The following is a 56,322-nucleotide window of genomic DNA, read 5'->3' as shown; positions in this document are numbered from 1 at the left end:
CGGACCGGCCTCGACGCCAGGCTCCTGGGCGAGACCTTCGCGGCGGCCGTGGACGGCCTGGCCGCCGCCCAGTCGCTCGACCCCGGCACGGAGACGGGGACGGTGCTGCGCACCCTGATGACCGCGCTCACCGCCGCCTGACCTGGCTCGCCCGACCGGGCGCGGAGCCGTTCGGTTCCTTCCTCCGCCCTCCGGGTCAAAGACACCAGTCTCGGCGATCGGGCCTCCCCCGTCAGTCCGGATCGTTCCGGATTCCGCGCCGTGCGGCGGGTGACTACCGTCCCAACCGCTCGACCACCGGGCGGTCCGGACGGGCCGCCGTCACGCGCGTTCCCAGGAGGCCACGTTGACCGCCCAGCACCCCACCCGCAGGAGCATCCTCAGGACCGGCGGCGGGCTCGGCGCCGCGCTGGCGCTGGGCGCCGCCGGCTCGCTCGCCTCGGCGAGTCCCGCGGCAGCGGCCGGCGACGGCTTCGGCCTGAGCATCGTGGACCGCAACGAGAGCGACCCGCGGATGTGGTACTACCGCTTCCGCACCTCGGCGATCGGCTGGAACCCCGCCGTGAACGTGCTGCTGCCGGACGACTACCAGTGGAGCGGGCGCACCTACCCGGTGCTGTACCTGTTCCACGGCGGCGGCAACGACCAGGACTTCATCACCTTCGACCGGGCGGGCGTCCGCGACTGGACCGCCGGCAAGCCGATCATCGTGGTGATGCCGGACGGCGGGCACGCCGGCTGGTACTCCAACCCGGTCAGCTCCAACGCGGGCCCGCGCAACTGGGAGGAGTTCCACATCAACCAGCTGCTGCCCTGGGTCGAGGCCAACTTCCGCACCTACGCCGAGTACGACGGCCGCGCGGTGGCCGGCTTCTCGATGGGCGGCTTCGGCGCGCTGAAGTACGCCGCCAAGTACTACGGGCACTTCGCCTCGGTCAGCGCCCACTCCGGCCCGGCCAGCCTGCGCCGGGACGGCGGCCTGGTGGCGCACTGGGCGAACGCCTCTTCCGCCGCGCTGGACCTGAACGGCGGCACGGTCTACGGCGTGCCGCTCTGGGACCAGGCGCGGGTGAGCGCCGACAACCCGGTGGAGCGGATCGAGAGCTACCGCAACAAGCGGGTCTTCCTGGTGGCCGGCACCAGCCCCAACCCGGTCGACTGGTTCAGCACCGTCAACGAGACCCAGGTCCTGGCCGGGCAGCGCGAGTTCCGCTCCCTGCTCGACGGGGCGGGCATCCCGTACGACGCGCGTGAGGTGCCCGGCGGCCACGAGATCCGGCCGGACATGTTCCGGCAGGACCTGGACGGCATCATCGACCGCCTGCGCAAGGCGTGAGGGCCGCCCCGGTGTTCCCCTCCCTCCTCCGGCGCGCTTCGCGACCCGCACCGGCCCCGGCACCGGCCCCGGCACCGGCCCCGGCCCCGGCCACCCCGCTGCACCGGCTCCTGGTCTCCGCGCTCGCGCTGCTCGGTATGACGGCGGGCCTGACGGTCGGCGTCGGCGCCACGCCGGCGACGGCCGCCACCGGCATCGACCTCTGCGCCGAGGTCGGCTACACCGCGGGCTTCCGGGGTGACGCCCTGGTGACCGCGATCGCCGTCGGCATGGCCGAGTCCAGCTGCAACCCGCTCGCGTCCAACGTCCAGAACAACACTCCGCCGTCCACCGACCGGGGCCTGTGGGAGATCAACAGCTACTGGCACCCCGAGGTCAGCGACGCCTGCGCCTACGATGCCCAGTGCAACGCCAACGCGGCCTACCGCATCTCCAACAAGGGCACCGACTGGGCGCAGTGGTCGACCTACAAGGAGGGCGCACACCTGCGGTACCTGGACGCGGCCCGGGCCGCCGCCGACCGGCTCGGCCACCACGACCCCGGGCCGGCCCCGGTCGTCTACCCGACACAACCCGGCCGGGTCGTCTCGGCGCGCTCGGCGGACGGCCGCCTGGAGGTGTTCGCGGCCGGGGCGAACGGCGTCTCGCACGCCTGGCAGAACAAGGTGAACGGCGACTGGTCCGAGTGGGAGTCCCTCGACGGCCCCGGCGGCGCCCGGCTGACGATCGGCGCGGACGCGGACGGCCGCCTGGAGCTGTTCGCCCTCAACGGCAGCACGCTCCAGCACCGCTACCAGCTCCAGCCCTCCGGCGCCTGGTCGGGCTGGGACACGTTCGGCACCGGCGGCCACAACCTCGCGGTCGGCGCCAACCAGGACGGCCGCCTGGAGGTCTTCGCCTCCGGCCCGGTCGGCGTCTTCCACCGCTACCAGACCGCGCCCAACAGCGGCTGGTCCGGCTGGGAGCCGGCCGGCGGCGGCCCCGCGGACAGCGAGATCGGACTCGGCAAGTCCCCCGACGGACGACTCGAAGTCTTCGCCCTCAACGGCTCCACCTTCCAGCACATGTGGCAGACCGCCGCCAGCGGCGCCTGGTCGGGCTGGGAGGCCTTCGGTGACGGCGGCCACGACCTCACCGTCGACCACAACCAGGACGGCCGCCTCGAAGTCTTCGCGTCCGGCTCCGCCGGCGTCTACCACCGCTACCAGACCAACCCCACCACCTGGTCCGGCTGGGAACCCACCGGCGGGCCGGCCGACTCCCAGCTGACCAGCGAGCACGCGCCGGACGGCCGGGTGGAGGTCTTCGCCATCAACGGCACCACCGCCCAGCACCTGTGGCAGACCGGCGTGAACGCCCCGTACGACAAGTGGGTCGCCTTCGGCGGCCCCGGCACCGAGATCACCGCGGCGGCCAACGCCGACGGCCGCATCGAGGTCTTCGGCTCCAGCGGCGCCGGTGTCCACCACCGCTGGCAGACCGGCTTCTCCACCTGGTCCGAGTGGTCCTGGCTCAACACCACCTCCGGCCCCGCTGTCGGCTGAGGCCGACCTGCGTGTGGTCGCCCGGTCCCCGGCCGTTCCGGGGACCGGGCGTCTCGCGTCGCGGCGTCGGCCTCAGGCGTCAGGCGTCAGGCCTCAGGCCTCAGGCGTGGCACCGCAGCATCGTCAGCGGCGGATTGGCGGCGAAATCGGCCCAGAAGTCCTCGCCGTACTCGCGCACGCCGGCCTCGGAGATCTCCAGGGGCACCCAGGTGATGTCCTTGAATCCGGCCGCGTGCAGCGACCGTTCGTACGTCTCACGGCTGGGCGGGTTCGCGACGAAGGAGATCGGCGGGTCGAGGAGCGCGGTGATCCTCACCCGCGGCCCGATCTCGGTCACCTCGCCGAGCGATTCGCAGAGGAAGCCGTACTTGGCCAGGGACGGCCCGTCGAAACGGTAGTCCGGGTGCTGCACGAAGGCGAAGAACTCGGCCCCGTCCGCGAGGCTGCGGTGGATGTTGCGACACATCCGCTCGATGGTGGCGACGTCGTCGGCGTAGTTGAAGCACTGGACCGCGACCGCGAGGTCGAACCGCTGCTCGTAGACGGGCAGTTCGGCGACGTCGCCGACCTCGTACTCCACGCCCAGCGGCTCCTTGCCCTCCATGGCCCGGGCCGCGCCGACCATCTCGGAGGAGATGTCGACACCGAGGACGCGGGATGCGCCCCGGCGCTTGAACTCCCGGCTGTAGAAGCCGGTCCCGGAGGCCAGGTCCAGGACGGACCTGCCGGTCACGTCGCCCACCAGGGCGAGGAAGCCGGGCACCTCCCCGTAGCGCGTCAGCGGAAGGGTCTTGAAGCCCTCGAACGCCTCGCCGATCTCGTCGTACAGCTGACCGGTCATCATGCTCCCCGTTCGTCCACGGCATCGGCCCTCGTCCGGGCCGAAGCTCCTGCCGGGAAGTCTCGCTTCCGGCCACCGGAGCTCCGTACTGGCGGAAACCACAAATGTGCCGCAGCTACAGCCGCCGTTCTCGTCGCGTTCGCGCCGCGCGGCTGGTCGCCGCTACGGGCCCCGCTCCCGCCCGGCTCGCACTCCGGTCGACCGGCTCGGACTGCGGCGGAAGGTCGCGGCGGCGGACCGGGGAGAGGTGGACCGGCAGGAAGGCCGTCGCGATCAGAGCGCCGCCCACCCACAGCGCGAGGTGGACTCCGGCCAGTTGGCCGATCGCGCCGGCGACCGCGGCGCCGATGGCGAGGGCTCCGGCGGGCAGTCCGATGAGGGGGAAGGCGGCGGTGCCCAGGGCCCCGAGCAGGCCGGCCTGGGCCGGGGTCGCGTCGAGGGCGGAGACGGCGATGAGCGGGACGGCGACGTAGCTGACGCTGGTGGCGAGTTGGCTGAGCGTGGTCGCGGCGAACAGGGTGCGGAAGTCCGGTACGCGCCAGGGGGATGGGGATCGCATGGTCACCTCGCCGCCGCCGGTGCGGGTGCCCGGCGCAGCCGCGTCATCGCCACTCCGGCGAGGACGACGGCCATGCCCGTGAGGGTCCTCGGGCTGACGGGTTCGTCGAGGACGAGCGCGCCCAGCAGGATCGAGACGACGGGCAGCAGGTAGCCCACGGTGGCGGCGTCGGTGGCGCCCTCGCTGGCGATGATGCGGTAAGTGAGGTGGAACGTCACCCCGGTGGCGAGGACCCCGAGCACGGCCGCCGCCATCAGCGGCGTCGCGCCGAGGTGGGTCGGCGGCGCGCCGCCCGCGGGTAGCGTCAGCGCGGTCAGTCCGGTCGCCGCGAGCAGTTGGGCGGCGGAGAGCGAGAGGGTGGGCGTGCCCCGGCCGACCAGGTGGCGCCGCATGTAGGCGAAGGCGACGGCGTAGCTCAGCGAGGCGCCGAGGATGGCGAGCGCGCCCCAGCCCACCGCGTCGCCGTGCTGCCAGGGCGCGAAGATCAACAGTGTGCCGCCGAATCCGAGCAGGAGTCCGCCCAGCCGGAGCGCGCCCGGCCGGCGGTCGGTGCCGAGGGCGAGGCCGATCAGCAGCGACCACAGCGGAGTCGTCGCGTTCAGCACGCCCGCCAGGCCGGAGTCGACGGTCTGCTGGCCGAGGCTGAACAGGGTGAACGGCAGGGCGTTGCAGAAGAACGCGGCCACCACGACGTGCCGCCACGTCGCGGCCGAGCGCGGCAGCCGCAGGCGCCGGGCGAGGCACATCACCACGAGGACGAGGGCCCCCAGGGCGCAGCGGACGACCGTCACCTGAGCCGGACGCAGGCCGTCCAGGGCCAGTCGGATCCACAGGAAGGTGGATCCCCAGAGCAGCGCGAGGACCCCCACGCGTGACCAGTACAGACTTGCGGTTCTCATGGGAGGAACGCTGCCCGGGCCGATTCGACAGCACAAGCGAAAAGATCTTCATCTCCTTTAAGCTGTGCTACATGCTCGATGTGAGGCGTATGCAGGTGCTCCGGGCCGTCGTGAGCAGCGGATCGGTCACCGCTGCCGCGGCCAATCTGGGGTACACCCCCTCGGCCGTGAGCCAGCAGATCGCGGCCCTGGAGCGGGAGGCCGGGACCGCCCTGCTGGAACGGGCCGGCCGGGGCGTGCGGCCGACGGAGGCCGGACGCCTGCTGACCGAACACGCCGCCACCATCAGCCGCAACGTCGCCGAGGCGGAGACGGCCCTGGCCGAACTGCGGGCCGGACGCACCGGGCGGCTCGCCATCCGCTACTTCGCGACGGTCGGGGCCCGGCTGGTGGCGCCCGCCGTCGCCCGGGTGCGCCGGGAACACCCCGGCGTACGGATCGACCTGCGGCTGAACGACCCCGAGGACCCGCTCGGCGAGGTGGCCGACGGCCGGGCCGACCTCGCCCTGGTGATCGGCGGCCCCGAGGCCTCCGTGCCGGGCGTCCGGCTGGTGCACCTGCTCGACGACGCCTACGTGGCGGTCCTTCCCGCGGACCACCCGCTGGCCGCCAAACGCGTCCTCGACCTCGCCGACCTCGCCGAGGAGCCGTGGATCGGCAGCGAGCCGCCCGGCCCCTGCCTGGAACCCGTGCTCCGGGCCTGCGCCGCCGCCGGCTTCAGCCCCGACGTCGTGGTGGACGGCCAGGACCACGCCACCGCCCGGGGTTTCGTCGCCGCCGGCCTCGGCGTGGCCGTGATGCCGAGGCTGGGGCTCACCGGCCGCCACCCCGACGTCGTGGTCCGCCGGGTGCGCCGCCCCGAACCGGTCCGCACCGTCCACGCCGCCGTCCGCGAGACCGCCCTGTCCCACCCGGCGGTGCAGGGCCTGCTCGACGCCCTCCGGGAGGCGGCCGCCCAGCGGTGACGGCCCGGCACCCGACCGCCCCGCGTCCTCGCCACCGCCCTCGCCACCGCCCTTGACCAGCCGGAACACCCGCTGCGCCGACCGAAATCGGATGCCGTCGGCCGGCTGCTGCCCCTAAGATCCGCACCATGGCAACACGACTCGTGCAGATCAACATGAAGGCCCACGACGACGACGCGCTCGGCCGCTTCTGGGCGGAGGCGCTCGGCTGGGGTGTCCACCACGAGGCGCCCGGCGTGACCAACCTCGAACCCGTGGGCTTCGCCTACCCCGACCCCGCGGCCGTCTGCATCGACATCATCGCCCGCCCGGAGCCCAAGACGGCGAAGAACCGGGTCCACGTCGACCTGGCCACCACCTCGGCCGCCCACCAGGCCGAGCTGGTCGCGCGCCTGAAGGACCTCGGCGCGACGCTCGCCGACGTGGGCCAGGGCGAGGTCCCCTGGACCGTCATGGCCGACCCCGAGGGCAACGAGTTCTGCGTCCTGGAGCCCCGCGAGGTCTACCGGGACACCGGGCCGATCGCCGCGGTGGTGGTCGACTGCGCCGACCCGCGCGAGATGGCGCGGTTCTGGGGCGGGGCGACGGACTGGACGCTGCACGAGGTCGCCGACGACCACGCGACCATGCGCTCCTCCCAGGGCGTCGGCCCCTACCTGGAGTTCATCCGCACCCCCGACACCAAGAGCGGGTGGAACCGCGTCCACCTCGACGTCAGCCCCTACCGCGGTGACGACGTGGCGGCGGAGGAAGCCCGGCTGCGCGCCCTGGGCGCCACCGACCCCGGCATCGACCAGTCCGTCATCTCCTGGAGGATCCTGACCGACCCGGAAGGCAACGAGTTCTGCCTCCTCAGCCCCCGTTGACCCTGAGGGAGGCGTGAACGAGGGCGAGCGCCGCGTCGCGGCGAGGACCGCTCGGCCGGTCCGGCCGCGGGCGTGACGATCCGGTGACACGGAATGCTCCATTCCGTCGACTCTCCGGACTAACTTCGATCGTGTACGCCGCCCGCGGTCACCGTTCGGACCGGGCGGGCAACGGGCGTGCTCCCACCCGTACTTCGCGCAGGAGAAACCCGCATGTCCTTCCTGACGATCCGTCGCGTCCCCGCCGTCCGCACGCTGGCCGGCACCGTCCTGTCCGCCGCCCTGCTGGTCCCCGCCGCGACGGCGTGCAGCAGCACGTCCACCGTGCAGGGCGGCGCGACGCCCAGTGCCACGCCCAGCGCCACCGTCGCCACCACGCCCACGGCTTCCACTTCCGCCTCTGCGGCTGCCCCGGCCTCCACGCCTGCCTCCGCTTCGACCGGCTCTCCGACCGGCTCGCCGGCGGCACCGCCCGGCGCCAAGCACACGACCCCGCCCGCCGCCCCGGGCAAGGGGACCTCCCCCGCCGGCGGCCAGACCCTGCCGGACGGCAGCAAGGCCGAGATCCAGAAGCTCGGCGAGCTGCACTACGTCGCCAAGATCGTCCACGACGGTCAGGTCTACGGCACCCTGGAGGCGAACGGACACGACGCCGGGGTCGACGCCAACGACATGTTCGTCGTGCTCTCGATGGACGGCACGGTGCACGCCTGGATGGGCGGCTCGCACAAGGGCCCGGGCACCTTCAAGCTCGCCGGCGGCTGGACGGCCAAGGTCACCAAGCTCGGCGAGCTCCACTACCGCGCGGACATCCTCGGCCTGGACGGCGCGGTGAACGGCACGTTCGAGGCCGACCAGCACGACGCCGGGCTCGACGCCAACGGCGTGTACATCGTGCTCGGCATCGGCGGGGAGATCAGCGCCCACGAGTGACAGCACGAGTGGCATCGGGAAGACACCGACGTCCGAGCCGTCCACAAGGCCCGGTCTCAGTCCGCCGGTTCGGGTTCCCTGGCCTCGACCCTGGCACTCGTGGTGACGAAGTACGAGTCCTGGTCCTCCAGGTTCGCCGCGGTCTGCTCGCCGATGTACAGGTCGAGGTGTTTGGCGTCGTCGCAGCCGATGCTGCAGAGGTCGTCGACGCGCCAGTCCGCGGACTTCACCCGGGCACAGGTGTCCGGGGCGAGTCCCCGGCCGCAGTCGACGACGTGGATCCGGGTGCCCGGTGACAGCTGGTTGGCGGCGACGGACTGCCAGGGCACCAGCGGGTTCTCGTGCGAGCCGACGGGTGGCCGGTCGGTCGCGAAGTAGCAGTGCCGGGTGAAGTCCCAGCCGAGGTAGTCCCCGCGGGCGGTCCTGCCGAACCCCTCCAGGCCGACCCGGTCGAGGTAGTCGGCGGGGTAGCCGTCCGGCAGGCTCTGGCCGGCGCAGACCTGGTCGCGGATGCTGCGCCGGGGGCCGTGGTAGTAGACCTCGCTGGGCGTGAAGTAGACCGTGAGGGTGTATCCGTCCTGGGTGGGCTGGTTGACCCGCGGGAGGTCGATGGTGTTCAGCCTGTGGTCGAGTTCCAGGCCGGCGGCGGCCACGGCCGCGACGACCAGCAGGCCGCAGACCAGGCGCACCGCCCTTCTGCCGCGCCCGCCGCGCGGGCGGCCCGCGGGTGGTCGCGGCGTGGTGACGTCCTGGACTGCGGTCATGGTGAGGTCCATTCGTAGGGGCCGGGGTGACGGCTTCCGACGGCCGGCCACCCGCGCGGTGCGGACCGACGTGGTGCCGACGCCCGGTACGCCGTCACGATGGCACGGGCCTTCGGCCCGGCGAGCGCCGAATCGGACCGTGCCACACGGAAGTTGCCCCGTTCGACGTACCTCCGTCCACCTGTGGTGCTTCGGCTCGTCCCTTCGGGGGAACACCCGCGTGCCCCCGACGGAAGCCGTTCAAGATCTCTAGCATGCGGTGGCGTGACCGATGCGCTCCTGAGCCCGCCGCCCGGCGAGGCCTCCCCTCCCGTGTTCGACGACCCCCGCGGCCACCGCCGTACGGCCGTGATCGCCGTCGGCGTCCTGGTGTCCCTCGGCTGCCTGGGCCTGCTCGCAGTGGCCGGCGGAGTCCTGTACGCCGATCCCCGCGCGCCGGCGGCGAACGCCCCCGGTGCCGGTCCCACGGGTGCCCCGCGGTGAGGGCGGTCACGCCCCGCGGGCACTGGTGGGTCCTGGCGGGTGTCCTGGCAGTGTTCCTGCTGACGCTGTTCCTGACGACCTCGGTGCTCCGGGGTGTCGGTGCGGCGGGCACCACCCAGAGCCGGGGACCGGACGACCGCGTGCCGGGGTCCGTGTCGGGCGGCGGGCCCGTGGTCGACGTGCGCAACGGTGCGCCGGTCAGCTCGGGCGTGCTCCCGGGGACGGTGGCGCTGACCTTCGACGACGGGCCGGACCCGACCTGGACGCCGCAGGTCCTGCGGCTGCTGGCCGCCAAGCAGGTGCCGGCGACGTTCTTCGTGATCGGCGAGCACGTGGCCGAACACCCCGAACTGGTCCGCGCGGAGACGGCCGCGGGACACGAAGTGGGCCTGCACACCTTCACCCACGCCGACCTGTCGACCGCGCCGGTCTGGCAGGTCCACGTGGAGCTCGCCGCGAGCCGCGCCGTCCTGGCCGGGGCCGTCGGCCGGAGCACCACGCTGCTGCGACCGCCGTACTCCTCGATGCCGGACGCCGTCGACAACCGGGACTGGCGAGCGGTGCAACGCACCGCCGCCCTCGGCTACCTGACGGTCCTGTCCACGCAGGACAGCCTCGACTGGGAGGCCACCGACGCCGACGACGTCGTACGCCGGGCCGTGCCGCCCGAAGGGCAAGGGGCGGTCGTCCTCATGCACGACGGCGGCGGTGACAGGTCCCGCACGGTCGCGGCCCTGGGACGGTACATCGACACGCTCAAGGCGCGGGGGTACCGCTTCACCACCGTCTCCCAGGCGGTCGGTCTGCCGCCCCAGGCGACCCCGGCGCCGCGGCTCGACCGCTGGTACGGCACCGCGCTGATCCTCGCGCTCCAGGCCGCCGTCGCCCTGCCCGCCGCGACGGCCTGGCTGCTGGGCGGGGCGGCGCTGCTCACCGCCGCCCGGCTGTTGCTGCTCGCCACGGCGGCGGCCGCGCACCGGAGGCGGACCGCCGCACGGGCACCGGTCCGCCCGGCGGCAACGCCACCGGTTTCCGTCGTCGTCCCCGCGCACAACGAGGAGGCGACCATCGCCGCGTGCGTGCGCGCCCTGCTGGCGGGCGGCCGCCCCGACGTCGACGTGGTCGTCGTCGACGACGGCTCGACCGACGGCACCGCGGCAGCGGCCCGAAGCGTCGACGACCCCCGCGTCCGCGTCGTGACCCAGCCCAACCGGGGCAAACCCGCGGCCCTCAACTCCGGTGTCGCGCACGCCGCGCACGACGTGATCGTGATGGTCGACGCGGACACCGTGCTCGCCCCCGGCGCGGTGGCGCGCCTGACCGCCGCCTTCGCGGACCCGCGCGTCGGCGCGGTCGCCGGCAACACCAAGGTCGCCAACCGCACCGGGCTGCTGCCGCTGTGGCAGCACCTGGAGTACGTCATGAGCTTCGGCCTGGAACGCCGGCTGTTCGACCTCTTCGGCGCCGGTCCCACCGTCCCGGGGGCCATCGGGGCGTTCCGGCGGTCGGCACTGGACGCCTGCGGAGGCATCAGCGCCGACACCATCGCCGAGGACACCGACATCGCCATGGCCCTGTGCCGGGCGGGGTGGCGCGTCGTCCACCGCAGCGACGCCCACGCCTACACGCACGTGCCCACGACCGTACGGGAGTTGTGGCACCAGCGGTACCGCTGGGCCTACGGCACCCTGCAGTCCGTCTGGAAGCACCGGCACGCCGTCGGGGAACCCGGTGTGGCCGGCCGCCTCGGCCGCCGCACACTCCCCTACCTGGTGCTCTTCCAGCTCGCGCTCCCGCTCACCGCCCCGTTCCTGGACGCCGCCGCGCTCTACGGGCTGGCCCTGGGCACGAGCCCTGCGCCGGTATCCACCTGGGTGGCCTTCTGCCTCGCCCAACTCGCCCTCGCCGCCTACGCCCTCCGCCAGGACCGGGAGAGCCTGCGCCACCTGTGGCTCGTGCCCCTCCAGCAGACCCTCTACCGCACCGCCCTGTGCCTGGTCACCATCCACGCCCTGGTCAGCGCGGCACTCGGCGCCGGCCCGCAGTGGCAGCGGAACCACCCGAGGGCGCAGACGGAAGCGCGGGCGGTCCCGGCACCGGTGTAGCCCGCCGGACGGCCCTCACCCCCGGAGGTACCTGCACCAGGGTCAGCAACACGCGAACCTCCAACCGGAGTGCCCTCACACCCGGAGGTACCAGCCGCGGGACGAGAGCAGCCGCGCGAGCGGCACGTAGAACAGCAGCAGCCACAGCACCGCCCACACGACGCTCGCCAGCGGTGCGGGCATCCACGGGGCGAGGCCGGCTTCGGGGAGGACGCTCCACACCGTCCCCTCCTCGCCGTGGTACCGGAGTGGGAGGTAGTCCAGTGTGTCCGTGACGAGTTCGGAGAGGACGTAGAAGAACAGCGGATTGCGGCCGAGGGCCACCAGTGTGTCGCCCACGGGCGCGAGTCCGCGACGGACGGCGGTGGTGCTCCGCGCGGCCGGCGCGGCCGACGCGTGCGGGCTGTCCGGCGAGGGCCACAGCCCGCCGTCGAACGCCAACAGCACCAGGCCGAAGCCGGCGGTCATGATGCCGATGCTCACGAGGGCGTACGACGGGGTCCACAACTGCTTGCCGATCGGGATGACCTGACCCAGTGCGAGGCCGGCCCCGACGCACGCCACCCCGACCCCGGTCAGCAGGGACACTCGCCCGCGCACGCCACCGGCCGTGTCGTAGCGCCGCTTGTTCCGGATGATGTCCATGCCGACGACCAGGCCCGCCCAGCAGTTGACCACGGCCACCAGCGTCGACACGAGGCCCTCCGGGTCGAACCTGCCGCCGTCGAAGTTGTGCTCGACGCCCCACAGACCCGTGTCGACGTAGGCCTCCAGCGAACAGTCCGGCGTCAGCGCGCGGACGTCGGCGCATCCGGACCAAGGGTTGTGGAAGGTGTACGTCGCCACGATCCAGACGGCGACGCACACGACGGGGAACCCGCCCAGCAGGAACCCGCGGGTGAGGACCCGGACCACGGGGCGGTGCGCACCCCCGATGACCTCCGGGCCGGCGGCGGGCCGCACCGACCAGGCGCACGTGACGTACAGCAGCGACACCGCGAGGTACACGACGGCCAGTCGCTGCAGCACACCGACGAACCGCAGGTGCTCCAGCACCTCCCGCAGGAACGGAAACGCGTTGAGGAACATGCCGATCGCGTACAGCAGGACGGTTCGGCGAACGATGCGCGGCAGGAACCGCCGTCCACCCGGCCCCCTCGGGTCCGAGGGGCGGAGCAGGGCCGACATGGACACCGGCACCGCCATGCCCAGGATGAACAGGAACCCGGGAGCGACCAGGTCGGCGACCGTCAACCCGAAGCCCTTCGCGTGCAGCAGGGCGGGAGCCGCGATCTCCGCCACCTGGCTGCCGATGAGGATGCGCAGCACGACGAGGGTGCCGCGAAACGCGTCCAGCGCCTTGAGGCGGCGGACGGCTCCGGCGGTCGGGCCCTCCGCGACCGGCACTCCTGGAACGGTCGTACTCGGGGCCGGTTCCATCTCCCGCCAACTCCCGATTCGCTCGACGGCCGCAGGCATCAACTCTGCTACGGCAACGAGCCCGCGGGTGGGAGGGACACGGCGAGGCCGCCCTGCCACACGGGGCGGGGCGGCCTCTCCCTACATCGTCATCGGTCCCTCGGCGGGACGTGTCACCAGCTGAAGTAGCCGTGCGACATCCAACCGGTGACGCCGCTGTCGACGTCGTAGACCAGGTCCCACTGGCCGTCACCGGACACGTCGCGGTGCGCCAGGCGCTGGCCGGTGTAGCAGAGGCCGAGGATCGCGCCCGAGGTGCTCGGGTCGGAGCGGAGGCGGACACCGTCCCCGGTGCAGTGGCCGTAGACGTCGTCGGCGTAGGCAGGCGTGGCCAGCGTAGCGCCGCCGATGGCGACCGCGACCGCGAGGCCGACCGCTGCCATGGTGCGCTTCCCCCGTGCTGCGAAAGACACAGTTTCTCCTCAATGAACCATGTAACGCCAAGTCAGATGATCTTGGCGCCAGAGAACATAACATGTTCATGATCTTCAAAGGGCGGCGAGAAGGCTCTGATTGACGGATCATCACACTCCTTCACACCCCCTCCCCACCAAGGCGGTAGACGGTGATGCCGCCGCCGCTGCGGACCGGGGCGTACCTGGCCTGGCGGGGGCGAGCGCGCGAACGGCGTCGGCCTCCTGCCGCGCGGGGAAGAGTCCGTCCTGCGGCCGGTCGTACGCGGCGACCCACTCGGGCCTCACGCCGGGCCCGCCGGGGTAGCGGGGGAAGAGGTAGACCTCGGCGCGGGCGGTCAGTTGGGGGGCGAGCCCGTTCGCGGCGGCGACCCGGGCGCCGTCCGGGATCCGGCGCAGGACGTCCCGGACGGTGTCGGCCGTCGCGTCGGACTGCCAGGTAGCCGGCCGGCCGAGTGCACCGAGGGGCTGGGTGGGCAGGGTGACCGCGGTGACCGCGAGTGCGGCGCCGACCAGGCCCACCTCACCCGCACGCTCCGCCGCCACCTCGGCCACACCCCGACCGCCCTGCGCCGTCTACTGGCACCGGCGGAGGCGAGCCGGGTCGGGTGACGGCCCGGCGACCGGCCGGCCGCGCGGCCGGAGCGTGCACTCAGCGCCCGTGCTCGGTCGAGGGGACGCCTCGGGAGAGCGGGAAGCCCATCCGGTTCACCACCGGCGTCATCGGCCCGCACACCACCTGCGCGTAGCAGGTCGCCGACCGGGCCGGTTCGCCCCCGTTCCGCGGCGCGTTGGGGGCCGGCGACGGCGCGCGTTCGGTGCGGCGCGCCCCGGGCGTGCGGTGGCGGGGCGTCGGCGCGGCCCCGGCCGTCACCGCCCCGCCACGCGCGTGCGGCACCCCGCGCACGCGTGGACACCGCGGGCGCCGTAGCGGTGGATCGGCGACCCGCACCCGGCGCACGGACCGACCTGCCACGCCTCGCAGCCGTGCGCGACGGCGGCGGCTTCGCGCTGGGGCTCGGTCACGACGAGCCTGCGCTCCTGGCGGGGCACTCTGAACAGTCTCTCGGGGACCTCGTCGAGCGTGTGCAGGCCGGCGCCCGCGGAGTTCCCGTGCCGGGGGCGGGGGTCGTCGAAGGTGAAGGTCTCCTCGCCGTAGCGGCAGGTCGGGTCGAGCGCCTGGCGGGTGTAGGTGATCCCGGCGTCGGGGGCCGGCTGATCGACGGCGCCTTCCTCCTCGTCGTCCGGACCGAAGGCCTCGTGCCACCGGTCCCGGTCGGCCGCGGGCACCCACATCCGTGAGACGGAACGCGGGTCGCTCTGGCTCGGCACCCGCATCGGCACGAACTCGCCGTCGGCACTGGCCACGACGAGCTCGTCGACCTCGGTGGGCGGCTTGGCCGGCAGGCACAGCGCCGGGAGGTACCACCCGGTGTGGAAGCGATTGCAGAAGCTCCCGTTGACCGGGCAGGGCCGCTCGCTGCTCGGCAGGCACTTCCACTGCTGCAGGTGCCGCACCCCCGCGCGGACCACCATCGCGAGCGAGGAGGCGATCTCCCGCCAGCCGAAGTTGTCGACCCGGGCCCACGGCGCCCGCTCGACGGCGGCGGACCGATCGGTGTCGGTCACCCACAGCGGGACGATCCCGTGCTCCGCGGCCCTGCGGGAGCGCCGGCGCACCGTCTCGGCGCTGATGGGCGCGTACTGGGCCTCCCAGCCGATCCGCAGGCCCGACTCGCCGGTGACGAGGACGTCGGTGCGGATCCGGCCGTCGGCCGCCCGCGCCTCGACCTCCGCGCGCAGGCCGTGACGCTCCGCCGCGCGCGCGATGCGTTCCTTCATCGCGTCCTGCTTCGCGCTCTCCTCGGCGGTGGGAATGTGACGCACCGGAAGGTGGGCGGCCACCCACACGGTACGGCCGCCGACGGTTCTCCGGCGGATCGTCATCCAGGGAGCACGATCGTCCTCCTCGGCCTGGCAATAGCCGTCGCGGTGGTGCTCAAGGCACTCCAGCAACTCGCGCTCGCGCCGGTCGATCGGAGCGGTGATCTCCGCCAGCAGGCCGGGCCGGTCGGGATGTCCGAGGTCGGGCAGGGTCAGGTTGATCTCGATGCCGTACGCGGTGTGGAAAACGCCGTTCGCCATATCCGGAGAGTAGAAAGGGCGACCGGAAATTTGAATACCGCCGCGAATGTTTAAATCGGCGGGACAATACCGGGAAATGCGCCGGGGCCGGCCGCGGTCACTCGTCGAGTGCTGCGGCCGGCGGCACGGCCGAGCCGGAGATCCGCGACGTTGTTCGTCTCCGGCGTCCACGCCGCGTACAGATCCCCCTCCTTCACCCACGCCGCACCGTCGTTGAACCTCACCCCGATCCAGTTCCCCGACAAACGCAGCCGCTTCACGCCATTCGTCTCATCCACCCAACTCCCCGCCGGACCACCGTCCTTCACCACCGCACGCCCATCCGTGGTCAGGACGCCGAGCCAACTCGAAGTGATGACAACTCTGCAGACCTTCCGGCGCGCGAGCCCGGACACTGCCAGGATCGGCGCACCGACCACGACAGCTCCTGCCCCGCACACAGCCCACCGGCCCGAAGGAGTCCCGCCTTGAGCCTGCCCGCCGATGTCCCCGACGCCGCCGTCCGCCTGCACGCCTGGTCGATCCCGGAGCGGGAGTACGCGCGCCAGGAGGAGCGCCGCGGCAGCCGGCACGCCTACACCCGGCTCGATCCGGTCCGCACCGCCCTGGTGGTGATCGACATGGTGCCGTTCTTCGACGGGCCGTACGCCCGCGGCGTCGTCCCGCAGATCCAGGCCCTGGCGGACGCCCTGCGGCGCGCCGGCGGCCTCGTGGCCTGGGTGCTGCCGGGGGCGGGTGGGCCGACGGCGGCCCGCGAGGAGTTCTACGGGCCCCGGGTCGCCGAGCTCTACCGGACCTCCGGGGGCAGCGGCCCGCTCGCCGGGCGCCTGCGGCCCGAGTTCACGGTGGACGAGGAGCGGGACCTGATCGTCGAGAAAGACGCGATCAGCGCCTTCTTCCCCGGCTTCTGCCCGCTGCCCGGTCTGCTGGCCGAGCGCGGCATCGACACCGTGCTGGTATGCGGGGTCGTGACCGACGTGTGCGTGGCCGGGTCGGCGCGCGACGCCTTCACCCTCGGCCTGCGCGTGGTCGTGGTGGCCGACGGAACGGCGACCCGCAGCGACGAGGTCCACAACGCCACCTTGCTGACCCTGTACCGGTCCTTCGCCGACGTGCGCCCCACCGCCGAGGTCCTCGACCTGATCGGGGCGGGGTACCCGGGACCTTCCGTCGCCGCCGCACCGGAGGCCGGCATGACGCCGTGAAGCGGGTCGGGTTCGACGACCCGGGCGTACGCACAGCGGCCCCGGGCCGGGCCGTGCCACATCGGCCGCATGCCGGCCGGGGACCCGGAGTTCCGGCACAGGGCCGTCCACCGCACCCACAGGCTGCGCACCGCCCCGGTCGTCACTCGCCCGGGTGACAACGGTGGTGCGCCCGGAGGTTGACCGCCGATCATCGGCTCGGTCTCGGCCCCGGCACCGGACCGTCACACGGCGCCACGCGCTGCGGCGGCAGGAACGTCGGGCCGCTTGATGCCGCACCGGCCGCCAACACCCCCCGCGCCGCCACCAGGTTCGCCGCGGCACGACGCAGGTGCCAGGCGGACAGGGGGACGGACGCGGCGCACACCGGCCGGTCCCACCGCGCGGCCGCTTCCGCCGCGGCCGCCGCCACGCCGAGCAGCGCCCCGGCCTCGGTCATCGACCGGCTGACCTGCGAACTGCGGGCCTCCGCCGCAGTCCGGCGCAGCAGGATCGCGAGGTCCTGCGCGTCGGGGATCCCCTCGGCCCAGTCGTATCCCCAAAGGGACAACTCGCGTGCGCAGCGGACGATGTGCCGTGCGTGGCGGTCGGACCAGGTGGTGGGTGGGGGTGGCGTGGGCAGGGCGTCGTCGTTCGGCACTCCTGCATGATCGACCGCAGACGGCCGGCGCGGGAGGGGAACCGCGGATTCTGTTGACGACCCGTTGCACGACTGCCGGTGCGGAGCGCTACAGTGCGCCCTGTCGTGTGCCCCGTCCGGCCGTCGGGCGGGTGTCGGACGGGCGTCGATCCCCTGATCGGGCGGGCTGACCAGCGCAGTCGTACGTGAGCGCGAGGGCGGGGACGTAAGATCATCTCCGTTCACGGGCCCCCGAGCGGTCGAGAACGAGCTTCCCGGGAAAGGGGACCCACCGATGGAAACCGGTACCAAGACCGAGGCCGAGGCCACGACCGAGACCCAGGCCACCGAGACCGAGGCCACGACCGAGAACAACAGCGGCCCCGACAAGATGACCCGCGTCCTGCTGGTCACATGCGGCGTCGTCCTGCTGGCCACCGTCACCACGGCCGGTCTCTGGGCGACGGGCGTCCTCAAGCCGCACCGGACGCAGGCGGTCTGCAGCGGGCCCGGGCCCGCCGGCCCGCCCGAGTACGCGGCCCTGTGCGCCGCCCTCAACCGCCCCGACCTGCCGGCCCTGCTCGGCACCCCGAACGACCACGTGTCGAACGCCGCACCCGGACTCTCGGACGGACTCGCGATCGCGGAGGTGCGCCTGGAGCACTACGTCGTCGCCGTCAGCGACGCCCCGTGGGCCGTCTCGTCCCTGGGCGACAGTCCGAACACCGAGCGCGTCACCGTCCTCGGGCACCCCGCGGTGACGTCCTCGGGCCACGCGCTCGCGCTCTTCGGCGGCAAGGACAAGCAAGGCCCCGCCACCCGGAACCTGACCGTCGCGACGAACCCCAAGGACTCCACCGGCAAGGCCTACCAGTTCTCCCTCTTCCGGCAGGACGGCGGGACCCCCGACGACGCCGACCTGCGCCGGGTCGCCGAGACGGTCCTGCCGACCCTCCCGGGCTGGGTCCCCACGCAGTAGCGTCGCCCGGGGCACCGACGGAGAACGTCGTCACACAGGCACGGCGCCGTCCGACGCGGGCTCGCACAAGCGCGTCAGCGCGGCGTGGTCCTCGCCCCCGGGTCGCCCGGCAGAACGCGGGTGTGACGGCCGCCCCACTGCCCCGCGCCGCCGACACCCGCCGCGGGGTGCGCACGGCTGTCGGCGGCGGACGGCCGGTCAGCCGTGCGAGGGCGGCCCGGGCCGTGAACTCACAGGTTCTTCTCCAGTGCCGCCAGGTAGTTGCGCATCAGGTGGTCGCGCACGCCCTCGCCCGTAGGCTCGAAGGCCGCGGCTGTCAGGCCCCTGGCACGGTTGGCGATGCCCGAAAGGAGGCTGCTGGCGCCCTCGTGAACGGTGCCGGTGGAATCGATGAAGCGCAGGGCGTCGGTGTGGGTGAAGGCCGGCTCGGGCGGGAGCTGGGGGACGATGTCGTTGTTGTTGACGAAGCGGTAACTGCGGCCCTTGAGCGCCTTGTTGTACGCCGCGGTGAGCATGCGGTCGCACGTGCGGGGCTGGCCGAAGGTGACCACGCCGTCGGCGGTCAGCCGCGGGTCCTCCAGGGTGAGGCGGGCGGCGGCGAGCATCGCCAGGGCGCCGCCGAGGCTGTGACCGGTGAACCAGATGCTCTGGTCGTCGGTGCGCAGCTCGCCGATGGCCTTGCGGACGTCGGGGAAGACCGATTCGAGGGCCTCGGCGAAGCCGAAGTGGACGTAGCCGGTGCCGCCGGGCCCGGGCCAGGGTGGGGTGCTGGAGTCGGTGAGCCAGTCGCGGATCTCCTTGGGTTCGGTGCCGCGGAAGGCGATGACGATCATCCGGTCGCTCGCCATGGTGTACGCCTGGGTGTCCTGCAGCGGGAACGGCGGGGTGAACCGGGTCTCGTGGTGGCGCACCGTGTCGAAGCCCCAGTCCCGGGCCTGTCGGTCGATGGCGGTGTCGTCCTGATAGGCGAGGGCCGCGGCTCTGGCCAGGCAGTAGGCGTGGGCGAGGCTGTGACCGGTCGCGGTCCGGTCGAAGGTGATGGGTACGGCCACGGTGGGAGCTTCCTCTCTCCGGTGGGACAGTGCCCCTCGTTCGTAGCGGAAGCGTCGGCCGCCGCCGGGGCGGCAGCGCCCTGGAGTCACCCGGACAGGCTCGAAGCCCACAACGGACGGGCATGCCGCTTGCCGGAACACCCGCCCGCAGCGGCATCACACCGGGACGGCCTCGACCACGGACAGCACCGTCGGGGTGGAGAGGATCCGGGACAGGCGCAGCCCGGCACGGTCGAAGAGCTCCGCGAAGTCCGCCTCGGTGCGCTCGCGGCCCGTGAGGGAGATCATCATCATCAGGTCCAGGCTCTTCGCCTGGTGGGGCGCGTTGTCCCGGGGGACGACGGCGTCCAGGACGAGGAGCCGGCCGCCGGGGCGCAGGGCCCGGCGGCAGTGGCCGAGCAGGGTGACGCACTCGTCGTCGTCCCAGTCGTGGGTGATCCGCTTGAGGAGGAGGACGTCGCCGGTGGGCACGGCGCTGAAGAAGTCGCCCTCCGCCGTGGTCCAGCGGCCCGTGATCTCCTTGTCGCCGTCCAACCGGTTTCCGGCCAGGACGTGCGCCCGGTCGTAGAGGACGCCCTCCAGGCCGGGGTTGCGGCGCAGCACCTCCAGCAGCAGGCCGCCGTGGCCGCCGCCGACGTCCACCACCGTTCCGCTGTCCGGGAGTTCGCAGGCGGCCGCGATGGCGGCGTTCTCCGGGTCGGACATCGCCGCCATGCCGACGTGGAAGACGGCGGCGGTCTCCGCGTCCCCGGCGAAGTGGTCGAAGAACGGCTTGCCGAAGACGGCGTCGAAGGCCGTGGTGCCCTCGGTGAGGCAGTGCACCATCCGCTCCGCGGGCAGCCAGAAGGTGCGGTCGGTGAGCATCCGCACCGCGCTGCGCGCGGAGTACGGGACGTCGCTGCGCAGCGCCTGCCCGGTTTCGGTCAGCGTGAAGCGGCCGTGCTCGTCCTCGGCGACGACGTCCCGGGTGGCGAGCAGGCGCAGCACCCGGTACAGGTTGCGGGCGTCGGTGCCGGTGGCGGCGGCGAGTTCGGCGGCGGTGGCCGGGCCGTCCGCGAGGGCGTCGGCCACCCCGGTCTCGGCTGCGGCGCGCAGGGCGGCGGGGAAGACGAAGCCGAGGGCCTCGTCGATCAGGAAGGCGGCCGAGCGGCGCAGGCTCTCCTGCGCCGCCGTCGGTGCCCCGTCCTCGGTCGTCCGGTCCTCGTCGTTCGGCATGCGTCCTCCGTCAGGTGGGCCTCCGGTGCGTGCGCCAGGATACTGCCCGGCGTCACGGGCGGTAAGCACACCGTGACGTCCCGTCAGTCGCGCATCAGGGCATTGAACTCGCCGTAGTCGACGGCATCCGTCAGGCCCGTGTAGGTGCCGGTGGCGGCCAGCTCCGCCGCCACGCGCCGGACGACCGCGTACGCCGCCTCGGCGACCGCGGAGCCGAGGCTGACCCGGGCGACGCCCAGCTTCGAGAGCTCCGCGACGGACGGGGCGCCGGGGCCGGCCAGGATGTTCAGCGGGGCCGGGATTCCGGCGGCGAGTGCGGCGACCACGTCGACGTCGGTGACGCCGGGTACGAAGATGCCGCTGGCCCCGGCGTCGAGGTAGGCGCGGGCGCGGTCGAGGGTCTCCTGGAGGCGGGTCTCCTCCGGGCCGGCGCCGAAGAGGTAGGTGTCGACCCGGGCGTTGACGTAGAGCCGGACGCCGGCCTCGTCGGCCGCGGCGCGCGTGGCGGCGAGCCGCTCGCACTGGTCGGCGACCGGCCGCAGCACCGAGCCGCCGACCGGGAATCCGTCCTCGATGTTGACCCCGACGGCCCCGACGTCGATGACCCGGGCGACCGTGTCGGCGACCTCGGCGGGGGTGGCGCCGAACCCGCTCTCGATGTCGGCGGTGACCGGGACGGACACCGCGTCCACCACCCGGCCGATCAACGCGATGGCCTGGTCCCGGTCGAGCCGGTTGCCGTCCGCGGCCCCGAGTCCCCAGGCGACACCGGCACTCGTGGTGGCGACGGCCCGGGCCCCCGCCGCCTCGACCAGGCGCGCGCTGGCGGCGTCCCAGGCGTTGGCCAGGGCCAGCGGTGCGGCGGGGGCGTGGAGGGCGTGGAACAGCTCTGCGCTGTCGCGCTGTGAAGTCATGACCGGTATTCCACCAGCGGAAGTCGCCTGCCGGCTGGCGGATTTGCGACAGCATCGTCACGAGAGGCTTCGAACACGGTCCCCGTCGCCGCGAAGTGCCCCCGGGGGCAATTATCGTCAGATCGACGAGAATCGGCTATGCTCGGCGCGCCCGGCCGATATCGCGATCGGCGAGTCGGGAACGCGCCGGAGACGGCCGAGACTTCGCCCCGCCCCGGGCACGGGCGGCAGCGACACGGTGAGGACGATGACCACAGACAGGGCAGCACGGATGCGGCGGCACCTGGAGGCCGAGATCGCGCGACTCGGCGCCGCCATCGGGCTGAAGGACGGGCCGACGTTCGAGAACCATGACGGCGCCCGCCCGTTCATCCTCGTCTGCGGCGACGGCACGCTGCAGTACCTCGCCCTCGAACGAGGAGTGATCTGCTTCTCGCGGACCACCCGCGATCCCGACGAGCTGCTGTACTGGGCGTACGCCGATGCGACCGCATCCCTTGCCCTCCACTGGACGAATAAACGGGGCCTGACCGGGGAGAAGCATCTGGCGGCCAAGTGGAAGCGCCGGGCCACGCTGCTGCACTCTCTCAACCCCGAGTGGGCGAAGCGGTGGCGGGCGGAGCTGATCGAGACCCTCGGGCCCGAGGGTGAGCACCACCTCGTCCCCACACTGCCCCCGCCGCCGGCCGCAATCACATCCTGACGCTACGTCAAGCAGCCAACGGCACAAGGCTCGTGCGGTCGAAGGGGCCGCCGTGGGCGGCGGCGTACGCGATGGCGTCGTTGACGGCGTCGAGGGTGAACGACCGGACGCGCTCCGGGGCGAGGTCCAGGGTGCCCGAGGTGAGGAGCCGGATGATGCCGATGTTGGCCGTGCGCGGGTACATCCACTGCCCGCGTACGGTCACCGAGTTGCGCATGATCCACGGGTACGGGAGGGCGAGGTCCTCGCCGCCGAGCATGCCGACGCCGCCCATGAGGACGACGCGGCCGTACTCGCGCACGGTCATGGCCGCCGCGCGGGACGCCGAGCTGGGGGCGCTCGGCGGGAGCAGGTCGAGCACCAGGTCGATCGGGCCGCCGGCCGCCGCCGACATCGCCGCGCGGTCGGCGGTCTCGTCCCCGGTCAGCGGGACCGGGCCCAGCCGCGGACCGAAGCGGTCGGCCAGCAGGGCGAGCACGGCCCGGTTGCGCCCCGGGGCGATCACGCGGCCCGCTCCCATCGCGAGCGCGACCGCGACCGCGCTGCTGCCGAGGTTGCCGGTGGCTCCGCTGACGAGCAGCGTCTCGCCGGCCGCGAGGCCGCCGGCGAGCAGCCCGCCGTACGGGATGACGTGCACGCCGAGCGCGGCCCAGCGGGCCGGGTCCTCCCCCGCCGCGGCGGGCAGCGGGTAGACGTTCTCCGTCGGCACCCGCATGAGCTCGGCGAACGAGCCGTCGTGCAGGTGGCGGGCGAGGCGCGCGCCGCCCTCGCCGCGTGAACTCCAGCCCTGGAGCGTGATGTCGGGCGTCAGGGCGTCGTCCCGCGAGCGCACCGTCGAGTCGCACCACACCAGGTCGCCGACGCGCAGCCGGGTGGCGTCCGGGCCGACGTGGACGATCCGCCCGATGCCGCCGATCCCGGGCACGACGGGCGGGACGAGGGGGTACCTCCGCCTGCCGTCGAAGACCTCGGCCGCATAGGGCGCCACGGAGGCGGCGAGGACCTCGACCACCACCTCGCCGCCGCCGGCCTCGGGGTCGGGCACCTCCCGCACCGTGAGCGGTGCGCCGAACCGCGTGAGAACCGCTGCTCGCACGTCATGACCTCCGTGTCCGTCCGCACTCGTCCGTGCTCCTGCGATCGACCCTAGGAGCCGGGCGGGCATGCCGGAAGCGAAGAATCGGCATCCGTGGTATGCGTAGGCCGCATGGACATCTCCAGCACGGGACTGCGGGTCCTACGGCAGATCGCCGAGTCCGGCAGCTTCACCGCGGCGGCCACGCGGCTCGGCTACACGCAGTCGGCCGTCTCCCGCCAGGCCGCCGCCCTCGAACGCAGCGCGGGCACCACCCTGTTCGAACGCCGCCCGGACGGGGTGCGGCTCACCCCCGCCGGCCTGACCCTGCTGCGGCACGCCCACACGGTCCTGGCCTCGCTCGCGGCGGCCGAGCGCGAGCTCACCGGCGCCGCCCCGCAGGCCGAGCTCGTACGGCTCGGGGTGTTCCTGAGCGCGGGCGCCGCGATCCTCCCCGCCGCCCTCGCCCGCCTCGCGGCGGCCGACCCGCGGATCACGGTCACCACGAGCGAGGGCACCACGCCCGCCCTGGTCCGGGCGTTGCGTGCCGGCTCGCTCGACCTCGCCGTGCTCACGTCCCGCCCACCCCACCGCCCCTTGGACGGGGAGTCGCCGCGCCTGCACGTCGAGACCGTCGCGGACACCGAACTCGTGGTGGCGGTGCCGTCGACCGGGGAGTTCGCCGGGCGCGGCACGGTCCACGTCGACGAACTGGTCCACGCCGGGTGGATCGCCACCCCGTCGTCAAGCTCCGAGCCGCTGCTCGGCGTCTGGCCCGGCCTGCCGGGACGGCCGCGCGTCGTCCACGCCGCCCGCGACTGGCTGACGAAGCTCCGCCTGGTCGCCGGCGGCTTCGGCGTGACGACGGTGCCGTCCGGGCTCGCGCCGCTGCTGCCGCCCGGGGTGAGCCTGCTGCGCGTCGACGGCGCGCCCGCCGAGGTCCGCCGGGTGCTCGTGGCCCGCCTGCCCGGGCGCCCCACCCCGGCGATCACGGCCGTCACCCGGGCGATCGCGTCGGCCGTCTGAATCAGGACCGAAGCGCGAGTAGCGTGGCCCGCGCTCCCTTACCCGTACCCGTACCCGTACCGGAGGTTGACGATGCACTCGACGGTCCGCACGTTCCGCACGCCCGACGGCGTGACGCTCGGGGTCGAGCACTTCGGCGACGCGGCGGCGCCGCTCGTGCTGCTCGTGGGCGGCACGACCATGCTCTCCTGGCCCGACGCGCTCTGCCACGCGCTCGCCCGCGGCGGACGTCACGTCGTGCGCTACGACCTGCGCGACTCCGGCGCGTCCACGACCGTCGACCCCGAGGCGCCGGCGTACACGCTGCGCGACCTCGCCGCCGACGCCGCCGCGCTCGCCCGCGGCCTCGACGACCGGCCGGCGCACCTGGCGGGCATCGGCGTCGGCGGGATGGTCGCCCAGGTCGCCGCGCTCGACCACCCGAAGGCGTTCTCGGCACTCACCCTCGTCGGGACCCGGCCCGTCGCCCCCGGCCCGGTCGACGACGACCTGCCCGACCACGACCCGGCGACGAGGGAGCGGCGGTTCGCGCTCGCCCTGCCCGACTGGTCCGACCGCGCCGCCGTGGCGCAGTACGCCGCCGCCGGCGCCGAGATCCGCGGCGACGACCCCGCCGCGGCACGCACGAGGGCCGAGCGCATCTTCGACCGCACCCCGGGCACGGCGCCCGCGGTCCAGATGGCCAACCAGCTGGGCATGGTGTTCGCCAGGCTCGACTGCACGCCGCGCTGGCGCGAGCGCCTCGGCGAGATCGCCGTCCCGGCGCTGGTGGTGCACGGCCGCCGCGACCCGTTCTTCCCGGTCGGCAACGGCGAGGCGCTCGCACGCGAGATCCCCGGCGCACGGCTGCTCGTGCTGGAGGAGGCCGCGACCGCGCTCCCCGACGCGACCGCCGAGGAGGCGGCGAAGGCGATGCTGGCGCTGTGAGGCCATCCGGTCGGTCTCGGCCGTCAACGGGCACACCCCGATGAAGTTCACCGTTTCCGTCCTGTCCGCCCGCCCGCCCGCCTGGTGCGCAGAAAGTCGGGCCGGTCGACTTCCTGCGTGCGAGGGCGAAGCGCCGTGCCGCCGCCCCGTCCGTGAGCGCGCAAAACTCGTTGTGCGTGCTGCCGCCTCAGGAGTAAGAAGCAACGGTGGGACATCAGTTGCAACCGGCGGTGCTCACATGCCGACGCTGACACGAAGGGGGACTCATGGGGTGTCTCCGTGCGGCGGCCGTGGTCGCCGGCACCTGGTTCGCGCTGCTCGTGCTGCTGATGACGATGGCATCGGTTCTGCCGGATTCCCTGACCCACGGGTCGTCCTGGTCCACGGTCCTCATGCTGTGGCTGCTCGCGGTGCTGCTCTGGCCACTCGTCGTCTGCTTCGCATTGCGCCGGTGGATCACCGGCGGCCGAGCCGGGGGGCCGGCCGCACTGCCGCCTCAGGACGTGTGGCAGCCCGACGGACGCACCTGGGACGGGGACGCGTCGCCTCCTCAACGGCCCGGCGATCCGAGGATTCCCCAGCCCCCGTCCGCCCCCGAGGCCCCGGGCGCCAACGCCCGGCGCCAGGACCAGGCAGAGGCCGAGCGGGCGCAACAACAGCAGCTTCGACGACGCGGGGGCTACCTCCAGTCACGCAAGGGGCATCAGCCGCCGCACTGACGAGACGCGGGCAGACCGAGAGCACGTCACGGTTCCCCCGTCGTCCACGTGCGCGACTCCAAGGACAGAAGCGGCCCGCAGCCGACGTTCGAGCCGGACGCCTGGAAGGCCTTCGTCGGCTTCGCCCGCGCCCTCTAACTCCGGCCCGACAAGCCGCACTTGTGCGGGCACCGCGAGGCCATGGCGATCTTCACTCGTCCGGGTGAAGATCGCCATGGCCTCGCCAAAATCCCCTGAACCCTCGTGGAGGATGCGCGGGAGTGGACCGCACGGGCGGCCCATCGACTCGCAGGGGAGATGTCCGATGGCGCAGGAGAAGCGGCTGAAGGCCTGGGGCAACAACCGTGCCGGACAACTCGGCGACGGCACCTGGACCGACTTCCGCACCACCGCGACCACCGTGCTCGGGCTGACCAGCGCCGAGGTGGTGAAGATCGCCGCAGGTGGCGCCGGTGCCGCCAACGGCCACGGCCTGGCACTCCTCACCGACCGCACCGTGCAGACCTGGGGCAACAACGGCTCCGGCCAGCTCGGCGACGGCTCGGTCTTCAGCCACAACGCGCCCGGACAGGTCGTCAACCTCGCCAACGTCACCGACATCACTGCGGGCGGTGCGCACAGCATGGCCCTGCTCGCCGATCAGACCGTCGTGGCCTGGGGGCGCAACAACTACGGCCAGCTCGGCAACGACACGAACGCGGACAGCAGCGTCCCGGTCCGGGTCGAGGGCCTCGACAAGGTGATCGCGATCGCCGCCGGCCTCAACCACAGCATCGCGCTGCGCGAGGACGGCACCGTCTGGGCCTGGGGCTACAACATCAACGGCCAGCTCGGCGACGGCACTTCGGCCAGCCGCAACATCCCCTCGCCGGTCGGTGGCCTGACCGGCGTGACCTTGATCGCAGCCGGCTGCAACCACAACATCGCCCTGGTCGGGGCAAAGGGCAGCAGCGGCAACGCGGTGAAGGCCTGGGGCTACAACGCCACCGGCCAGCTCGGGGACAACAGCACCATCACCCGCTACACCCCGGTGGACACGCAGGGCATCTGGCTCGGCGGGGTCTCGCAGATCGCCGCCGGCGGCAACCACAGCATGGCCGTCACCGACAGCGACAACAAGCTGAAGGCCTGGGGACAGAACACCTCCGGCCAGATCGGCGACGGCACCACCGACTACCGCATCACCCCCGTCCCGGTGCCGGGCCTGACCGGCGTCCGACTGGTGGCCGGCGGACGGGAACACAGCATCGTCCTGCTCGGCGACCACACCGTCCGGTCCTGGGGCGCCAACGGCTCCGGCCAACTCGCCAACGGCACGACCGAGGACAGCAGCAGCCCGGTCACCTCCCTCACCGCCCTCACCGGTGTCGACAAGATCGCCGCGCCCGTCGGCGGCGACTTCAGCCTCGCCAACTAGACCGGCTCCCTGGCCTCGGCCCTGTCACGGCCGGGGCCAGGGACACCGAACCTCCCACCCGACAGAGGCCCCGTGTACCGCCCACACCCATCCCTGTACGGGCGGCGCCGCCCCCTCCCCCCGGTTCACGGGGAGGAAGGCGTCACCACCGGCCCGCAGGTCCGGTCGCCGCGCATCGGGTAGATGCACCCGAAGTCGGCGCTGGTGCCATCGACTGGGACCACGCACGTCCGGCACCACGGCTGCACGACGTGGCGTACGCCCTCGAATACGCGGCACCGTTCCGCGACGACGTCCAGTGTGTGCGGTGGCTGCGCCACCCGCAGCCGCCCGACCGGCGCCACCGCCTGAAGGTGTTCGCCGCCGTCCGGCGCCTGGTCGAACAGGGCCACCGGCCCCAGGCCACCCGGGTCGCCGAAGGACACCTCGACGACCTCCGGGCCCGCCTCGCCTGGAGTCGGGACAACCGGTACCCGATCGAGCCCTGACCCCTTCAGGGGCCGGGGGATCGGGCTGTCCGTCGGAGTGACTCCGACGCCCCGCGCAGGGAAAGCCGGTGGAGGTGCCCGGCAGGTACCGGTCGCCGGACTGTCCCTGAACCACGTGCCCGACCTCGACGCCGCGCTCGCGGCCGTGCGGCGCGTGCTGGTACCCCGGGGCACGCCGGCCTTCGGCATCCCCCGCCCCTGCTTCGAAGCACCCCACGCCTCCTGGACGACCGCCACCGACGGCACCGCCCGCAGGGTCGTGGGCGACTACCTCGCCGAAGGGTTCCCGGCGCTCCGACAATCCCCGGGCCGTCCGCCGGGCCGGCAACCAACACCGCACCCTGGCCACGTACTTGGCTGCGCTGCTCCGGCACGGCTTCACCCTGGAGGCCGTCACCGGGCCGACGCCGACCGCCCACGTCGCGGCCCGGCGCCCGCAGCGAGCCGGGCTGCCGCCGTTCCTCGTCGTCCGCGCTCGCTCGGCCTGAACCACACCAGCGCGAGGGGTGCAACGGCTACGCCCGGTTCATCAACAATTCGGGCCTGATCGTCGGGGTCCGGAGCCTCCACCCCCAGCCCTGGGTCACCCGCCACCTCGCGGTGGTCTGGCGCCCGTAGCGGCACTCCCCCTCCGGTACGACTGGCCGGGTCGTACCGGAGGGGGAGGTTTCGGCCGGAATTCCGGCCGACCACCGGCCCGGCCGTTGACCACAAGTCGGCCGCAGCGCTTGGCTCTTGCCGAGCCGGGCCGCGGGGGCATCGGAGCCCGGCACCGTCATCAGGGGAGGACGTTCCATGACCACCGCCCGCACCCGCCGCCGGTCGGCGCGCGCCGCCGCCGTCCTGGCGGTCGCCCTCGCGGTCGGCGCCGCGACGCCGTCCGCCGAGGCCCGCCCACCCAAGGGCGACACCGCCCGCGTCAGCGAAGGCGCCAAGGGCGAGCAGCTCGACGGCTACTCGACCGCGCTCGGGCTGAGCGACGACGGCCGCTCCGCGCTCTTCTCGTCCACGGCCACCAACCTGCTGCCCCAGGGCGGCACTCCGAACAACACCGAGATCTACGTGAAAGACCTGCGCAACGGCCACGTCGAGCGGGTCAGCGTCGCCGACGACGGCGCCAAGCTCGACGCCATGACCTTCCAGGCCTCGATCAGCGGTGACGGCCGGTACGTCGCGTTCAGCACCACGGCCACCAACGTGCTGCCCGGCGGGTCGAAGCACCGCAGCGACGTCTACGTGCGCGACCGCTGGACCGGCCGCACGGAACTCGTCACCGCGGGCGGCCTGCCCACCACCGACGACCAGACCCCGTACGACGCCCAGAGCCCCTCGATCAGCCGCGACGGCCGCTACGTCGCCTACGTCTCCGATCGCGGCGACCTCGCCCCCGGCCCCGCCACCCGCGGCCGGAACAACGTCTACGTCACCGACCGCTGGACCCATACCAGCCGCCTCGTCACCCTCGGCGCGAACGGCGCGGCCGCCGACAGCAACTCCTTCAACCCCACGATCAGCGCGGACGGCTCCACCATCGGATTCGGCTCCCGGGCGGGCAACCTGCTCCCGGCCGCCCCTGCCCTCGCCGCCTCCCCAGGGCTTGCGCGCGGACCCCACTACTACCCCTACTACGTCTGGAAGGCCGACACCGGCAGGACCGCCGCCGGCAGCGTGGACGAGGCCGGGCACCTGGGCGGCGCCGCCTACGACGCCCGGGTCAGCCGGGACGGCCGCTACGCCGTCTACAGCCTGGCGACCTTCGGCCAGGGGCAGCCCGGCCACGGCGGCACCCGGCTCGACGTGTACGTCCACGAGCTCGCCACCGGCAGGACCACCAAGGTCGACACCGGCCTGCCCGGCACCACCAGCCCCGACGCCGACTCCTCCGGCGGTGCCATGACCGCCGACGACCGCTGGGTCTACTTCGACTCCAGCGCCGACAACCTCGTCCCCGGCGACACCAACAACGCCACCGACGTCTTCCGCCGCGACCTGTGGACCGGGACGATCGAGCGGATCAGCCTGACCCGCGACGGCCGGCAGAGCGACACGGCCGCCTACAGCCCCTCCGTGGACGCCACCGGCGACACGGTGATCTTCGACGCCGACGACGGCAACCTGGTACCGGGAGACACCAACGCGCTCCAGGACGTCTTCCTGCGCCGCCCGTGAGGCACTGACTCCGCCGTCGGAGCCGGGGAGTGCCTCTCCGGCCGCCGGGAGCGTCGGCCACGTGGCCGGCGCCCAGGGAGAGGCACTCCTCACACCCCCCGCCATTCCAGGCGTCACCGCCGGACCTCGACCACCCCTCGCGGTCGCCGTGCCTGCACGGCGGCCCGAAGGGGCAGGGCCGGTAACGGAGGTTGCGCCGGGGCGTCCTGGGGCGGCTGGGCCGGCCCACCGGACGGTTGGTCCTGCATGGGGCAGTTCGCCCACCGGATCGACCCTCAGTCGGCCCACACCCGCGCGAGGCAGCGCCCGGCCCGCGGCGGGGGCGGGTCGACGAAGGCGGTCCTGCCGTGCAGCACGGTCGTGTTGTCCACCAGCAACAGGTCACCGCGCCCCAGCTGCACGCGCAGGACCATCCTCGGGTCGGCGACGACCTCGTCGAAGGCATCCAGGGCCTCCACTTGACGATCGGTCAACGGCGAGCCGCACTCCTGCTGACCGCGAGTGATCCAGTACCGGTTGTACTGCACCTCCAGCCGGCCGGCACTGCGCCGGAACACGGGGTAGACACGCTCGTAGCCCGGCCCGTCGCCGAAGTCGAAGTCCCCGTAGAGGGCCGGCAGCACCTCCGGGCGGGAGCCGAGCAGGACGTCGTGCACGGCATGCCCGCTGACCAGCAGCGAGTCGCCGCCGGAGCCCGCCGGGCGTACACACAGCAGGGCCATCAGCCGCGCAGGCCGCGGGGACATCCCGCGGTCGGTGTGCGGCCCGAGCTCCGCCTCGTCCAGCTGCGCGCCCGCCGTCAGCAGGTTGTGCCCGGGCAGGGCCAGGTCCACCGGGCGCACCTCGCCCACCTGTGCCAGGATCCGGCGGCACACCTCGACGCAGTCCTCGTCGGCCGGCGCCTCCAGGTCGAGCCCGCGCACGACCGCGAATCCGGGCCCGTGACGCAGGTGCTCCGCGACCCGGTCCACCGGGACCACCCAGTCGCGCTCCTCCAGCTCCGCCCCCTGCCACGCCGAGGGCCCTCCGACCGCGACCGGTGCGTCCATCAACGGCCTCCTCCCGCCTCGACCCGGACACACCGCGAGCGTAAGGCCCTGCGCCGTGCAGGTCACCGGCCTGACGGAGCACCGGCCGGGCGCGCCGGAGCGCCACCGCGCCCCGCTGACGCACACCCGGCGGTCAGAGGCGCGCGATCGCCCAGTACAGCATCCCCACCGATGCCGCCAGGGCCACGAAGGCGAACACGACCGCGCCGCCGATGCCCTGGTACGGGTCGTACGGCGCGTAGGGCGTCTTGGGCGAGACCACGACGGTCGTGAACGAACCCAGCGGCAGCGGATTGCTGCCGGACGCGTTTCCCACCGTGGCCTGGTAGGTGCGGTCGTTCAGGTAGTACCGCACGATGGGCCGCAGGTAGAACTCGTCGGCCCGGTCCCCCACCCGCTTGTCGTAGTCCACCACCTCGGCCTGCAAGCGGACACCCTCGCCGCGCACCCGCCGGAAGTCGGCGTTCAGGTCGAGCACGTACTTCACCATCCGCACCGTCATCACGAGAACGAACAGCGCGACCCCCAGAAACAGCATGGTGATTGTCTAGCACCCGCCACTCCCCGGCGGCCAGGGGTGCGCGCCACCCGCAGCGACGACTCCGTCCCTGCCGACCCAGGAACCGCGTCAAGCGGTAGGAGAAGGGGAGTCCCCGCGGCGTGACCGCTCGCAGCGAGGGCCCGGCCCTGCGCGTCATCGGCTCCCGGCGCGCAGGGCCTCCGTGAGCCACGCGAACACCGGGGCCAGGCTCGGCGGGACCGGCCAGCCGTTGATGACGGCCAGCAGGTGCCAGTAGCGCTCCGTCCGCAGGTCGCCCGCGACCTCCAGGCGGGTCAGCAGCCACCGGCGCAGGTCGGAGTCGTCGGCGCGGCCGAAGGTCTCCGCGTAGCGGGCACTCAGGGTGTCGAGGATGCGCCCGCCCTCGGGCGAGGCCGGGGCGGTGCCGGCGTCGAGCGCGCGGCCGACTTCGTCGCGCACGGTCTCCGTGAGCTGCTGGTGGAGTCCGGTGGTGTCGCCCTGGGCGCGTTCGGCCGCCTGGTACTGCGCCATGCGGCGGACGGCGGCGCGGAAGTCCGGGTCCTGGGCGAGTTCGGCGAGTTCCACCCAGGCGTCCACCTGGTCGGGTTCGGGGTCGTCCGGCAGGTCGGGCATGGCCGAGCGCATCATGTCGACGAACTCGGCGTTGGCGTCCAGGCCGCCGAACGTGTCGTCGATGAAGTCGCCGATGAGACGCCGGCGTTCGGCGTCGGAGAGCTTTGCGAGCTTGTGCATGAGATCCATTTCCTCGGTGGTGGAGCCCCGCTTGGCCACCGCGCGCAGCACCGCCCGCCGCAGCCGGAGGGTGCGGATCTGCACCTCCAGGGCGTCGGCGTGCGCGGCCGCGATCTCGGGCACCGAGACCTCGTCGTCCAGCACCCGCCGGATGACGGCGAGGTCGAGTCCCAGGTCGCGAAGCGTGCGTACGAGGTCCAGGCGCGCGAGTGCGCCGACGTCGTACAGCCGGTAGCCGGCCGGGCTGCGGTCCGTCGGCGGCACGATCCCGGAGTCGGAGTAGAACCGGATGGTCTTGACCGTCAGCCCGGTGCGCCGGGCCAGGTCACCGATCGGGAAGAGCGTGTCGCCGTCCATGCCCCCACCTTCGCGTCTCCCCCTGCTGGAGACTCAAGCTCCTTCGCCCGCCGAACGGTAGTGGACCGGCTCCCGGCCGTTGACGTTCCATCACGGGATTCCGAACGGCGCCTTGGACGGACTCTGGACGGACTCTGGACGGAGGACACCTTGTGTCCTACTGTGAACGATGTGTTCTCAACCACGGCACCACCGAGGATCGAAGGAGAGCCGGGCCCCATGGCCGACACGTTCCAGGCGGGCAAGTCCGAACTGGTGGACCTCGCCCAGCGCCGCATGGCGACCGCGATACCCGACAACGGCTGGACGGTGCGCCAGAAGCTCGCGCTGACCTGCCGCATCCTGTTCGACGCCGGGCACGACTCCGGCCTCGCCGGGCAGATCACCGCCCGCGCCGAGCGCCCCGGCACCTACTACACGCAGCGCCTCGGGCTCGGCTTCGACGAGATCACCGAGGACAACCTCCTCCTCGTCGACGAGGACCTCGACGTCCTCGAAGGCGACGGGATGGCCAACCCGGCCAACCGGTTCCACAGTTGGGTCTACCGCGCCCGCCCGGACGTCAACTGCGTCATCCACACCCACCCGCTGCACATCTCCGCGCTGTCCATGCTGGAGACCCCGCTGATCGTCTCCCACATGGACGCGTGCCCGCTCTACGACGACTGCGCGTTCCTGGAGAAGTGGCCCGGCATCCCCGTCGGCAACGAGGAGGGCGAGATCATCTCCGCCGCCCTCGGCGACAAGCGCGCCCTGCTGCTCGCCCACCACGGCCAGCTCGTCGCCACCGGGACGGTCGAGGAGGCGTGCACGCTCGCCCTGCTCTTCGAACGGACCGCGAAACTCCAGCTGTTGGCGAGCGCCGCCGGGAAGATCCAGGAGATCCCCGAACTCCTCGCGCAGGAGGCCCACGACTGGACGTCCACGCCCAAGCGCGGCCAGGCGAACTTCGCCTACTACACCCGCCGCGCCCTGCGCGCCGGCCACGGCGACGCGCTCACCGCCCGGGAGGGCTCCTGACATGGCGACCACCCTGGAAGGGATCATCGCCTACCCGGTGACCCCGTTCTCGCGCACCGACGGCAGCCTCGACCTCGTCCGACTCGCAGCCCTCATCGAGCGGTTGATCGCCGGTGGCTGCCACGCCATCGCCCCGCTCGGCTCCACCGGCGAGAGCGCCTACCTCGACGACGCCGAGTGGTACGCCGCCGCCGAGGCGTCCGTCTCCGCCGTCGCCGGACGCGTCCCGACCGTCGTCGGCATCGCCGACCTCACCACCCGCAGCGCCGTCCGCCGCGCCCGGTTCGCCGAGAAGGTCGGCGCCGACGTGGTGATGGTGCTGCCGCTCTCGTACTGGCGCCTGGACGAGCGGGAGATCACCCGCCACTACACCACCATCGCCGACGCGGTCGGCATCCCGCTGATGGTCTACAACAACCCGGCGACGGCCGGCGTCGACCTCCCGCCGGAGCTCCTGCACCGGCTCGTCACCGAGGTCGACAACATCACCATGGTCAAGGAGAGCAGCGGCGACATCCAGCGGATGCACCGCCTCACCCAACTCTCCGACGGCGCCCTGCCGTTCTACAACGGCTCCAACCCGCTCGCCCTGGCGGCCTTCGCCGCCGGCGCGTCCGGCTGGTGCACGGCCGCACCCTGTGTCATCCCGGAGCTCACGCTGGAGCTGTACCGCGCGGTGCAGGCGGGCGACCTGGACAGGGCCCGTGAGGTGTACTACCGCCAGCTGCCGGTGCTCCGGTTCCTGCTCGGCGGCGGCCTGCCGACGACGGTCAAGGCGGGACTGGCCCTGCGGGGCCTGGACGTCGGCGAGCCCCGCAAGCCGCTGCTCCCGCTCGACGAGGCGGGGACGGCGGAGCTGGCCCGGCTGCTGGCCGCGGCCGCCTGAGTACCCGGCGAGTACCGTGCCCGGCCCCGTCGCGAGCGGCGGAGCCGGGCACGGGGTTCACCGGGCGAGGGCGTTCACCGGCCCCGGCGGGCCGCCCCTTGCCGCGCGGCCATCGCCTGATCACGGACGTGCGGCTCCGCGTCCCGCTCCAGCCTGGCCAGGACGTCGGCCACCGCCTCGTCGCCGATCTCCGTCGCGGGAAAGCGCCGCAGGGCGATGGCCACCCAGGCCCGCACGCGCGGGCTGTCGTCGTTGACGAGGCGGCAGATGTCCGGCAGGGTGCGCGGCTGGCGGCGGTAGCCGAGCGAGCTGAGGGCGGAGATGCGCACCTGCTCGGCGGGATCGGCCAGGAGGCCCACCATCAGGTCCACGGCCGCCGGGTCCGTGCCGTGGCTGCCGAGGGCGCCGGCGACCACGCTGCGGATCCGCTCGTCCGGGTCGTGCGCCGCGCGGGCCAGGACGGCGACGTCGGCCGGGTCGGGGACGAAGCCGAGCAGCCAGAGCGCCGCCCGGCGCAGGTCGGCGTCGGCGCTCTCCGTCCAGGGCAGGAGGGTGCGGCGCGCGGCGGACGGATCGTCCTGGGCGAGGACGGTGATCATCGTCGTCAGGCCGTCCTGGTCGTCCCCCAGGTCGCGGGACCAGGCCCGCAGCAGCACGGGCAGGGACGAGCGGCCGGCCGTCTCGGCGAGGAGGCCGGCGAGGACGGAGCGGGCGTACTGGTTCCGGGCGGCGACGGCCGTTTCCAGGTGCGCCTCCAGGCGCGGGACGAGGTCGGCGCTGAGCGTGCCGGTGAGGTGGGCCCCGATCGCGGCCAGCTCGTCGAGATCGCCGTCGGGGTCGAGCAGTCCGGCCACGAGTTCATCGAGCAGCACGGTCTGGTCGTCCGCCGCCAGGTCCCTCACATCGTCCCCCTCGTCACTCCGGCCGCACCGAGCCGTCGGCCGTCAGTGCCCGACCTTTCGGGCTGCGGCACTCTACCAAGCCGCCCGAAACGGCCGGGAGGGCGTCAGGGCAGGCTCGGCACCCGGTCCGAGGGGCCGGCCGGGTCGTCGTGGATCACCACGAGGATGTGCGCGGGCTCCGGCCCGGTGCTCCGACAGCGGTGCGGGAGAGCGGAGTTGAAGTAGACGCTGTCCCCGGGCCCGAGGTGGACGGTCCGCTCGGGGAACTCCAGCTCCGCCGTGCCCGCGTGGACGAAGAAGAACTCCTCCCCCGCGTGCGACTTGAACGGCGATCCGGCGTTGTCGAGCGGCGGGTACATCACGAACGGCACCATCCGCTTGCCGCTGAGCCCGGTCGCGATGCCCTCGTAGTTCGGGGCGCCCGGGCCGGCCCCGCTCGCGATCGGCGTCCGCTCCCCGGCGCGGACGACGGTGACGAGCTCCGGCTCCACCTCGTCCGAGAAGAGCCGGCCGACGTCGACCTTGAGCGCGTGGGCGAGCTTGAGCGCCGTCGAGATCGACGGGTCGCCGAGCCCGCGCTCGATCTTGGAGAGGTAGCTCTTGGTGACCCCGACCTGTTCGGCCAGCGCTTCGAGGCTGAGCCGGTTCTGCTGCCTCAGCACCCGCAACCTGCCGGCCATGTCCCACCCCTCACCCGCGAATCGTCCGGCCCATCATCCCATCACCGCCCGCCGGACCGGCCCGCCGTTCGAGGCAGGGCCGCGCCAAACCCGATGGACGCCTGTCCGAACCTTCGGCCATAGTCGCTGGGTGCCGAGCCAACCCCCACCCCAGCCCCCGCCCCCGCCCGCCCGTCGCTTCGCCTGGGCGGGCCGCAACTTCCGGATCCAGACGGCCGCCACCGTGGTCGGCGGCCTCGGCAACGCCGGTGCGCCGATCGCCACCGCCTTCGCCGTGCTCGGCGACGGCGGGTCCGGCACCGAGGTCGGGTACGTCACAGCCGCCCGCCTGCTGCCGACCGTCCTGCTGCTGGTGATCGGCGGCGCCCTCGCCGACCGGCTGCCGCGCCACCACGTCATGGTCGCGGCCAACCTGTTCAGCGGCCTCTCCCAGGCCGTCCTGGCCGCGCTCGTGCTGAACGGCCACACCCAGCTCTGGCAGTTGCTCGTCCTCTCCGCGGCCGGTGGCGCCGGCTTCGCGCTCTACGCCCCCGCGGCCGAGGGCATGATCCTCCAGAGCGTCCCGCCGGACCACGCCGCCCGGGCGTTCTCGGTCTTCCGGATGGGCCAGAACGCCAGCCAGATCGGCGGGGCCGCCCTCGGCGGCGCGCTCACCGCCGCCGTCGGGCCCGGCTGGGTGCTCGGCCTCGACGCCGTCTGCTTCCTGGTCGCCGCCGCCCTGCGCTTCTTCCTGGAGGCCGAGGCCGCACCCGCCGCCTCCGGCACCACCATGCTGAGCGAACTGCGGGACGGCTGGCGGGAGTTCGCCTCCCGCCGGTGGCTCTGGGTGGTCGTCCTGCAGTTCTCCGTCCTGGTGGCCTGCGTCGGCGCGGTCGAGTCCGTGTACGGTCCGGTCGTCGCGGAGGAGCGGCTCGGCGGCGCCGCGGACTGGGGGCTGGCGATGGCCGCCTACGGGGTCGGGCTGGTCGTCACCGGCCTGCTGATGGTGCGCTGGCAGCCGCGCCGCATCCTGCTGGTCGGCAACTGGGGCGTGTTCCTGTTCGGCGTCCCAGCGCTCGCCCTGGCGCTCGCGGCACCGCTGCCGGTGCTGATCGCGGCGATGTTCCTCTCCGGCGTCGGCGTCACCGTCTTCGGCGTGAACTGGATGGTCGCGCTCCAGCAGGAGATCCCGGCCGAGATGTTCTCCCGCGTCTGCGCCTACGACCACCTCGGCTCGCTCTCCCTCGCCCCGCTCGGCATCGCCCTGGCCGGCCCGGTCTCGAACGCGCTCGGCATCTCCGGCGCGCTGTGGGCGTGCGCCGTGATCTGCACCCTCCTCAGCGCGGCGGTCCTCCTCGAACCCCAGATCCGCCGACTCACCCGCAGGACCGCCGACGACGTGCCCGCGGCTCCCGAGCCCGCACCCGTGTCCTGAGGCGTCCCGCTCAGCCCCGGCCGGGCTTCCCCGGCCGGGGCCGCCTGCCCAGGGCCGCCCGGAGCGACAGGCCCCGTTCCCGCCAGACGATCCCGGTGACCGCCCCCAGGATGATCACCACGCCGAGGGCGATCAGCCAGGACATGAGGAAGAAGACCACCCCGATCGGCCCGTACTCCGCCGTGTTCGACGTGACGGTGTCCGAGGCGGTGAACGAGAACACCACCCGCATCCCCAGGTAGCAGACGGCGGTGATGACGGCGGACGGCAGCAGGTCCCGCCACGGCACCCGGCCCGCCAGGAGGAGCCGCATCAGCACCCACCAGAGCAGGGCGGCCGCCACCAGTGCGACGGCCCCGAGGAGCACGGGCCCGCCCACCCGGTGCAGCGCCGGCCCGGTCCACGCCGCCAGGGCCGCCCCCGCGATCACCACGGCCAGCGACAGCACCTGGTGGAGCACGTCCCGCACGCCCCGCCCAGGGAGCTCGAAGATCCGCTGGTACAGCTGCTGCAGCGCCGACGCCGCGGCGAAGCCGCCCAGGACGAAGAACACCGACGCCGTGCCCGTGACGGCGCTGCTCGTGGTGGCCGACGGGGCGAACAGGTCGCTCACGTCGGCCGACGCCTGCCGGTCCAGGCCCAGGCGCCGCACCAGGGCGGTCACCGTCGACCGGCCGGCCAGCGCGTTCGTCACGATCATGAACGGGAAGAAGCAGAGCAGGAGCGTGGCGGCGAACTGGAGCCCCTGGCTCATGAAGTCGACCGCCTCCAGCCGCTTCCACAGCGCCTCGGCCCACGATCCCGCGTACCGCTCCCTCGCCGAACGCACCATCCGCGCCATCCGCGTCAGGCGGTTGTCGGCCCTCATGGCTGGCGGCTCCCCCTCGCTGCGGACCCGCAGGGACGTGACGGCGGACGACGCCGCTCGCCCGACGTCCTATCACGGAGCGCCCCGGAGCACCGGAACCGTCATCCGGTCGGACGGCGGTCGTCCGCGTCGGCGTCACGGCGTGCCGAGGGCGGCCTCCTCGCGGTCGAGGTCGTGCTGGAGGCGGCGGCGGGTGGTGTCGCTGATGCGGTGCTCGTCGTAGAGACGGCGCAGTTCGGTGCTCTGGACGGCGATGACCTCGCGGCGCAGCTGGCGGTAGGAGGCGTCGGCGGTGGTGCCGTCGGGGGTCTCGGGGGTGCGGTCGAGGCGGGCGGTCAGGGCGCGGCGGACGCGGTCGACGGCGGTGTCGGACAGGGCTTCCAGCTCGGCGAGGTCCTCGACGTGGTCGAGGGCGGTGCGGTTGAGGGCGTCGCGGGCGTCGTCCTCCTCGCGGACGGTGTGCTCGGGTTCGAGGGCGAGGCCGGAGCGGTTGACCACGGCGGCCAGGGTGAGGCCCTGGCCGACCAGCGTGAGGACGACGACGGCGGTGGTGAGGACCAGGACCAGCGGGCGTCCGGCGAGCTTCGTGCCGTCGTCGGTGACGAGCGGGATCGAGAGGGCGGCGGCCAGCGGCATGACCCCGCGGGTGCCGGCCCAGGTGACCACCCCGGCCACCCGCCAGGACAGCCGGCCGCGGCCCTGCGTCGGCTTGACCGCCCGGGTCAGCGGCAGCGTGGAGAGCACGCGCACCGCGATCAGCACGGCGGCCAGGGCGAGCGCCTGGAGCGGCCACAGGCCGGTGCCCGCGGGCAGGTCCCGTACCAGGGTGGGCAGTTCGAGGCCGACGATGCTGAAGACGACGCTCTCCAGCAGGAAGACGACCACCGCGTAGACGGCGTTCAGCTGGAGGCGGATGTGGGCGTCGGTGAGCCGGTGGCCGGAGCGGCCGAGCAGCACGCCGGCGACGACGACCGAGGTGACGCCGGAGGTGTGCACGGACTCGGCCAGGACGTAGGCGGCGTAGGGGGTGACCAGCGCTATGACGGTCTCCAGGACCGGGTCGACGGTGCGGCGCCGGACGAGCCACACCAGGCCCGCGACGGCGGCTCCGACCAGGCTCCCGCCGCCGCCGAGCAGCAGGAACTCCCCGCCCGCCGCCGGCACGCTCACCGCCGCGCCGACGGCCACCGCGATGCCGACGGCCACCTTGAACAGCACCAGTGAGGTCGCGTCGTTGAACAGGCTCTCCGCCTGCACCAGCACCTGGACCCGTCCCGGCAGCGCCAGCCGGCGCCCGAGGGCGGTGACCGCCACCGGGTCGGTGCTGGACAGCACGGCGCCGAGCACGAACGCCATCGCGGGCGGCAGGCCCGCGACGGCGACGGCCGCGAAGCCCACGGCGGCGGCGGAGGCGAAGACCAGGCCGAAGGAGAGGATCGTGACCGGGCGCCACACCGTGCGCAGGTCCCGCAGGGACAGCTCCTCGGCGGAGGCGTACAGCAGCGGCGGCAGGACCACCATGCCGATGATCTGCGGCGGAACGTGCAGCGCGGGGACGCCGGGCACCAGGGCCACCCCGACACCGGCCAGGACGAGCAGCGACGGCGCGGGCACCCGCAGGCGCCCGGCGAAGGTGGCCACGGCCGTGCCCAGAACCACCAGGACGAGAACGATCCCGACTACGTGCATCGACGGAAACAACCCCACCACGACGAACGGGGTCACCGCCGCCCGATTGCCGCAGTAGTCCCCCGAGCCGACCAGGCTTCCCGGCACACCTACGGTCATCTTATCGGTGCATTAGCGGTGGTGACAGCGCATATCCGCCGGGGAGCAGCCGCCGGAAACAGGGTTCGTACCCCGAACCGAGCGACGTGCCCTGTCGGTCGAGGCCGACAGATACCGATCTTGACGTGACTGACGAGTGTGGAGTCAGCTGCAGGGAGACGTCGTCGGCACGGAGACGCGGCACGGCCGCAGGGGGTTTGGCGTGCTTGTCACGGAAGAAGCCACTTTCGATCCTGATGAGATGTTGGGCCTCTACGCCTCGGTCGGCTGGGAGGGCTACACCGCCGACGTCGACAAGCTCTGTCGCGGCATGCGGAACTCTCATCTTGTCATCACCGCGCGAAACGCTTCAGGAACGCTCCTCGGACTGGCCCGGACCGTCTCCGACGACGAACACATCTGTTATGTCCAGGACGTCGTGGTCAACCCTGCGCATAACCGACAGGGTGTCGGCCGGGCCCTGGTCGAACACCTCATGCGACGCTACTCGCACTGCCGGTTCTTCCTCCTCTCCACGGACCACGAGTCGTCACCGGAAGGCGAGCGCAACCATGCGTTCTACCGGAGTCTCGGCTTCCTGTCCTACGAGGAGAAGCAGATGGCAGGCTTCGGACTGCCCAGGAACCGCCCCGACCTGCGTGACATGACGTCATAGAGATCCGCCCTTCCCGGCCGGCCGACCACCGCCCTGAGTGGAGCCACGCAAAGTCGCATGACAGCTGCGGCCGGCTCCGTGATCCTTGGCCGATGGCCACAGAACCGGACACTCTCAGCCTGAGCATCCTCTGCCCACCACCCGGCGAGGGCTACCTGGAGGTCCGCCCGATCGTCAGCGGCCGGGACCTCCTGGCCGACCTGTCCCTCCGCAGCACGAAGTCAGGCGGCCCCCGTTTCGTGGGTTCGGGCCCCCGGTATCTCCTGGGCCGGGGCAGGCCGTTGCATGCCACTGCGACGCCCCACGAGGTTCGGCTCGCTCGATCCGGGTGCGGCTTGGAGCAGTGCTGCAGCGCTCTGTACGTGACGGTCACGCGGGACGAGGACCATGTCGTCTGGGCAGGCTGGCGCGACCCGGCCGAGCGGGGCTTCGACCTGCCGGAGTTTCGGTTCGCCGCGGATCGGTACGAGGCCGAGGTCCTGCGTGCCGAGGAGGACCGCAGTTGGGAGTGGCCGGCAGCGGTCGTTGCAACGCTGCTTGAAGCGGGGCTGAGGCGACGCGAGGACTGGCTCGCCAGGTGGGATTGCGAGTTGGAAGCCGTCTGGGCCTCCCGCAGGGAACCCGATCGGATCGACGTCGTCCTGAGGCATCCCCCTGGCCGGGAGGAAGCAGACCTGCCCTGGGCCCAGTTCCTGATGACCCTCCCGATCTCCGCAGACGACCCGCCGGACCAGGCCAAGCGCCTTGAAGCGCAACTGACCGCAGGTGATCCCCGTGCCACCGCCGAGCTCTGCGGAGGGTACAACCCCGGGTACGTGGGCTACCCGTGGCCGTAGCCGGCCCCGGCTAGGCCCGTGGCGGCAGCGGCAGCACGCCGGCCCGCCACGGGGTGGCCAGGGCCAGGGCGGGGCCGGTGGGAGTTGGGATCAGACGGGCGGCCAGGACCGGTTCGCCTAGAGCGGGGAGTTCGGTGATGATCTGGCGGTGGGTCAGGTCCCAGATCCGGATGGCGGTCTCTGCGATGTGGGCCACGATGATCTGGCGGCGGTGGGAGTCGTCGACGAGGGCCTGGTCTCCCTCGGCCGCCTCGACCGGCAGGCGGCCGATCTCCTCGCCGGTGACGGCCTCGTGGACGGCCAGGCCGGACGGGCCGGTCAGGGAGAGCAGCTTGCCGGAGGTGCTCGGGGCCACGTCCGTCACGTCGGTGCGGTTGCCGAAGGTGTGGCGGACCCAGCCGCTGGAGCCGTCCCAGGCCACCGCGCCGGCCGCGGCCCGCCAGCCGATCACGGTGCGGTTGGGGGCGGGGAGCACGTGCGAGGGGCGGAAGCCGCCCACGATGGCTCGCCAGCGGCCCGATCCCACCTGGGCGATGGGCTGCAGGTCCGGGCCGGCCAGGGCCATTCCGCGCTTGCCTCGATGTTCGAAGACCGCGCCGGTGATGTACTGCTTCGGCGACTCCGGCTGTAGCACCAGCGGGTGGCCGAGGACGGGTTCCCGGCCGCGCAGGTCGGCCTCCACGAGCTCCTGGTCCGCCTGCCGCAGGACCGTCAGCGTGGTTGCGTCGTGGTCGGCGGCCAGGAGCACGCCTCCGTCCAACCCGGGCAGGCTTCGCGGCGGCGCCCCCGCCTCGTGGACCTCCAGCGACGACCACGACCGCCCGTGCAGGCTCACCGCCAGCGCTGGCACGCCCCGGGCGAGGACCGGTTGCAGCTGGGCCCGCTCGACGATCCGGCCCGGCTCGCAGACGAACAGCGGGCGCAGCGCCGACACCGTCGGCCCAGGAGGAGGCGGAAGAGGAGGCAGCACAGGACTCGGGGACGGGAGCCGATCGAAGCTCGTCCCGCGAACGGTCGGGGTGTAACCCGGCGGCACGACGACCGGCCCCGTCACCACCGCCTGCAGGCATCTGCGCAGCGAGTCGGCCGTCGCCGTCGCGTCCGGGCGCAGTGCCGGGTCCTTGCTCAACAGCGCGTCGAGCACCCCGGCCAGCGGGCCGGCCTTCTCGGGCGGCGCGGGCGGCTGGGTGAGGATCGAGACGTACAGCGCCGTCAGCGTCGTCGCGTCGAACGGGCGGCGGCCTTCGACGAGCGCGTACAGCGTGGCGCCCAGCGACCACATGTCGCTGGCGGGCGTGGCCTCGCGGCCCTCCAATTGCTCCGGCGCCATGTAGTGCGGCGTGCCGATGGCAACGCCGGTGCGGGTGAGCTGGGTGGTGGCGTCGAGGACGCGCGCGATGCCGAAGTCGGCGATGACGGCGCGGCTGCCGGACAGCAGGACGTTCTCCGGCTTCAGGTCGCGGTGCACGATGCCGGCGGCGTGCGCGTGGGCCAGCGCGTCGGCCATGGCAGCGCCGAGTTCCGCGACCCTGCGCCAGTCCAGGGCCCCGCGCTCGCGGACCTCGTCGGCCAGGGACGAACCCTGGATCAGTTCCATGACGATCCACGGGATCCCGCCGTCGGTGACGACGTCGTGGACCGTGATGACCCCGTCGTGCCGCAGCCGGGCCGCGACGCGCGCCTCGCGCAGGCCCGCTCCACCAGCTCACGGCGCTCGTCGGCGGGCAGGTCGTCCGGGAGCATCAGCTCCTTGACCGCGACCACCCGGTCGAGGTTGGCGTCGTGGCCACCCCACACCCGGCCCATCCCACCCCGGCCGATCAGCCGGTCCAGCCGGTACCGGCCGTTGACGACGTACCCCACCCCACCAGACATGCGGGTCACTCTAGTGCCGTGGCCCCCGGGCCACCCGGCCCGGCCACCCGGGGCCGGGCCGGGTGCGGAGGGTCCTACGGGTAGGCCGTGACGGTCGACGGCGTGGTGGAGGTGCCGGTGGTCGCGGCGCCGGTGTCGTTGACGACGTGGTTGAACTGGCCCTTGCCGCCGAGCGAGACGACCAGGAGGTCGTGGAAGCGGACGTCGGGCCGCGTCGGCGTCTCGAAGGCGTGGTCCATGCGGATGGTCGGGTCGACGTTGAAGTAGCAGTAGCTCCCGAGGCCCCAGCCCTCGTGGACGGCGACCGCGTCGTCGACCTTGTAGGCGGCGAAGCCCAGGGTCGAACCGTTCTGGATGGCCGCCTGGTTGGGGGCGTCGTACGCCTTCTCGTTCTGGAAGAAGATCGTGCGGCCGCGTTCGCCGGACCATTCGACGTCGTACTTCTTGAAGTGCTCCACGAACAGTCCGGTGCCGAGCACGTCGGAGCCGTGGACCACGAGGCCGTAGTCGGCGGGGTTGGTGTCCCAGCCGACGCCGGTGCCGTGGTCGGCCCGCCAGATCCAGGTGTGGTCGACGATCACGTTGGCGCTGTTGACGACGATGCCGCTCGTGGCCGCTCCGGCGCCGGCGCCGCCGACGCGGACGAACACGTCCTGGAGGGTGGTCGGGTCGGCGGCGTGGCCGGCGCCCGCGCCGTCAGGGCCGACCTGCACGAGGACGGGCGAGTTGACGGGCCCGGCGTCGACCAGGAGTCCGGCCAGCCGCACGCCGTCGACGTCCGCCACCTTGACGGCGGTCACGCCGTTGTCGGGCACGAGGGTCGCCAGTCCGAGGCCGAGCACCACCGTGTCGGGCCGGGTGATCTCGATCGGCCGGTCCAGGTGGTACACGCCCGGGGTGAAGAGGAGGTCGAGCCCTTGGGCCAGGGCCGTGTTGACGGTCGCGGCGGTGGCTCCCGGCTTCACGACGTAGAAGTGGTTCAGCGGCCGCGACTCGCCCTGGAGGGCGCCGTCCCAGGAGACCCCGCGCGCATTGGTGCGCAGGGCCGGGACGAACACCTTGTAGTCCGCGCCGTCGAGGTAGAGGAAGGGCTTCTCGCGGGAGACGGGTGTGGTGTCCAGCGTGGTGTAGGGCGGGTTGGGGAAGCTCTGGGCCGGCGCGCCCTGGACACCGGAGAAGACCTGGTTCCACACGCCGTTGGAGAAGCCGCCGATCGCGCTGTCACGGGTGTACCACTGCTGCTGCGAGTAGTTGCCGACGCTGCCGTCGATCCTGCTGTCCGCGATGTAGCCGCCGCTGGCCCATCCGTACCCGGCCGGGGAGAGGTTGAGGCCGCCGCGGACGTGCATGCGGCGGAACGGCGCGGCCTGGGCCACCGCCCAGCGGTCGGTGCCGTTGGCCGGGGTGAGGGCGAGGTTCTCGGCGGAGCGCCAGAAGTTCTGGGTGGCGTTGCCGTTGAACCAGCCGGCGTCGACCGTGACGTCGCCGTTGATCGAGGTGTCGTCGGGTTTCAGTCCCAGGCCGGCGACGGACGTGTAGAAGCCGAGCTGGAGGTTGAGGCTGCCGTAGGAGCCCGGTTTGAAGAGGAGGGCGTAGCGGTCGGTGCCGAACTGGTTGGACTCCTGCTGCTTGAAGACGCGGTCCGCGGTCGCCTGGATGTCGGGCGTCGAGGGGTCGAGGACCAGGACGTTGGGCCCGAGGTCGCCGCCGCCCTGGACGGGGGGCGCGTCGGAGGTGTCGACCTGGAACTCCCACAGCGAGTAGCCCCAGGCGGTGCCGCGGGCGAGCCCGTTCATGCGCACGTAGCGGCCGGTGCCGTTGACCGCGAGGGTCTCGGTGCCGCCCGTCCCGTGGTCGGTGGCGTACGCGGTGCGCCAGGTCGATCCGTCGTCCGAGACCTGGATCTGGTAGGAACGCCCGTACGCGGTCTCCCAGTCGAGGACGACGCGGCACACCTGGCGGACGCTGCCGAGGTCGACCTGGAGCCACTGGGGGTCGCTGAAGGCGGACGACCAGCGGGTGCCGGGGTCGCCGTCCACGGCCGCGGCCGCCGGTGAGCCCGCGTTCTCCGTGGAGGAGGCGGTGGCCGGCCGGCCCCGTGCGGCGTTGTCGGTCCCGCAGTCGGCGGCGGCCGTCGTCGCGGTCCTGGACGCGGCGGCCGCGGCCGGCGCCGATGGCGCGACGGCCGGTGCGAGTAACGCGAACAGGCCCAGTGCCATGGCCAGTCCCGTACGTCGGCGTGCTGAAGAACGCCTCATGGGCATGCCCCTCGGTGAGGTGGGTGGGGGCTCCGGCGGGGCGCGGCCGCGGCCCGTGGCCGGGCTCGCCGAGCCGCGCGATCGGGGGGTGCCGGAGAGCGGGGTCGGGGTGTCACCCGGTCGGCCGGCCGAGCCCGGCGACATCCCTGACGGGGAGTCTCCGGGCCGCCGCCGTACACTGTCAACCCTCCGACCGGACTTTCCTCACACCGTGAACTATGCGGTGGTGTCGGTCAGCTGAGCACCGGCCCGGGCCTGCCCGCCCGAATCCAGGAAGTCCGACAGCGGCAGTGTGGCGGCCCCCAGGGTGACCGCCTCCGGCCCCAGGGTGCCGAGGACGATCAGCGTGTGCTCCCACGGGAACCGCAGGGCGTACTCGCCGGCGGCGGCACGGATGCCCGGCAACAGCCGCGGGCCCAGCAGCAGGCCGGCCCAGCCGCCGATCACGATCCGCTCCGGATTGAACAGGTTGACGAGATCGGCGATCCCCGCCCCGAGGTACTCGGCGGCCTCGTCGAGCAGCCCCACCGCGCCCGGGTCCCCGGCCTCGGCGGCGGCCAACAACGCGGCCAGGCCCGACTTCTCGCCCCGGCAGGACGCCGCGGCGCCCCACCGCTCGACCAGCGCCCCGGCCCCGACGTAGGCCTCCAGGCAGCCGCGGGCACCGCAGCGGCAGCGGCGTCCGCCGACGTGCACCTTGGTGTGCCCCCATTCCCCCGCACTGCTCGTGGCCCCCCGGAAACGCGCGCCGTCGGCGATGACGCAGGCGCCCACGCCCGAACCGAGGAGTGCCACCACCGCGTGCCGGGCCCCGCGGCCCGCGCCGAACCACATCTCGGCCTGCCCGAGCGTCTTGGCGCCGTTGTCGACGAACAGCGGCAGGTCCGTGCCGGCCCGCAGCAGGCGGCCGAGGGGGACGGCGTCCCAGCCCAGGGTCTGGCTGTGCACGACGACGTGCGGCCCGTCCGTGCCGGGGGCGCCCTGCTCGACGATCCCGGGCACGCCGATCCCGACGCCGAGGACCTGCTCCGCGGCCGTGCCGGTGCGGTCGAGCACGTCGGCCAGCCCGGCGAGGATCAGCTCCGCCACCCGGCCGACGTCCCGGCCACGGTCGGACAACGGCTGGTCGGCGGCGGCGAGTTCGGCGCGGGCCAGGTCGAACAGGGCGACCCGGACCTGGGTCTCGCCCACGTCGACCCCCACCAGCCGGGCCCGGCCCGGGGCGACCCGGAGCATGGTGCGCGGGCGGCCGCCGTCGGAGCCGACCGAACCGCACTCCTCGACCAGGCCGTCCGCCAGCAGTTCGCCGGTCACGTTGCTGACCGAGCCCGCGCTGAGGCCGGTGAGCGCGCCCAGTTCCTGGCGGCTGAGCGGTCCGTCGAAGTACAGCCTCCGCAGCACCGCCGACCGGCTGCCCCGGCGCAGGTCCCGCACCGTGTTCCCGGCCCGCCCGGCCGCGGACACGCCCTTGTGTCCCGGTTCCATCATTCCTCGTCCCCTCGCTTGACGGACGGCTCCCCCGGTCGTTAAATCACGCCTTGAAGTAAGCCGCTGTACAGGGTACTTCGCCGCTCAAGGCAATCGACCGAGTCCGCCCGACCCTGTCCGAGAGGGGCACCACCATCATGCCCGCACGCCGCACCGCCGCGGTCACCTCGCTCGCCGCCGTCCTGGCCCTCGCCGCCACCGCCTGCGGAGGCGGCGAGGGCGCGGACACCGGCCCCGCCGCCCTCACCTACTGGGCGTCCAACCAGGGCACCAGCCTGGACAACGACCGCCAGGTGCTGGAGCCGGAGCTGAAGAGGTTCGAGCAGCAGACCGGGATCAAGGTGAAGCTCGAAGTCGTCCCGTGGTCGGACCTGCTCAACCGCATCCTCACGGCGACCACCTCCGGCCAGGGGCCGGACGTCCTCAACATCGGCAACACCTGGTCCGCCTCGCTCCAGGCCACCGGCGCCCTGCTGCCCTTCGACGCCGCCGCGATGGAGAAGACGGGCGGCAAGGACCGCTTCCTGCCCTCCGCCCTCGCCTCCACCGGAGCCGCGGGCAAGGACCCTGCCGCCCTCCCGCTCTACTCCATGGCCTACGGCCTGTACTGGAACAAGAAGCTGTTCGCCGAAGCCGGGATCGACCACCCCCCGACGACGTGGGAGGAACTGATCGCCGACGGGCACCGGCTCACCGCCGGCGACCGCCACGGCCTCGCCCTCGAAGGCGGCAGCCCCACCGAGGACGTCCACCACGCCTTCACCCTCGCCAAGCAGCAGGGCGCCGACTTCTTCGACGCCACCGGAAAGCCGACCTTCGACGGCCCCGGGACCGTGGCCGCCGTCAAACGGTACGTGGGGCTGCTCGGTACCGACCGGATCGCCGCGCCCGGCAACGCCGAGTACGCCAACAACCAGTCCGTGACCGACTTCGCCACCGGCAAGGCCGCGATGCTGATGTGGCAGTCCGCCGGCGCGAACCTCGCCTCGCACGGCATGAAACCCGAGGACTACGCCGTCGCCCCGCTGCCCGCGCCCGCCGGCGCCACCGGGGACCGCGCCACCGCCTCCATGGCCGCCGGCATCAACCTGGCCGTCCTCCGCAGCAGCCACAACACCGACGGCGCACTGAAGTTCGTGACGTTCATGACCGGCACGGACGAACAGATCCGGCTCAACCGGGCCTACGGCTCCATCCCGCCGGTCAAGGACGCCCAGAACGACCCGGCCTTCGCCACCCCCGAGCTCAAGACCCTCTCCGACGTGCTCAGGACCAGCGCCGCCCCGCTCCCCCAGGTCCCGGACGAGAGCCAGTTCGAAACCCTGGTCGGCACCGCCGTGAAGAACCTCATGGGCGCCGCCGCCGCGGGCAAACCCCCCACCGACGACACCGTCAGGGCCGAACTGGCCAAGGCCCAGCAGCAGATGCCGGCCCGCTGACGTGACCACCACGCCACCGGCCCGTCCGGCCCCGCCCGACCGCAGCGCCCGCCGCCGCGCCGCCCTGCCCTACGTCCTCCTCCTGCCCGCCCTGCTCCTCGAACTGCTCGTCCACCTCACGCCGATGGTCGTCGGCGCGGCGATGAGCCTCAAGCAGCTCACGCAGTTCACCATCCGCGACTGGTCCGCCGCCCCCTGGACCGGCCTCGCCAACTACCGCACGACCGTCGACATCAACGCGCCCGTCGGCCGTGCGCTGCTCCACTCCTTCGGGATCACCTGCGCCTTCACCGTCCTGACCGTCGGCCTGTCCTGGCTGATCGGCACCACCGCCGCGATCCTGCTCCAGGACGCCTTCCGGGGCCGCGGACTCCTGCGCGCCCTGTTCCTGCTCCCCTACGCGCTGCCGGTGTACGCGGCCGTCATCACCTGGTCGTTCGTGTTCCAGCGCGACACCGGCCTGCTCAACCACGTCCTCCACGACCAGCTCCACCTCGTCGACGACAAGCCATTCTGGCTGCTCGGCGGCAACAGCTTCGCCGCCCTGGTCACCGTCGCCGTCTGGCGCAGCTGGCCGTTCGCGTTCCTGACCGTCACCGCCGGCCTCCAGAACATCCCGCGCGAGCTGTACGAGGCGGCCGCCCTGGACGGCGCCGGCATCCGGCAGCAGATCCGCCGGATCACCCTGCCGTCGCTGCGCCCGGTCAACCGCGTCCTGGTGCTCGTGCTGTTCCTGTGGACGTTCAACGACTTCAACACGCCCTACCTGCTGTTCGGCCGGTCCGCCCCCGAGGCCGCCGACCTCGTCTCCGTGCACGTCTACCAGTCCTCGTTCGTCACCTGGAACTTCGGCGCGGGCTCCGCCATGTCGGTGCTCCTGCTGCTCTTCCTCCTGCTGGTGACGGCCGTGTACCTGCTGCTCACCGCACGCCGAAGGAGCGCGCGATGATCGGGGCGTCCGCGTCGTTCCGGTGGCTACGCCGGGTGCTGCTCGCCGCGCTGGCGGTCTTCGCGGCCACGCCGGTCCTGGTGATGGTCTCCAGCTCGCTCAAGCCCCTCCAGGACGTGCAGGGCCCGTTCCGCTGGATCCCCAGCACCGTGACGCTCCGGCCGTACGCGGACATCTGGCGCACCGTGCCGCTCGGCCGGTACCTCGTCAACTCGCTGATCGTCGCGGGTGGTTCGACCGTCTGCTCGGTCCTGGTCGCGATCCTCGCCGGGTACGCGGTGAGCCGCCACCGCTTCCGCGGCCGCCGCCTGTTCACCGTCACGGTGCTGTCCACCCAGATGTTCCCGGGCATCCTGTTCCTGTTGCCGCTGTTCCTGATCTTCGTGAACCTCGGCAACGCGACCGGGATCGCCCTGTACGGCAGCCGCGGCGGGCTGATCCTCACCTACCTCACCTTCTCACTGCCGTTCTCGATCTGGATGCTCGCCGGGTACTTCGACTCCATCCCCCGCGACCTGGACGAGGCCGCCCTGGTCGACGGGTGCGGGCCGGTGCGGGCGCTGGTGCGGGTCGTCGTCCCGGCCGCGCTCCCCGGCATCGTGGCCGTCGCCGTGTACGCCTTCATGACGGCGTGGGGCGAAGTGCTCTTCGCCTCGGTGCTCACCGACGACGAGACCCGCACGCTGGCCGTCGGCCTCCAGGGCTACGCGACCCTCAGCGACGTCTACTGGAACCAGGTGATGGCTGCCTCCCTGGTGGTGAGCGTGCCCGTCGTCGCCGGATTCCTGCTGCTCCAGCGCTTCCTGGTCGCCGGCCTGACCGCCGGCGCCGTCAAATGACCACACCTCCGGCCCACCGGACACCCCCTCGCCGAAAGGCACACCCGTGACCGACCTCAGCGACCTGCCCGCCGACTTCCTGTTCGGTGCCGCCACCGCCGCCTACCAGATCGAGGGCTCGGTGGACGCGGACGGACGCGCACCGTCCATCTGGGACACCTTCTCGCACACCCCCGGCAGGATCGCCGCCGGCGACACCGGTGACATCGCCTGCGACCACTACCGCCGCTGGCCGCAGGACGTCGCCCTGATGCACCGCCTGGGCCTGGACGCCTACCGGTTCTCCATCGCCTGGCCGCGCGTCGTGCCGCTGGCGGACGGCACGGTCAACCAGGCCGGGCTGGACTTCTACGACCGCCTCGTCGACGGCCTCCTCGACGCCGGCATCGTCCCGTTCCCGACGCTCTACCACTGGGACCTGCCCCAGGCCCAGCAGGACCGCGGGGGCTGGCCGGCCCGCTCCACCGCCGAGCGCTTCGCCGAGTACGCGGCGGTGGTCGGCGCACGCCTCGGCGACCGCGTCACCCACTGGGCCACCCTCAACGAACCCCTCTGCTCCGCCTGGATCGGCCACCTGGACGGCACCATGGCGCCCGGTCTCACCGACCTCACCGCCGCCGTCCGCGCCTCCTACCACCTGCACCTGGGCCACGGCCTGGCCCTGGCGGCCCTGCGCTCGGCCGTGCCCGGCGCGCAGATCGGCATCGTCAACAACCTCAGCCCGATCGAGCCCGCCACCCGCTCCGCGGCCGACCGGGCCGCCGCCGCCCGCGCCGACGGCCACGTCAACCGCTGGTGGCTCGACCCCGTCCTCGGCCGCGGCTACCCGGCGGACATGCGGGCCGAGTACGGCGTCGACCTGCCCGTCCGCCCCGGGGACCTGGAGCTGATCGCCGCGCCCCTCGACTGGCTCGGCCTCAACTACTACTTCCGCCAGGTCGTCGCCGACGACCCGCACGGCCCCGCCCCCCGCTTCCGCCAGCTGCCCGGCCCCAACCCCCGCCACACGGCCATGCCCTGGGAGGTCCACGCCTCCGGCCTCGAACAGCTGCTGCTGCGGCTGACCCACGACTACGGCGTCCGGCGGATCTACGTCACCGAGAACGGCTCCGCCTACCCCGACACCGTCGCCCCCGACGGCAGCGTGCACGACCCCGAGCGCACCGCCTACCTCCGGGACCACCTCGCGGCCTGCGCCCGGGCCGCCGCCCGGGGAGCGGCACCGGCCGGGTACTTCGCCTGGTCGCTGCTCGACAACTTCGAGTGGGCGTACGGCTACGACAAGCGGTTCGGCCTGGTCCACGTCGACTACCCGAGCCAGCGGCGGACCGTGAAGACCAGCGGCCGCACGTACGCCGACCTCATCGCGGCCCACCGGACGCGCCGCCGGGAGGATTCCTGAAGCGTTCCGGTCAAAGGGACTTGACAACGATTCACGTTCCTGGGAGCAGTGGCACTGCACCACCGCCGCGAACAGCGCCACTCCGAAGGGGGACATCAGCAGATGACCGGAGCCGGAAGCACGGAACACGAAACGGAACACGACTACGACGGCGTCATCAGCGGAGCCGGCCTCGCCGGCAGCGCCGCGGCGATCCTGCTCGCCCGGCGCGGAGTCCGTGTCGCCCTGCTGGAACGCCGCTCGGACCCCGGGGCGTACAAGGTCCTGTGCACCCACTCCCTCACGGCCAACGCCTACCCGGTGCTGGACGAGCTCGGCCTCATACCCGCCCTGGAGGAGGCGGGTGCCGTCCGCAACGAGGCTCGCTGGTACACCCGCTGGGGCTGGATCGAACCGGGCGCCGCACCGGGCCCCGAGCTGCCGTACGGGTACAACGTGCGGCGCAGCACCCTCGACCCGATCATCAGGTCCCGCGCGGGGCAGACCCCCGGCGTCGATCTGCTCCTCGGCCACCAGGTGACCGGGCTGATCCAGGAAGGCGGACGGACGGTGGGGGTGCGCGCGTCGACGCCGCAGGGCGAACGTGAGCTCCGGGCCCGCCTGGTGGTCGGCGCCGACGGGAAGGACTCGGCCGTGGCGAAGCACGCCGGGGTGCCCGCGCGACTGCACGAGAACACGCGGTTCGCGTACTTCGCGCACTTCCGCGGCCTTCCGCTGCCCGGCGGGATCGCCCACACCTGGTTCCTCGAACCCGACATGGCGTACGCGTTCCCCAACGACGACGGGGTCACGGTCGTCGCGGTCGTCCCGGACAAGAAACGGCTGCCGGGCTTCCGCAAGGACCTGGAGGGCAGCTTCACCGCCTTCGTCCGCGCCCTGCCCGAGGCGCCGCCCATCGACTCCGCCGAGCGCGTCTCGAAGATCATCGGCGTGCTCGACTACCCGCTGGTCGACCGCACGCCGGCCGCACCGGGCATCGCGTTCATCGGCGACGCCGCCCTGACCAGCGACCCGCTGTGGGGTGTGGGCTGCGGATGGGCGCTGGAGTCCGCGACGTGGCTGACGGAGGCCGTGGCCCCGGCCGCCGCCGGGCGCGGCGACCTCGACCGGGCGCTGGCGGCGTACGCCCGCACGCACCAGCGCCGGATGCGCGGCCACCAGTTCCTGGCCGCCGACTTCGCCAAGGCCCGCCCGTTCAACCCGCTGGAGCGGCTGATGTTCTCGGCGGCGGCGCGCGACGGATCGCTGGCGCGGCACATGCACCGGTTCGGATCCCGCCTGATCGGCCCGATGCGCTTCCTGAACCCCGTGGCGATCGCCCAGGCGTCGGCCGTCAACATCAAGCACCGCGCGACGGCCGCGGGGAGCGCTCCGACGGATCGCTGAGCCGGCACGAACCCCGGTTCCGTCCCGGTACCCCACCGGGCCCGGGCGTCAAGGCGGAATCCGGCGGGGAGGGTGTGACGGAACTCCGGCTCCCGGCGCTGAACAGATCACGACCAGTGCACCGTCGGCTCACCCGTGACCCGTAGGTGCGGCCCTGACAGCCCTGTGAACCGAGAAGACCTGGACCCGACACCGTGCCCGTCACACCGTACGAACCGTGGCCGACCGCCGAACACGTCCCGTTCACCGGGGACGGAGCGGGCGAGGCCACCGTCGAACTGCCCGCCGTCTCCGACGCCGAGCCGCCGCCCCCGCCCGTGTTCGTGGACTCCTCCGGCCGCCGCCAGCGCAGGATCCGCCGCCTCGGGGTGGCACTGGCCGTACCGGCCGGCGGGTACCTGGCCCTGCTGGCGAGCGCACTGCTCGGCGGCCCGACGGTGAACGCGCCGTTCCTGCCGCTCCCCCAGCCGCCGGCACCGAGCGCGCCGGACCCGACGGCCACGCCGTCCGACGCGCCCACCGCCGGGCCGGTGGCCGCGGCCGCACCCAGCGAGCACCCGAGCGCGGCGCCCACCCACCCGCGGGCCGTCACCCCGGTCAGCGTCCAGCACCCGTCGGCCACCAGCCCTGCGGCACCGAGCGCGCCCGCCGGCCCCACGGCCACCACGGCGCCGGCCCCGACCGCCACGCCGTCGGAGCACCCGAGCCCCACCCCCGGGCACGGCCGCCCCAGCGCCCCGCCGGGGAACCCGAACGGCCACCCCAACAAGCAGTGACCTCCGCCCACCCACCGAGAGCCGCACGATGAGCACCGCCCGCCGACGAAGAACACCCGCCCCCACCCGCGCGTCCGCCCGCCGAGGCCGGCGCGGCGTGGTCCGCCAGCGCCCGCTGCGCACCCACTGGCTCCTGCTGACCGCCCTGCTGCTGACGCTCACCGGCGCCCTCGCGCTCCAGGGCTACACCCAGCACAGCTTCGACGACCGACCCGACCAGGCCGCCACGCCCACGTCCGCCGACGCGGTCCCGGCAGCCGTCCGCGACGGCGGTCCGGTGATCGACACCGCGGGCCCGCAGCCGCGCAGCGCCACGCCCGGGTCCGGCACCGTCGCCCTCACCTTCGACGACGGCCCCGACCCGACGTGGACGCCGCAGATCCTCGACGTCCTGCGCAAGGAGGGGGTGCACGCGACGTTCTTCGTGGTCGGCACCCAGGCCGCCGCCCATCCCGACCTGATCCGGCGGATCGTCGCCGAGGGCCACCAGATCGGCGTGCACACCTTCACCCACACCGACCTCGGCCCGGCCCCCGCCTGGCGCCGCTCGCTGGAACTGCGCGAGACCCAGCTCGCCCTCGCCGGATCCGCCGGGGTGACGAGCTCGCTCCTGCGGCCGCCGTACTCCTCCAGCGCGGACGCCCTCGACGACCGCGAGTGGGACGCCGTCCAGCAGGCCGGGCGCTCCGGCTACCTGACCGTGCTCACCACCCAGGACAGCGAGGACTGGCAGCGGCCGGGAATCCCGCAGATCCTCAAGGCGCTCGACGACCGCCCGGGCGGCCCCGGGCAGGTCATGCTGATGCACGACGCGGGCGGGGACCGCTCACAGACCGTGGCCGCCCTGAAGACCCTGCTGCCCGAACTCAAGTCGCGCGGCCTGCGCTTCGCCACCGTCAGCCAGGCCGTCGGCCTGTCCGACCCCGTCCACCAGGCCGGAACCGCCGACCGTCTCCAGGGAACCGCCCTGATCTGGATCCTCCGGAGCGGGAACTGGGTGCTCACCGTCCTGGGCTGGCTGCTGTGGGCGGCGGGCGCGATCAGCGTGCTGCGGGCCGTCGCCGTCCTGGTGGCCGCCCGCCGGCACAAGCGGCTGCGCCGCCGCCCGTGGGGACCGCCCGTCACCGAACCGGTCAGCGTCATCGTGCCCGCGTACAACGAGTCCGCCGGGATCGAGGCCGCGCTGCGCTCGCTGCTCGCCTCCGACCACCCGGTGGAGCTGATCGTGGTCGACGACGGCTCGACCGACGGCACCGCCGACCTCGTCGAGTCGCTCGGCCTCCCCTACACGCGCGTGATCCGGCAGGAGAACGCGGGCAAGCCCGCCGCGCTCAACACCGGCATCGCGGCCGCCCGCGCGGAGCTCCTGGTGATGGTCGACGGCGACACGGTCTTCGAGCCCGACGCCGTCCGCCACCTCGTCCAGCCGTTCGCCGACCCCTCGGTCGGCGCCGTCTCCGGCAACGCCAAGGTGATCAACCGCGGCGGCCTGCTCGGCCGTTGGCAGCACATCGAGTACGTGGTCGGCTTCAACCTGGACCGCCGCCTGTTCGACCTCGCCGAGTGCATGCCCACCGTCCCGGGTGCCGTCGGCGCGTTCCGCCGCTCCGCCCTGCTGGCCGTCGGCGGCGTGGGCGAGGAGACCCTCGCCGAGGACACCGACCTCACCATGGCCTTCTGCCGCGCCGGCTGGCGGGTGGTCTACGAGGAGCGCGCCAAGGCCTGGACCGAGGCCCCCGCCTCCCTGGGCGCCCTGTGGCGTCAGCGCTACCGCTGGTGCTACGGCACGCTCCAGGCGATGTGGAAGCACCGCGGCGCCCTCGTCCAGCGCGGACAGGCGGGCAAGCTCGGCCGGCGCGGACTGCTCTACCTGCTGATGTTCCAGGTGCTGCTGCCCCTGCTCGCCCCCGTCGTCGACGTCTTCGCGCTGTACGGGGTCGTCTTCCTCGACCCCGTGCGGATCATCGGAACGTGGGCGGCCTTCCTGCTGGTCCAGATGCTGATGGGCGCGTACGCGTTCCGGCTCGACAAGGAGCGGCTGGGACCACTGTGGAGCCTGCCGCTGCAGCAGTTCGTCTACCGGCAGCTGATGTACCTGGTGGTGATCCAGTCGGTCTTCACCGCGCTGGCCGGCTCCCGCCTCCGCTGGCAGCGGATGCAGCGCTACGGCACCCTCCGGGTCCCGGCGGGCGGCTGAAACCAGGGGCCGCTGAAGCCGGTGGGCCCCTGAAGCCGGTGGGCCGCCGAAACCGGTGGGGGGTGGCGGGGGGAACCGGCCGCGCCCCCCGGGCGGGGGGGGTGGGGCGGAGCTTAAGGGCGCCCGGGGGGCGGGGGTGGGTGGC

Annotated in this window: 55 protein-coding genes and 1 pseudogene (1 of these 56 only partly in view); 31 read left to right on the top strand and 25 right to left on the bottom strand. The window is 73.2% G+C overall.

The annotated features are described in order from the left end of the window. From ACFXDE_RS04520 to ACFXDE_RS04510, 3 genes are all read left to right on the top strand, one after another. Positions 1-141: the 3' portion of a TetR/AcrR family transcriptional regulator gene (locus ACFXDE_RS04520; RefSeq protein ID WP_380490811.1), read on the top strand. Its footprint begins 486 nt before the window's first position; the window shows 141 of its 627 coding nt (coding positions 487-627); its start codon lies beyond the left edge, outside the window; the stop codon is at positions 139-141. 205 nt (positions 142-346) lie between these two features. After that, positions 347-1,336, top strand: a complete 990-nt coding sequence (locus ACFXDE_RS04515; protein WP_380447538.1) for an alpha/beta hydrolase — start codon at positions 347-349, stop codon at positions 1,334-1,336. Between the two features lie 137 nt (positions 1,337-1,473). Next, positions 1,474-2,880, top strand: a complete 1,407-nt coding sequence (locus tag ACFXDE_RS04510) for a hypothetical protein (protein WP_380490872.1) — start codon at positions 1,474-1,476, stop codon at positions 2,878-2,880. Positions 2,881-2,980: 100 nt separating this feature from the next. On the opposite strand, the gene ACFXDE_RS04505 is transcribed toward ACFXDE_RS04510, so the two are convergent. The 3 genes from ACFXDE_RS04505 to ACFXDE_RS04495 all read right to left on the bottom strand — a co-directional run bounded on the left by ACFXDE_RS04505 (position 2,981) and on the right by ACFXDE_RS04495 (position 5,179). Beyond that, positions 2,981-3,721, bottom strand: a complete 741-nt coding sequence (locus ACFXDE_RS04505) for a class I SAM-dependent methyltransferase (protein WP_380443156.1) — start codon at positions 3,719-3,721, stop codon at positions 2,981-2,983. 115 nt (positions 3,722-3,836) lie between these two features. Further along, a complete protein-coding gene (locus tag ACFXDE_RS04500) occupies positions 3,837-4,280 on the bottom strand; it encodes a hypothetical protein (RefSeq protein WP_380490809.1) in 444 nt (147 codons plus the stop codon). A 2-nt stretch (positions 4,281-4,282) separates the two neighbouring features. Continuing rightward, a complete protein-coding gene (locus ACFXDE_RS04495; RefSeq protein WP_380490807.1) occupies positions 4,283-5,179 on the bottom strand; it encodes a DMT family transporter in 897 nt (298 codons plus the stop codon). A 71-nt stretch (positions 5,180-5,250) separates the two neighbouring features. Here ACFXDE_RS04495 and ACFXDE_RS04490 point away from each other — a divergent pair, with 71 nt between their 5' ends. From ACFXDE_RS04490 to ACFXDE_RS04480, 3 genes are all read left to right on the top strand, one after another. Further along, positions 5,251-6,144, top strand: coding sequence for a LysR family transcriptional regulator (locus ACFXDE_RS04490; RefSeq protein WP_380490806.1), 894 nt, complete (start codon positions 5,251-5,253; stop codon positions 6,142-6,144). Positions 6,145-6,272: 128 nt separating this feature from the next. Beyond that, positions 6,273-7,010, top strand: a complete 738-nt coding sequence (locus tag ACFXDE_RS04485; protein ID WP_380490804.1) for a VOC family protein — start codon at positions 6,273-6,275, stop codon at positions 7,008-7,010. Between the two features lie 213 nt (positions 7,011-7,223). Next, complete coding sequence (locus ACFXDE_RS04480) at positions 7,224-7,943, top strand: hypothetical protein (protein WP_380490802.1); 720 nt, start codon at positions 7,224-7,226, stop codon at positions 7,941-7,943. A 56-nt stretch (positions 7,944-7,999) separates the two neighbouring features. On the opposite strand, the gene ACFXDE_RS04475 is transcribed toward ACFXDE_RS04480, so the two are convergent. Beyond that, a complete protein-coding gene (locus tag ACFXDE_RS04475; protein WP_380490800.1) occupies positions 8,000-8,707 on the bottom strand; it encodes a hypothetical protein in 708 nt (235 codons plus the stop codon). A 264-nt stretch (positions 8,708-8,971) separates the two neighbouring features. Between ACFXDE_RS04475 and ACFXDE_RS04470 the strand changes: the two genes are divergently transcribed. Then, positions 8,972-9,190: a hypothetical protein gene (locus ACFXDE_RS04470; RefSeq protein WP_380443138.1), complete on the top strand. Its 219-nt coding sequence runs from the start codon at positions 8,972-8,974 to the stop codon at positions 9,188-9,190. After that, positions 9,187-11,295, top strand: coding sequence for a bifunctional polysaccharide deacetylase/glycosyltransferase family 2 protein (locus ACFXDE_RS04465; protein ID WP_380490797.1), 2,109 nt, complete (start codon positions 9,187-9,189; stop codon positions 11,293-11,295). The genes ACFXDE_RS04470 and ACFXDE_RS04465 overlap by 4 nt, the downstream gene beginning before the upstream one ends. Before the next feature lie 75 nt (positions 11,296-11,370). Here ACFXDE_RS04465 and ACFXDE_RS04460 read toward each other — a convergent pair whose 3' ends face one another. The 5 genes from ACFXDE_RS04460 to ACFXDE_RS04440 all read right to left on the bottom strand — a co-directional run bounded on the left by ACFXDE_RS04460 (position 11,371) and on the right by ACFXDE_RS04440 (position 15,751). After that, positions 11,371-12,702 (bottom strand): acyltransferase family protein, encoded by a 1,332-nt coding sequence (locus ACFXDE_RS04460; protein ID WP_380490795.1) that lies wholly within the window; start codon positions 12,700-12,702, stop codon positions 11,371-11,373. A 185-nt stretch (positions 12,703-12,887) separates the two neighbouring features. Then, a complete protein-coding gene (locus tag ACFXDE_RS04455) occupies positions 12,888-13,157 on the bottom strand; it encodes an SH3 domain-containing protein (protein WP_329925605.1) in 270 nt (89 codons plus the stop codon). A gap of 141 nt (positions 13,158-13,298) precedes the next feature. Further along, complete coding sequence (locus ACFXDE_RS04450) at positions 13,299-13,733, bottom strand: hypothetical protein (RefSeq protein WP_380490793.1); 435 nt, start codon at positions 13,731-13,733, stop codon at positions 13,299-13,301. A 324-nt stretch (positions 13,734-14,057) separates the two neighbouring features. Continuing rightward, complete coding sequence (locus ACFXDE_RS04445; RefSeq protein ID WP_380490791.1) at positions 14,058-15,332, bottom strand: hypothetical protein; 1,275 nt, start codon at positions 15,330-15,332, stop codon at positions 14,058-14,060. Between the two features lie 50 nt (positions 15,333-15,382). Next, positions 15,383-15,751 carry a hypothetical protein gene (locus ACFXDE_RS04440; protein ID WP_380490789.1) on the bottom strand — a complete coding sequence of 123 codons (369 nt, stop codon included), beginning with the start codon at positions 15,749-15,751 and terminating at the stop codon, positions 15,383-15,385. 48 nt (positions 15,752-15,799) lie between these two features. Between ACFXDE_RS04440 and ACFXDE_RS04435 the strand changes: the two genes are divergently transcribed. After that, the gene (locus tag ACFXDE_RS04435; RefSeq protein ID WP_380490787.1) at positions 15,800-16,537 is read left to right on the top strand and encodes an isochorismatase family protein; all 738 of its coding nucleotides are present in this window, start codon (positions 15,800-15,802) and stop codon (positions 16,535-16,537) included. Between the two features lie 190 nt (positions 16,538-16,727). Here the strand turns inward: ACFXDE_RS04435 and ACFXDE_RS04430 are convergent, their stop codons facing one another. Beyond that, a complete protein-coding gene (locus tag ACFXDE_RS04430; protein ID WP_380490785.1) occupies positions 16,728-17,177 on the bottom strand; it encodes a hypothetical protein in 450 nt (149 codons plus the stop codon). Between the two features lie 274 nt (positions 17,178-17,451). On the opposite strand from ACFXDE_RS04430, the gene ACFXDE_RS04425 reads away from it, so the two are divergent. Further along, positions 17,452-18,135, top strand: coding sequence for a DUF6215 domain-containing protein (locus ACFXDE_RS04425; RefSeq protein WP_380490783.1), 684 nt, complete (start codon positions 17,452-17,454; stop codon positions 18,133-18,135). Between the two features lie 230 nt (positions 18,136-18,365). Here ACFXDE_RS04425 and ACFXDE_RS04420 read toward each other — a convergent pair whose 3' ends face one another. The 3 genes from ACFXDE_RS04420 to ACFXDE_RS04410 all read right to left on the bottom strand — a co-directional run bounded on the left by ACFXDE_RS04420 (position 18,366) and on the right by ACFXDE_RS04410 (position 21,316). Further along, complete coding sequence (locus ACFXDE_RS04420; protein ID WP_380490781.1) at positions 18,366-19,187, bottom strand: lipase family protein; 822 nt, start codon at positions 19,185-19,187, stop codon at positions 18,366-18,368. A 156-nt stretch (positions 19,188-19,343) separates the two neighbouring features. Continuing rightward, complete coding sequence (locus ACFXDE_RS04415) at positions 19,344-20,402, bottom strand: methyltransferase (protein ID WP_380490779.1); 1,059 nt, start codon at positions 20,400-20,402, stop codon at positions 19,344-19,346. 83 nt (positions 20,403-20,485) lie between these two features. Beyond that, positions 20,486-21,316: an isocitrate lyase/phosphoenolpyruvate mutase family protein gene (locus ACFXDE_RS04410; protein ID WP_380490777.1), complete on the bottom strand. Its 831-nt coding sequence runs from the start codon at positions 21,314-21,316 to the stop codon at positions 20,486-20,488. A 247-nt stretch (positions 21,317-21,563) separates the two neighbouring features. Here ACFXDE_RS04410 and ACFXDE_RS04405 point away from each other — a divergent pair, with 247 nt between their 5' ends. Further along, a complete protein-coding gene (locus ACFXDE_RS04405) occupies positions 21,564-22,019 on the top strand; it encodes an Imm63 family immunity protein (protein WP_380490775.1) in 456 nt (151 codons plus the stop codon). A gap of 7 nt (positions 22,020-22,026) precedes the next feature. Here the strand turns inward: ACFXDE_RS04405 and ACFXDE_RS04400 are convergent, their stop codons facing one another. Then, entirely contained in the window at positions 22,027-23,115 is a 1,089-nt protein-coding gene (locus tag ACFXDE_RS04400) for an alcohol dehydrogenase catalytic domain-containing protein (protein WP_380490773.1), read from the bottom strand. 111 nt (positions 23,116-23,226) lie between these two features. On the opposite strand from ACFXDE_RS04400, the gene ACFXDE_RS04395 reads away from it, so the two are divergent. The 8 genes and pseudogenes from ACFXDE_RS04395 (at position 23,227) to ACFXDE_RS04360 (ending at position 29,840) form a co-directional block, all read left to right on the top strand. Then, entirely contained in the window at positions 23,227-24,120 is an 894-nt protein-coding gene (locus tag ACFXDE_RS04395) for a LysR family transcriptional regulator (protein ID WP_380490771.1), read from the top strand. 72 nt (positions 24,121-24,192) lie between these two features. After that, positions 24,193-25,047, top strand: coding sequence for an alpha/beta fold hydrolase (locus ACFXDE_RS04390; RefSeq protein WP_380490768.1), 855 nt, complete (start codon positions 24,193-24,195; stop codon positions 25,045-25,047). A 266-nt stretch (positions 25,048-25,313) separates the two neighbouring features. Further along, positions 25,314-25,766, top strand: coding sequence for a hypothetical protein (locus ACFXDE_RS04385; protein WP_380490766.1), 453 nt, complete (start codon positions 25,314-25,316; stop codon positions 25,764-25,766). Between the two features lie 33 nt (positions 25,767-25,799). Further along, positions 25,800-25,904: pseudogene (locus ACFXDE_RS04380) on the top strand (DUF397 domain-containing protein); the annotation flags it as partial. A 166-nt stretch (positions 25,905-26,070) separates the two neighbouring features. After that, entirely contained in the window at positions 26,071-27,183 is a 1,113-nt protein-coding gene (locus tag ACFXDE_RS04375) for an RCC1 domain-containing protein (RefSeq protein WP_380490764.1), read from the top strand. 251 nt (positions 27,184-27,434) lie between these two features. After that, positions 27,435-27,671 (top strand): hypothetical protein, encoded by a 237-nt coding sequence (locus tag ACFXDE_RS04370; protein ID WP_380490762.1) that lies wholly within the window; start codon positions 27,435-27,437, stop codon positions 27,669-27,671. Between the two features lie 353 nt (positions 27,672-28,024). Further along, positions 28,025-28,159, top strand: coding sequence for a hypothetical protein (locus ACFXDE_RS04365; RefSeq protein ID WP_380490760.1), 135 nt, complete (start codon positions 28,025-28,027; stop codon positions 28,157-28,159). A 307-nt stretch (positions 28,160-28,466) separates the two neighbouring features. Continuing rightward, complete coding sequence (locus ACFXDE_RS04360; RefSeq protein ID WP_380490758.1) at positions 28,467-29,840, top strand: hypothetical protein; 1,374 nt, start codon at positions 28,467-28,469, stop codon at positions 29,838-29,840. Between the two features lie 275 nt (positions 29,841-30,115). On the opposite strand, the gene ACFXDE_RS04355 is transcribed toward ACFXDE_RS04360, so the two are convergent. The 3 genes from ACFXDE_RS04355 to ACFXDE_RS04345 all read right to left on the bottom strand — a co-directional run bounded on the left by ACFXDE_RS04355 (position 30,116) and on the right by ACFXDE_RS04345 (position 32,519). Then, on the bottom strand, positions 30,116-30,889 hold the full coding sequence (locus ACFXDE_RS04355; protein ID WP_380490756.1) for a TauD/TfdA family dioxygenase: 774 nt from the start codon (positions 30,887-30,889) through the stop codon (positions 30,116-30,118). Between the two features lie 133 nt (positions 30,890-31,022). After that, a complete protein-coding gene (locus ACFXDE_RS04350) occupies positions 31,023-31,427 on the bottom strand; it encodes a hypothetical protein (protein ID WP_380490754.1) in 405 nt (134 codons plus the stop codon). A gap of 156 nt (positions 31,428-31,583) precedes the next feature. Then, positions 31,584-32,519: a MerR family transcriptional regulator gene (locus ACFXDE_RS04345; protein ID WP_380490752.1), complete on the bottom strand. Its 936-nt coding sequence runs from the start codon at positions 32,517-32,519 to the stop codon at positions 31,584-31,586. A gap of 219 nt (positions 32,520-32,738) precedes the next feature. Between ACFXDE_RS04345 and ACFXDE_RS04340 the strand changes: the two genes are divergently transcribed. Beyond that, a complete protein-coding gene (locus tag ACFXDE_RS04340) occupies positions 32,739-33,539 on the top strand; it encodes an aldolase (protein ID WP_380490750.1) in 801 nt (266 codons plus the stop codon). A 1-nt stretch (position 33,540) separates the two neighbouring features. Then, positions 33,541-34,425, top strand: coding sequence for a dihydrodipicolinate synthase family protein (locus ACFXDE_RS04335; RefSeq protein ID WP_380490748.1), 885 nt, complete (start codon positions 33,541-33,543; stop codon positions 34,423-34,425). A 74-nt stretch (positions 34,426-34,499) separates the two neighbouring features. Here ACFXDE_RS04335 and ACFXDE_RS04330 read toward each other — a convergent pair whose 3' ends face one another. Both ACFXDE_RS04330 and ACFXDE_RS04325 read right to left on the bottom strand, forming a co-directional pair. Then, entirely contained in the window at positions 34,500-35,327 is an 828-nt protein-coding gene (locus tag ACFXDE_RS04330; RefSeq protein WP_380490746.1) for a HEAT repeat domain-containing protein, read from the bottom strand. Between the two features lie 104 nt (positions 35,328-35,431). Continuing rightward, positions 35,432-36,007 carry a helix-turn-helix domain-containing protein gene (locus ACFXDE_RS04325; RefSeq protein ID WP_380490744.1) on the bottom strand — a complete coding sequence of 192 codons (576 nt, stop codon included), beginning with the start codon at positions 36,005-36,007 and terminating at the stop codon, positions 35,432-35,434. Positions 36,008-36,137: 130 nt separating this feature from the next. Between ACFXDE_RS04325 and ACFXDE_RS04320 the strand changes: the two genes are divergently transcribed. Continuing rightward, positions 36,138-37,421, top strand: coding sequence for an MFS transporter (locus ACFXDE_RS04320; RefSeq protein WP_380490742.1), 1,284 nt, complete (start codon positions 36,138-36,140; stop codon positions 37,419-37,421). A 10-nt stretch (positions 37,422-37,431) separates the two neighbouring features. Here ACFXDE_RS04320 and ACFXDE_RS04315 read toward each other — a convergent pair whose 3' ends face one another. Both ACFXDE_RS04315 and ACFXDE_RS04310 read right to left on the bottom strand, forming a co-directional pair. Continuing rightward, positions 37,432-38,289: a YhjD/YihY/BrkB family envelope integrity protein gene (locus ACFXDE_RS04315; protein WP_380490740.1), complete on the bottom strand. Its 858-nt coding sequence runs from the start codon at positions 38,287-38,289 to the stop codon at positions 37,432-37,434. Between the two features lie 135 nt (positions 38,290-38,424). Further along, positions 38,425-39,978: a Na+/H+ antiporter gene (locus tag ACFXDE_RS04310; protein WP_380490870.1), complete on the bottom strand. Its 1,554-nt coding sequence runs from the start codon at positions 39,976-39,978 to the stop codon at positions 38,425-38,427. 301 nt (positions 39,979-40,279) lie between these two features. On the opposite strand from ACFXDE_RS04310, the gene ACFXDE_RS04305 reads away from it, so the two are divergent. Both ACFXDE_RS04305 and ACFXDE_RS04300 read left to right on the top strand, forming a co-directional pair. Continuing rightward, positions 40,280-40,732, top strand: a complete 453-nt coding sequence (locus ACFXDE_RS04305) for a GNAT family N-acetyltransferase (RefSeq protein WP_380490738.1) — start codon at positions 40,280-40,282, stop codon at positions 40,730-40,732. 362 nt (positions 40,733-41,094) lie between these two features. After that, complete coding sequence (locus tag ACFXDE_RS04300; protein WP_380490736.1) at positions 41,095-41,568, top strand: hypothetical protein; 474 nt, start codon at positions 41,095-41,097, stop codon at positions 41,566-41,568. 10 nt (positions 41,569-41,578) lie between these two features. Here ACFXDE_RS04300 and ACFXDE_RS04295 read toward each other — a convergent pair whose 3' ends face one another. The 4 genes from ACFXDE_RS04295 to ACFXDE_RS04280 all read right to left on the bottom strand — a co-directional run bounded on the left by ACFXDE_RS04295 (position 41,579) and on the right by ACFXDE_RS04280 (position 47,189). Then, positions 41,579-43,213: a protein kinase gene (locus ACFXDE_RS04295; RefSeq protein WP_380490868.1), complete on the bottom strand. Its 1,635-nt coding sequence runs from the start codon at positions 43,211-43,213 to the stop codon at positions 41,579-41,581. Beyond that, positions 43,156-43,443: a hypothetical protein gene (locus tag ACFXDE_RS04290; protein ID WP_380490734.1), complete on the bottom strand. Its 288-nt coding sequence runs from the start codon at positions 43,441-43,443 to the stop codon at positions 43,156-43,158. Before ACFXDE_RS04290 ends, ACFXDE_RS04295 begins: the two co-directional genes overlap by 58 nt. A 74-nt stretch (positions 43,444-43,517) precedes the next feature. Beyond that, on the bottom strand, positions 43,518-45,662 hold the full coding sequence (locus ACFXDE_RS04285; protein ID WP_380490732.1) for a discoidin domain-containing protein: 2,145 nt from the start codon (positions 45,660-45,662) through the stop codon (positions 43,518-43,520). Between the two features lie 255 nt (positions 45,663-45,917). Continuing rightward, the gene (locus tag ACFXDE_RS04280; protein ID WP_380490730.1) at positions 45,918-47,189 is read right to left on the bottom strand and encodes an ROK family protein; all 1,272 of its coding nucleotides are present in this window, start codon (positions 47,187-47,189) and stop codon (positions 45,918-45,920) included. Positions 47,190-47,326: 137 nt separating this feature from the next. On the opposite strand from ACFXDE_RS04280, the gene ACFXDE_RS04275 reads away from it, so the two are divergent. The 7 genes from ACFXDE_RS04275 (at position 47,327) to ACFXDE_RS04245 (ending at position 56,177) form a co-directional block, all read left to right on the top strand. Then, a complete protein-coding gene (locus ACFXDE_RS04275; protein WP_380490728.1) occupies positions 47,327-48,628 on the top strand; it encodes an ABC transporter substrate-binding protein in 1,302 nt (433 codons plus the stop codon). A 1-nt stretch (position 48,629) separates the two neighbouring features. Further along, positions 48,630-49,577: a carbohydrate ABC transporter permease gene (locus tag ACFXDE_RS04270; protein WP_380490726.1), complete on the top strand. Its 948-nt coding sequence runs from the start codon at positions 48,630-48,632 to the stop codon at positions 49,575-49,577. Then, positions 49,574-50,416 (top strand): carbohydrate ABC transporter permease, encoded by an 843-nt coding sequence (locus tag ACFXDE_RS04265; RefSeq protein ID WP_380490724.1) that lies wholly within the window; start codon positions 49,574-49,576, stop codon positions 50,414-50,416. Before ACFXDE_RS04270 ends, ACFXDE_RS04265 begins: the two co-directional genes overlap by 4 nt. A 46-nt stretch (positions 50,417-50,462) precedes the next feature. After that, the gene (locus tag ACFXDE_RS04260; RefSeq protein WP_380490722.1) at positions 50,463-51,818 is read left to right on the top strand and encodes a GH1 family beta-glucosidase; all 1,356 of its coding nucleotides are present in this window, start codon (positions 50,463-50,465) and stop codon (positions 51,816-51,818) included. 102 nt (positions 51,819-51,920) lie between these two features. Further along, positions 51,921-53,204 carry an NAD(P)/FAD-dependent oxidoreductase gene (locus ACFXDE_RS04255; RefSeq protein ID WP_380490720.1) on the top strand — a complete coding sequence of 428 codons (1,284 nt, stop codon included), beginning with the start codon at positions 51,921-51,923 and terminating at the stop codon, positions 53,202-53,204. Positions 53,205-53,398: 194 nt separating this feature from the next. Then, the gene (locus tag ACFXDE_RS04250; protein ID WP_380490718.1) at positions 53,399-53,980 is read left to right on the top strand and encodes a hypothetical protein; all 582 of its coding nucleotides are present in this window, start codon (positions 53,399-53,401) and stop codon (positions 53,978-53,980) included. Between the two features lie 28 nt (positions 53,981-54,008). Next, positions 54,009-56,177, top strand: a complete 2,169-nt coding sequence (locus ACFXDE_RS04245; protein WP_380490716.1) for a bifunctional polysaccharide deacetylase/glycosyltransferase family 2 protein — start codon at positions 54,009-54,011, stop codon at positions 56,175-56,177. Positions 56,178-56,322 lie beyond the last annotated feature (145 nt).

Origin of the sequence: Kitasatospora sp. NPDC059408 (assembly GCF_042751525.1) — a bacterium.
Taxonomy (GTDB): Bacteria; Actinomycetota; Actinomycetes; order Streptomycetales; family Streptomycetaceae; genus Kitasatospora.
Note: the sequence above shows the minus strand (reverse complement) of the source record. Positions and strands in the feature narration are given on the sequence as shown.

Coding starts and splice junctions, on each gene's coding strand:
- ACFXDE_RS04350 (WP_380490754.1), bottom strand. CDS start 31,427: ATGCTGTTTCTGGGGGTCGCGCTGTTCGTTCTCGTGATGACGGTGCGG.
- ACFXDE_RS04335 (WP_380490748.1), top strand. CDS start 33,541: ATGGCGACCACCCTGGAAGGGATCATCGCCTACCCGGTGACCCCGTTC.
- ACFXDE_RS04310 (WP_380490870.1), bottom strand. CDS start 39,978: ATGCACGTAGTCGGGATCGTTCTCGTCCTGGTGGTTCTGGGCACGGCC.
- ACFXDE_RS04255 (WP_380490720.1), top strand. CDS start 51,921: ATGACCGGAGCCGGAAGCACGGAACACGAAACGGAACACGACTACGAC.
- ACFXDE_RS04265 (WP_380490724.1), top strand. CDS start 49,574: ATGATCGGGGCGTCCGCGTCGTTCCGGTGGCTACGCCGGGTGCTGCTC.
- ACFXDE_RS04280 (WP_380490730.1), bottom strand. CDS start 47,189: ATGATGGAACCGGGACACAAGGGCGTGTCCGCGGCCGGGCGGGCCGGG.
- ACFXDE_RS04345 (WP_380490752.1), bottom strand. CDS start 32,519: ATGGACGGCGACACGCTCTTCCCGATCGGTGACCTGGCCCGGCGCACC.
- ACFXDE_RS04385 (WP_380490766.1), top strand. CDS start 25,314: ATGGGGTGTCTCCGTGCGGCGGCCGTGGTCGCCGGCACCTGGTTCGCG.
- ACFXDE_RS04315 (WP_380490740.1), bottom strand. CDS start 38,289: ATGAGGGCCGACAACCGCCTGACGCGGATGGCGCGGATGGTGCGTTCG.
- ACFXDE_RS04390 (WP_380490768.1), top strand. CDS start 24,193: ATGCACTCGACGGTCCGCACGTTCCGCACGCCCGACGGCGTGACGCTC.
- ACFXDE_RS04480 (WP_380490802.1), top strand. CDS start 7,224: ATGTCCTTCCTGACGATCCGTCGCGTCCCCGCCGTCCGCACGCTGGCC.
- ACFXDE_RS04340 (WP_380490750.1), top strand. CDS start 32,739: ATGGCCGACACGTTCCAGGCGGGCAAGTCCGAACTGGTGGACCTCGCC.
- ACFXDE_RS04445 (WP_380490791.1), bottom strand. CDS start 15,332: ATGGCGAACGGCGTTTTCCACACCGCGTACGGCATCGAGATCAACCTG.
- ACFXDE_RS04475 (WP_380490800.1), bottom strand. CDS start 8,707: ATGACCGCAGTCCAGGACGTCACCACGCCGCGACCACCCGCGGGCCGC.
- ACFXDE_RS04355 (WP_380490756.1), bottom strand. CDS start 30,889: ATGGACGCACCGGTCGCGGTCGGAGGGCCCTCGGCGTGGCAGGGGGCG.
- ACFXDE_RS04285 (WP_380490732.1), bottom strand. CDS start 45,662: ATGGCACTGGGCCTGTTCGCGTTACTCGCACCGGCCGTCGCGCCATCG.
- ACFXDE_RS04375 (WP_380490764.1), top strand. CDS start 26,071: ATGGCGCAGGAGAAGCGGCTGAAGGCCTGGGGCAACAACCGTGCCGGA.
- ACFXDE_RS04325 (WP_380490744.1), bottom strand. CDS start 36,007: ATGGCCGGCAGGTTGCGGGTGCTGAGGCAGCAGAACCGGCTCAGCCTC.
- ACFXDE_RS04360 (WP_380490758.1), top strand. CDS start 28,467: ATGACCACCGCCCGCACCCGCCGCCGGTCGGCGCGCGCCGCCGCCGTC.
- ACFXDE_RS04510 (WP_380490872.1), top strand. CDS start 1,474: ATGACGGCGGGCCTGACGGTCGGCGTCGGCGCCACGCCGGCGACGGCC.
- ACFXDE_RS04275 (WP_380490728.1), top strand. CDS start 47,327: ATGCCCGCACGCCGCACCGCCGCGGTCACCTCGCTCGCCGCCGTCCTG.
- ACFXDE_RS04415 (WP_380490779.1), bottom strand. CDS start 20,402: ATGCCGAACGACGAGGACCGGACGACCGAGGACGGGGCACCGACGGCG.
- ACFXDE_RS04490 (WP_380490806.1), top strand. CDS start 5,251: ATGCTCGATGTGAGGCGTATGCAGGTGCTCCGGGCCGTCGTGAGCAGC.
- ACFXDE_RS04500 (WP_380490809.1), bottom strand. CDS start 4,280: ATGCGATCCCCATCCCCCTGGCGCGTACCGGACTTCCGCACCCTGTTC.
- ACFXDE_RS04425 (WP_380490783.1), top strand. CDS start 17,452: ATGGAAACCGGTACCAAGACCGAGGCCGAGGCCACGACCGAGACCCAG.
- ACFXDE_RS04495 (WP_380490807.1), bottom strand. CDS start 5,179: ATGAGAACCGCAAGTCTGTACTGGTCACGCGTGGGGGTCCTCGCGCTG.
- ACFXDE_RS04245 (WP_380490716.1), top strand. CDS start 54,009: ATGAGCACCGCCCGCCGACGAAGAACACCCGCCCCCACCCGCGCGTCC.
- ACFXDE_RS04410 (WP_380490777.1), bottom strand. CDS start 21,316: ATGACTTCACAGCGCGACAGCGCAGAGCTGTTCCACGCCCTCCACGCC.
- ACFXDE_RS04505 (WP_380443156.1), bottom strand. CDS start 3,721: ATGACCGGTCAGCTGTACGACGAGATCGGCGAGGCGTTCGAGGGCTTC.
- ACFXDE_RS04455 (WP_329925605.1), bottom strand. CDS start 13,157: ATGGCAGCGGTCGGCCTCGCGGTCGCGGTCGCCATCGGCGGCGCTACG.
- ACFXDE_RS04405 (WP_380490775.1), top strand. CDS start 21,564: ATGACCACAGACAGGGCAGCACGGATGCGGCGGCACCTGGAGGCCGAG.
- ACFXDE_RS04485 (WP_380490804.1), top strand. CDS start 6,273: ATGGCAACACGACTCGTGCAGATCAACATGAAGGCCCACGACGACGAC.
- ACFXDE_RS04290 (WP_380490734.1), bottom strand. CDS start 43,443: ATGTCTGGTGGGGTGGGGTACGTCGTCAACGGCCGGTACCGGCTGGAC.
- ACFXDE_RS04395 (WP_380490771.1), top strand. CDS start 23,227: ATGGACATCTCCAGCACGGGACTGCGGGTCCTACGGCAGATCGCCGAG.